The sequence below is a fragment of the Amycolatopsis pigmentata genome (assembly GCF_042684065.1).
In the GTDB taxonomy this organism is placed as follows: domain Bacteria; phylum Actinomycetota; class Actinomycetes; order Mycobacteriales; family Pseudonocardiaceae; genus Amycolatopsis_E; species Amycolatopsis_E pigmentata.
Genome location: NZ_JBHUKR010000022.1, coordinates 136,185 through 182,457, shown reverse-complemented (window position 1 = coordinate 182,457; position 46,273 = coordinate 136,185). Strand labels below are relative to the sequence as shown.

Sequence of the window (46,273 nt, the reverse complement as noted above, 5' to 3'; positions counted from 1 at the left end):
AAACAAAGCTCTACTGGCTATAGTTCACTAGCACACTGTTGAGTTCTCAAACAACACATCCGTTGTCTCCGCCACCAGGCCACGCTCCAACCCCGGTTGAATCGATTGATTCGGCCGAAGGCTGATGCCGTGGGCAAGCGGTACCTCTGGAGGTTTTCCCTCCGTCGGCCCCGGTCTTCCCTGGCGACGAAGAGAAGATTACACACCCGTTGATCACTGCCCGACGGGGGGTCCCCCTAACGAGAAAACCGCAGTACAGCGAGGGTGTGGGCCCGTTGAGACCACTCAGGCCGGCAGGGCACTGGCGTAGACCAGAACGGCGGGTTGCGGGTCGCGTCCGCGGCGGGCAGCCTCGACAGGCATGGCGAAGCTGCTGATCGTCCATCACACGCCCTCGCCCAATGTGCAGGCGATGCTGGAGGCCGTGATCTCGGGCGCGACCACGGAGGAGATCGAGGGCGTCGACGTCGTCCGCCGGCCGGCGCTGGCGGCGACCGTGCCCGACGCGCTGGACGCCGACGGCTATCTGCTCGGCACCACCGCGAACCTCGGCTACATGTCCGGCGCGCTGAAGCACTTCTTCGACCAGATCTACTACCCGTGCCTCGACGCCACCAAGGGCAGGCCCTTCGGTTACTACGTGCACGGCGGAAGTGATGTGGCGGGCACCGTCAGGGGAATCGAGTCCATCACCACGGGACTGGGCTGGTCGCGGGCGGCCGCGTCGGTCACGGTGACGGGCGAACCGTCGAAGTCCGATCTGGCGGCCTGCTGGGAGCTGGGCGCGACCGTGGCCGCCACGCTCATGGGCTGAAGCGGTTAGCGCGTGTTCTGAAGCCTGTGTCTCCACATGAGGTGAGTAGACGCGCGCGGGTGCCGAAGGCTTCGGATTTTCGGAGGCGGGCCGCCTGCCTGCCGAGATGAGGCTGGCGGCGAGAGTCACGGCCCGTCTACGCAAATCCGATCGCGCGCCTTTGAAACACGGGCAATGCCCAGGTCGGCGGTGTTGGTGTTGAGTCGCGTTGGGTTGTGTTGACTTCCCCTCTCAGGCGGCGCGAGCCCGGCGGCCGGGCGCACGCCGATAGACTTCCGTGCAGAACAGCCGTCATCCACGCGAAGGAAGCAGTCCACCGTGCCCGAGTACCTGCCCACCGCGCCCTACCGGGGCACCAGGGATTTCCTGCCCCCGGAGATGTCCGTCCGGACGCAGGTGTTCGGCCATCTCTACGAGGTACTCGAACGCTTCGGGTACCTGCGCTACGACGGCCCCGTCCTGGAATCGGCGGAGATCTACGAGCGCAAGTCCGGCGAGGAGATCGTCGACCAGCAGCTCTACACGCTCACCGACCGGGGTGGCCGCAGGCTGGCCCTGCGCCCGGAGATGACGCCGTCGGTGGCCAGGATGATCGCGGGCAACGCCGGCAAGCTCCAGTTCCCGGTGCGCTGGTACAGCCACCCCAACTGCCACCGCTACGAACGTCCGCAGCGGGGCCGGGTGCGGGAGCACTGGCAGATCAACGCCGACATCTTCGGTTCGGAGAGCGCGAACTGCGAGATCGAGATGTTCGAGCTGATCCACGAACTGCTCCACGCGCTCGGCGCGACCGAGGACATGTTCCTGGTCCGCGCCAACGACCGGAACCTTCTCGCGTCCGCGATCACCGACCTCGCGGGCGTGCCCGCCGAGCTCCTGAACCCGGTGTTCTCGTTGGTGGACCGCTGGGAGAAGTACGACCGCGACACGCTCGCCGCGCAGGCGGAGGAGATCGGCCTGTCCGACAAGCAGTTCGACAAGCTCGGTGACGTCCTCGGCGCCGGGACGGCGCTGCTCGACGAGCTGCCCGCGGCGGTCAAGGAGGCGTCGAACCTGGTTCGGGTGCTCTCCAGCGAAGCCTCCGGGCTGGTGCGGTTCGATCCGATGATCGTGCGGGGGCTGGCGTACTACACGTCGACCGTGTTCGAGGTCTTCGACATCTCCCCGGACAACAACCGCGCGCTCTTCGGCGGCGGCCGGTACGCCGACCTGGCGGGGATGTTCACGTCGCAGCAGATCACCGGCATCGGGTTCGGCATGGGCGACGTGACCTTGATGGACTTCCTGGACACGCACGGCCTGACGCCGAACCCGCGCAGCGAGGCCGACGTCATGGTGATCCCGGTCGGCGACGAGCTCCACGCCGCCGCCCGGCAGGTGGCGAGCGGCCTGCGGCGCGCGGGCCTGCGCACCGCGACTCCGCTGGAGCCCCGGAAGCTGGGCAAGGAGCTGGCGCGGGCGGACAAGGCAGGCGCCAAGGCGGTGGTCATCGTCGGGCGGGAAGACTGGGACAGTGGCCTTGTCACCGTCCGCAGCCTCTCCACCCGCGAGCAGCGCCAGGTCCCGGTCGACGAGACCCCCGCCACGGTCGCCGCGTTCCTGGAGTCGTGAGCTAGCGGCCTGAGGTCCGGGCGAGCCTTTCGGGATAACGCTCGCCCGCGACGGCCTCGGGCGGAGCGGCCGCCTCGATCCTCCGGATGTCCTCTTCGGACAGTTCGAGGCCGGCCGCGGCGGCGTTCTCTTCCAGGTACTTGCGCCGCTTGGTGCCGGGAATCGGGACGACGTCGGTGCCCTGGTGCTGGACCCACGCCAGCGCGAGCTGACCCGGGGTCACGCCCTTCTCCTCGGCCAGCTCCCGCAGCGCTCGCACGATTCCCAGGTTGCGATCGAGGTTGTCCTCGGTGAACCGGGGCATGCCACGGCGCATGTCGCCTTCGGCGAGCTGGCTCACGGACGTGATGGTGCCGGTGAGAAAACCACGGCCCAGCGGCGAAAACGGCACGATGCCGATGCCGAGTTCGCGACAGGTGGGCACGATTTCGTCTTCGATGCCTCGCGTCCACAAAGACCACTCAAACATCAATGTGAGGCGGTATAACGTCCGCCCGCAACCCCCTGGGGGGTATACGTGTTTGATAAAAGCGACAATTCGTCGCTCGCCTCTGGTTTTCGTTCATTTCTGAATCGCTTAGCCGGGCCGCGCGAGCCGTGGCTCCTCCGGCACCACTTCATCTTGACGGCGACCGCCACGGCGTTCGTCATCGTCTTCGCCGCGATCTTCCGGGGATGGCTGTGACCCGCCCGGCGCCCCGGCGCGCAATCCGGCCGACGTTCACGCCGTGGCGCATCGTCGTCCTCAGCATGATCGGCCCGGTGACGTTCGTGGCGATGGCGGTCGGCATCCGGTTGTCCCCGGACGCGTGGACGCTCGGTGTCGAGCTCGCCCCGCCGCCCGCGGCGACTGCTCCGGTGTGTGGCCCGTGACCGCCGCGCGCATGAGCGACGAGGACCTCACCGGGTACGCCAGGCGTCTGGCCGAGATGCGGGACGAGGCGAGCGATCCGCGTGTGGTGCTCGCCTACTCGCGCGCCCTCGACGCGTTGCGTGCCGCGAGTGGCGGCCAGTACGGGGAGCGGTCGAGCCGGGTCCGGCTGTGGGCGGCCGTGTGGCGTGCCAGTCGGTTCAGGTCTGAACCAAACGTAACAGCGTCTCCCAGGGCTGCGACTCCTTGCAGCCATCCTCCGCAATCGTTTACCGCCGAAAGGACGACATGAGGACCGCCCCGAAAACCGTGCTCGCCGCCGTCGCGCTCATCGCCGTGATCGCGTGGACCATGCTTCCCCGCCGTCGCGAGCCGGGCCCCGAACAGTGGATGGCCGGACGGCGGGCAGCACGCGACGCCTCCGCCACGGTCCCGAAACAGCGCGAGACGAAGTAGTCCCCGAGAAGTCCCCGCATACGAAACGGCCCCAGGCATCGCCTGGGGCCGTTGTCGTGCTCGTCCTACAGCGTGCTGTGCCTGCCGGGGATTGCCCGGATCTGTGGCCGGGGGCAGTCGCAGGACTGGTCGGTCATCGCGACCGCGGTGATGGTCGGACCACCCTGGGGGCCCGTGGTGATGGTCTGGTCGTCGCGGACCAGATTCGTCCACACCTCGCGCTCGTCGGCGAGCTCCAGATCCGGCTTGCCGATGGCTTCCCGGAGCTGCTCGGCCAACCAGTCCGCAACGGCTTCTTCGCCGTCGAGCGCCTTGCGGAAGGTGCTGGCGCCGGTCTGGGCTGCCGGTGTCCAGTTCCGTGCGAGGTGCCCGTGGTAGTGGGGTGTGACTGTTCTACGTGCCATCGTTCACTCCGGTTTCCCGCAGTGGCGGCAACGGCCACCGCTGTAGTCGTGCCAGCCGTCCGGCGAGTTGGGGCACTCCCTATGCTTGTCGAACTCGCCAGCATCCACGCCAGCGTAGAACGCCGTCATTTCGTCGGCCGTGAAGGTGAGGACCACCTTCCCCTTCGTCATGCGTGCGCCGCCGTCGGCGAGCAGCTCGACGTTCACGCCGCCGGGCTGGTGCGCGAAGTCCCGTTCACGGGCGGCCTTGAGGAACTCCGTCCATTCGTCACCGGTTAACGGGATCTCGCCGCCGCTACGATTCTTACTGTCGCGGACGAGCCGGCCAGGACCCGGCTCGTCCGCCACCTCGACGCAGTTCGCCCCGTTCTCGGAGAACGAGGATTTTCGCCAGTTCATCAGGTCTCCAGTTCCTTGATCAGGTCGGTGATGGCCTGCTGGGTGCGAGCCGGAGTCATCGCCACCGCCTCTCGCGGGTCGTCGCCAACCATCCGGTTGAAGGCATCACGATATGACTTGACGTCCTCCGCGTCGTAGAAGAAGAGCCCGCTGCGTCTCGTTTCGAGATAGACGAGCGGCGACTCCTCGTCGCTCTCAATGAGGGCGAAGAACCCTTCCAGCCCGGGATGCCAGTCCGCGGTGTAGTCCCACGCGCGGATGTCGATGTTCGGCCAGTCCGAGAGTTCACGCAGGTGCTTGAGCTGGCCGATCAACGTCTTGAGGCCGCCGATCTGCTGTCGCAGGGCGGCTGGTCCGAGGATCACCGAGAACTGGGCGCCGTCTGGGCGCGTGATGACGTCACGGCGCCCGTTGCGGGTGGTGACCCGTATTTCGATCTCGTCTTCGTCGAGGCCGGCGCGCTCGAAGATGGCGCGTGCGTAGGGCGTTGTCTGGAGCGGGCCGGGAATGAGTTCGGGTGCGACCTGGCGGATGCTCTTGGCCTTGCGTTCGGCGCGGATCAGCGCGGCCTGTTGCGCACGCTGTTCCGGGAGTGTGGTGGCGAGCCAGCGCGGCGCGTCGGCACCGCGGGCAGTCGCCAGGATCTCTTCGCGGCGGTCGCCGGAGATCCCCAGTTTGGCGAGCACGCGCTCGATGGTGGGCACGCTGGGTGTGCGCGTGCCGCGTTCGTATTTGGCCCAGGTTCCCTGGTCGATGTCGACAAGTTCGCAGAAGTCGCGCTGAACCAGCTTGCGTTCGGTGCGCAAGCTCTTGACCAGATCGGCCAGTGGCCCAGCGTTAGCGGCCTTCTTGATGACGCCCATGCCATCAACGATAACGCAGGTAGCCGGGGGGTCGACTACCGCCCATTCGGAGTATTGCGTATGTTTGATGGCGCGCGGTTACCTATAGATGTCATCAGCGCCATCACGGGCCTTGGTGACCAGCTCAGGCCAGCGCACCAAGGAGGAAAGCCGTGGACCCGAGATGGCTCGTACAGCCTCTCATCACTCCCGTTCGTGCGCGTGATGACGGGCTGCCAGCTCAGATCCGTGTCGGCGTCATCGAGGTCGATGGCCGTGAGCGGGTCGGGGTCGAGGTCACCGCGCCTGGTCCTGTCGGTGTGTCTCCGGAACTTGTCGAGGAGCTGAACGACCACATCGGGCGCATGGCTCGGATCGTCGTGCAGCGCTCCCAGCAGCAGCGGAGCGACCGGCGATGACCGGCCGCGCCCCCTTCCACGCCCGCCGTTACTCCGTCGACGGCCTCGTGCACCAGTACCCCGCCACGGAGTTCGAGCCGCCGCTCCAGCCGGTCGTCACCCCGCTGCACGCGGACACGCACCTCAACCCCGACGACCACGACCGCCGCGACGTCTCCGACATCGTGCTGGACCTCGCGGGCGTGGACCTCTGCCAGCCCTGCAACACCGTCGCCCGCATCCGGGCACAGACCATGGCCGTTCGCCGGTCCCGGGACGAGACGGGACCTCCCGAGCTGGACGGCCCACATGCCTCGGCGGGCGCGAAGTCCGGCACGCCCGCCGAGGCCCCCACAAGGAGGCGGTAGTGACCGAGAACCAGGAAGCCCTGCGGACCCTCAACGCTGTGCGCCACCAGGCCGAAGCCGCCGGGTTCTGCTTCACGCACGCCGGCCCGCTCATCACCGGCACCCGTACTCGCGCTGACCACGTCGATTTCCTCTGGCTCTCCCTGCTCAACACAGCCAGCGGATCCATCGGCGCCCGCTACAGCGCTGAAGACGCCGACCGTGCCACCGGCAGCAACCCGCCGCGAGCGCTGCTGAGCACCACCGGCGGCCTCAAGCAGGTCGTGTTCGACGTCCTCGACTGGCCCTAACCCCCAGACCGCCGGTCACGCCGACCCCCGACGGCTGACCGGCCGTTGCCCCGCGCTGACCCTCCCCCAGTTCCCGGCGCGGGGCACCACCTCAAGTCCCCGTCTGTCGCGTGAATCAGTCCGGCGCGACGGATGGCGGTCCTCCCGAAAGGGCGTGGAGGGCCAGCCCGGCCGGGCGCTCCGGTGCCCGGCCGGGTTTCCACCCAGAACGACAAGGACAGGAGCAGGAATGACCAGCACGATCATGGCCCGGCTCGACGAGAACGGCCTCTACCTCGGCGCCCACGTCCCCGTCGGCCAGGCCGAGCAGATGAACAAGTGGCTGGCCGACAACGGGCGCCCGACCTCGGACGATCCGATCAGCCTCGTCGGCTACATCCGCGCCTTCTACCCCGGCGGCATCGAAGCCTGGGGCCAGGCCAACGGCGTGGCCGTCAAGATCGACGACCCCCGGGCGTGATCGGGATGCTCGAGAAGATCGGCGCGAAGGTCACCCAGAAGATCGCTGAGTTCCGCGAGGACTGGGCGGCCGCGCAGGATGCCCTGGACCGCGCCGAGAAGCGGCGGAAACGCCGCGAGGCCCGGCAGTCCGCGCCCAGCGACGACGACACCGCCATCCACAACACCGCCACCATCGCCGCGAACGACGTGCCTCCCCACCACGGCGGGCACTGCCACCACTGAACAACCCCACCGCAACCACAGGAGCACGCGCATGGAACTCGCCAAAATGCCCATCACGATCACTCTCAGCGGCAGCCGGATCTGGAAAGCCAACATCCCGCAGAGCCAGGTCGCCCTGATGAGCGAGTGGCTGGAAGAGAACAACCACCGCAAGGTCTACAGCGACCGTGAGATCGCCAGCGAGATCGAGAAGCACTACCCCGGCGGCCTCCGGAGCTGGGGCCAGCACACCGGTTACAAGGTCGAGTTCAAGTGATCGAGCACCTGTGCAGCGTCCTCAGCGACGCCACCCTCCGCGAGATGCGGGAATGGATCGCCGACTGCCAGTACGCAGATCTGCTCCCCAAGGGCGTCCCGGACCGCACCGCCCGCGACGTCGTCAACACGGTCGCCCGCTACTACACCGGCGGCGTCGAGCGGTTCCTGGCGGCTGGACGGGTGGCGAGCTGACATGGCACAGCCGGAAATGACCCCCGACGCGGAACGCCGCAGCAAGCCGTTCACCCAGTACACGCAAGCGGACTGGAACGGCTACAACCACTGGGCCGCCGGACGCCTCCGCGACTACGCGAACCAGTCCGAGGCGGCCGGCAACACCGAACAGGCCGCCCGCGAACGCCACGCCGCCGACCAGCACGAAAGCTGGATCAAACCCACTAAGTAAGGAAGGCGGGCCCCGGCGGTGCGTGAACACCGACCCGAGGCCCTTGATCGACTGCGAAGGAGTCGACCCGATGCGAGAACTTAGCTACATCCCCGACCCGCCGCGCGCTCAACGCCCGGCGATCACCCGGACGGCCCAGGGACTGGCGCTCTACGGCGCGCTGCACGCCACGTTCACTGACGTGCACCCCGCGTGCGACCAGATCCTCCAGAACAGCGCGGACGCCATCGGCAAGGGCAAGCCGGGTCCGGAAGGTCGGCGCCACTGCGCGCGGCACGTCGCCAGCTACACCGCCGGCCAAACCCTCGCCGCGATCCTCGTGACCAGGGCGCTCGGCTACCGGCTTCCGTTCCGCGCACTCGCCGCCGGGATGGCCCTCAACGCCGCCACGCACTACGCGATCGACCGGCGTGAGCCATTCATCCGGCTCATGCGGCGCATCGGCAAGGGCGGCTACCTCGACCACGCCACCGTGCAGCGCCGCGAAGGCGTGGTGGACACCAGCGGGCCCGGCACCGCGCTCATGGAATGCGACCAGGCCACACACCGGGCCATCGGCGTGGCCGCGTCCCTGATCACCACCTGGATCGCCATGAGGAGCCAGCGATGATCCACCTCCAGTCCTTCGGCTACCTCCACGAAGGCGGCGTCCCCAAGGCCGTGGCCGACCACCGCCCCCACCTCGTCCTCGACGTCCGGGACCTCTGGCGCGACCCGCACCACGACCCCGCCATGCGCGAGTTCACCGGACTCAAAAACGAGATCCGCGTGCGCGTCCTCAACCAGCCCGGAGCCGTCAGATACCTCGACGCCCAAGCGGCCGCCATCGCCCACCTGGTCAGCACACGCCCCATCCGCATCGCCATCGGATGCGCCGGAGGCCGGCACCGATCCGTCGTCGCCGTCGAACAACTCGCGCTGATCCTGCGCATCGAAACCACCCTCACCGTCGAGGTCGAGCACCTCCACCTGCACCTGCCCGTCATCGAGCGGAACGGAGGCAACCGCTGATGCCTCGTCACACCTGGTACAAGAACACCGCCGACCCCGGGCGGGGCGGGAAAGTCATGCGCTCCACGCGACTCCCCGACAACCAGTGCTGCAACTGTGGCAACGGCACGCGCCTCCTGCTGACCAGGACAAACGGCGTCCTGCACTGTCGCCTCAACGAAAAGTGCATCGCCGCGGCGGCCCGAGTCGCGGCAGGAGGCCGATAGCCATGCCTCGCGGCGACCTCCAGGACCGCAGCCTGCCCCAGCTCCTCGTGATGCTCGTGGCGCTGCTCGCGATCGTCGCGCTCCGGCTCGTCCGCGACCCGCTCCAGGGGCTGGTGCGCGGCCTGGAGGTCGCCGCCCGCTGGGTCGACACCTTCGCCACCTGGCTGCTCATGCCCGTACCCACCCCACCCAGGAAGGAGGACGCCCGTGTCCGTCCCCGAACCCGTTGAGCCGGACACCCCGGCGGCGTCCCGCAACGAGCGCCGCCAGATCGTCACGCGGCCGCAGACAGCGCGCGTCGACCTCGCCGCCAGGTGGGTCCGCCGCCACCGCGCCGAACTCGCCGGTGTTACCGCGCCCACCGTTCTCGCCGCGACCGTGTCGCCGTGGTGGGCGATCGGCACTGGTGTGGCCGCGCTGCTGTGGGCCACCGCCGAATACCGCGCCCGGCAGCACCTCGACCGGAAGGAGATCGAGTCGTGAGCACACCTACGGCCGACCCCGACGAGATCACCGACCGTGTCCGCCAGGTCCTGGAAGACGCCCAGACCGAAGGCCGGCCCCGACCCGGACGGCCCACGATCGTGGAGCTAACCGGGTTCTCCGAGTACCAGGTGAAGAAGGCGCTGGCGGCGCTGGCGGACACCGAATCTCCAGCCGAGGCCAGCGTCTCCAGCGCGTCTCCAGTCGACCCAGAGGACGGGCCGGACACCGAGGAGTTGCCCGCAGTCGAGGTCGACGAACCGGCGCCGCTGGGGACCGCTGGTGATCCGCTGGAGATGTCCGATCTCCAGGACAACTCGGCTGGAGATCCAGCGCCGCCAGCGGATCTCCAGCCGATCACCAGACGCTCTCGGTTGTCGTCGTGGCCACTGTTCGTGATCGGGTTGGGTGCTGCGGTCGCTGTGTGGTCTGGGTGGGTCGGACTCGGCCGGTTGTGCGGGTTCGGCATGATCCAGCCGCTGCCCGGCATTGTCGACAAGTTCCAGCTCAACACGGCGATCGTGCTTCCACTGTCGGTCGAGGCGTACGGCGCGTACGCCCTCCGCTGCTGGTTGTCCGCTGGCCAATACTCAGACCGGACTGTCCGTTTCGCGAAGATCTCCAGCGTCGCCAGCCTGGTGATCGGCGCTGGAGCCCAGATCGCCTACCACCTCATGGCCGCCGCCCACATGGACCGCGCGCCGTGGCAGATCACGATGCTCGTCGCGTGCGTACCAGTCGCGGTGCTCGGCCTGGCGAGCGCGCTGGCGAAGCTGGTGACCGCCGATCACCAGCGGGCCTCCAGCGCTGGAGGCGAGCAGTGACCGACGACCAGAAGAAGACGCGTTCGTCGAACGTCGTCCCGTTCAAAGGGCGGGGCGCTGGAGACGACTGGAGCGCCGCTGGAGATGCGCTGGAGGGCGACGTGCTCACCCCCGAGCAGTACGACGAGATCCAGCGGGAGAAGGAACTCGCCCGTTACGCGGAGTACCGGCGCAGCGCGGAAACCGCCGTGCAGCACATCAGCTACGTCAAGGACGGCGCGAAGACGGTCGCCCTGCGGATCTGGGAAGCCAAGAGCCAGTCCCGCTACCAGCGCGTCATGGACGAACTAGAACGGGCAAAAGACTGGGACCGGCTCGACCTGTGGGAATGCAAAGTTGAACAGGCCAAGAAGGCCCGCCACGACCGGCGCATGGACCGGATCAAGCACCGCGGCGACATGCTCAAAGCCGCAGCCACCCGCATCACGCTGGTGATCGTCGCCCTGATCCTGCTCGGCGGAATCCTCGCCATCGCCGGACAAGACCCAGCCCTCATCCTCGCGCCACTCATGGCCATCATCCACACGATCACATGGACGTATTGGCTGGTCACGAGCTTCTTCCTGGTCATCACTGCCGCGGTGATCGCCGGGGTGCTGATGTGGCTGTGGAGCCTCGGGCGGCGGCGGGACAAGGCCTCTGCCGCGGGGTGGACGGACGCCGCGAAGATCAACGAAGCGACGAAGGAAGGCACGGTCGTCACGCCGGACGGGATCGCCGCCGCGCTGCGCTACCTGGGCATTCCTCGGCTTGCCCAGGCAATCACCAAGGAAGGATGGGTGCCGAGTTTCGACCTCATCCCCATCCGGGAAGGCCAAGGAGTGTTCAAGGGCTACCGGACGATCTTCGACCTTCCCGCAGGGGTCACGCCCTTGATGGTGGCGAACCAAGCCGACGTCCTGGCGAAGAACCTGCACCGCAACCCTGTCGAGGTCTGGCCCTCTGACGACGGGAAACGCAAGGGCGGCCGGGCGGGGTTCGTCAACCTGTATGTCGCCGATTCCGGCGTGATGGACAAGCCCACCCCGCCGTATCCGCTGCTGCACGAGGGCACCGCGGACGTGTTCGCCGGCGTTCCGGTCGGCATCACCCAGCGCGGCGACACGGTGGTGTTTGTCCTGTTCGGGGGCAACTTCGTGTTCGGTGGCCAGCCCGGACAAGGCAAGTCCAACGCCGCCCGGGTCGTGATGCTCGGCGCCGCCCTGGACCCGCTCGCCGAGCTTCGGGTGCACGTGTTCGCCAATAACGGCGATTTCGACGCTTACGAACCGCGGCTGGCGCTTTATGTCAAGGGCGCCACGCCGGAGCACGTCGAGATGGCCACCGAGCACCTGCGCGAGCTCTACGAGGAAGTTGGGCGTCGCGAGCAGCGGCTCGCCGAGATCGGCGCGAAGAAGGCAACTCGGGCGATCGCCGAGAAACACCCGGACCTGCGGCCGATCGTGACTCTGTTCTCTGAGTGTCACGAGCTGTTCTCGAAGTCCGACGACGCCGCCGAACTGGCCGTTGACGTGGTGAAACGCGGCCGGAAGACCGGGATCATCTGCGGGTTCGACACCCAGTCGTCCCGCGCTAACGCCATCCCGTCGCAGCTGGTGGAGAACGTCGGCATCAACGGGTGCTTCGCGGTCAAGACGTGGCGCTCGAACGACGGGTTCCTCGGCGACGGGTCGTTCGCGGCCGGCATCCGGGCCACTGAGCTGCGGTTCAACGTCGACCGGGGCACGATGGTCGCCACCGGTGTGTCCGAGGAGCTGTTCGAGATCGTGCGGACGTTCTTCGTCGAGGTCAACGACGACACCGGCTACGACGCGGCCGCCGAGGTCATCGACCGGGCGATGGGGACCGTCGCCGACGGCACCCCGATCCAGGGCGACCGGCCCGCGCCGGGAGTCGCTGAGGAACACCGGGACCTGCTCGAGGACGTCGCCGAAGTGCTCGGGGCTGGCGAACCGATCCCCGCGGCCCAGGTGGCCGACTCGCTGAAGGCGAAGTGGCCGCGCTGGGCGCCGTATCGGCCACTGACTGCCAAGAGTCTGGCTGCGCGGCTGGAGCGCGAGTACGGCGTGAAGGTGCCGAAGACCGGCAACCGAAACCCCATCGACCCCGTGACGGTCGGTAAGCGACTCGCGGAGTTAGCCACCGGAGACCTCGATGACGAGTAGCGAATCCGGGGGCTCAGCGGCCCGCGTGACACCGGGCCTAACTTGCGTAACTCCTTAACTTTCCGCAGGTCGAGGCTCTAGTTAAGGCCTCCGGTGGGGCGAGTTAGAAACCTAACTCGCTCCGGAAGATCTAACTCGAAAAGTAACTCACAAATAGTGATCATGAGAGGAGAAGATCATGGGAAACCGCATCCACGGCTATGCCGATGGCGACCGTGTCCGGGACCGGCGCGACGGCTCGATCGGCACGGTCCGGCACCTCGATCTGACCGACGAGGAGCGAGCCTCGGGCGAGTGCGCCGAGGCCGAGATCGTGTGGGATGGGCTCGCCGTGCAGGACGAGCTGGAACTCGCCCTGCCGCACATTGAGCGGGTGAAGTGATGTCCGAGTCCGGATGGGTCAAGCCCAAGCTCCCGAAGGGCGTGGTCAATTGCTTCGCCGAGGAGCCGAACCACAAGCACCGCGCTGAGGGCGGCTCGCAGATCACCCCGACCACCGTCCGCTGGGAGTGCCGCTGCGGCGCCACCAGGGACGAGCGTGACGTACCGCCCCCGCACGGCTGATGGCCAAGCCCCAGCCGTTCGTCCACTTCACCAAGTCCCGGTCCTGGTGGACGGGGCGGATCACCGCCCTGTGCGGCGCCACCGAGGAACCGGGCCAGTACGAGACAGACACGTGGCGGCTCACGAAACTGCCCGGCCCGCGCTGCCCCGCCTGCCAAGCCATCGAAGCGCAGAACCGTTGAACAACACCACGAACGGAGAAGAACCATGTCCGGAGTCGAAGACATCCGCGCCGGCATCATGACCGCGAAGGAGCGCGCGAACAGCGGTCTCGCCGCGCTGCAGCAGGCCAGACAGGCGATCGAGGAGGCCCTGCAGATCCTCGCGCAGGTGACGTCGGGGTCGAGTCAGCCGGAGGTGACGCAGGCGCACGGCATGTTGCAGGAAGCCGCGCAGGGCATCGACAGCCAGCAGAACGTGATCCAGGGCGCGATCCAGTCCGCCGAGTCCTACGCGCAACGGCTGTAACTGCCTGACACGACGAAGCGGCCCCCGCACCCGGGATCGGGGCGGGGGCCGTGTGCTGCGCAACGAAAAGAAGCCCCCGCGTTCAACCCAGGCGGGGAACGCGGGGGCAGGCCGCCGAGGACCAGGCGGCGGCCGGTCAGGGGGTGGGCGGAACCACCGGAGGCGGTGGCACGTCGGTGACGCGGGGCGTGTGCCGGGCCAGCCAGCCCGCGACCCAGGTCAGGCCACCGGTCACGACCGTGTCGATCCCGGCCTGAACCCACTCCGGCACGCCGCCCTTGAACACGTAGGCGCCCAGCAGCGACAAGCCCAGACCGGTGATCGCCGCCGTGGTGGACGCGGCCTTCACCTTGGTCTCGACCCGGTCGGCCAGCTCGACCTCCAAGGTCTTGACTTCCTTCTTCCAATCGAACGACATGGGGATTCCTCTCACTTCGGGATCTGGGGGAAGGCGTAGCCGAGGCGGGCTCCGGCGGTCTGGTTGCGGTAGCGGATCGCGAGCCCTTCGGCGCCGTCCGGGAACTCGAAGAACACGCGCGTGTTCTCCTTGAGCACGCCCACGGTCGGCGCGGACTGGCTCGCGAACGGCACCACCTGGCCGCCCTTGAGGCAGATCACCTCGTAGTCGCTGTCGCCGAAGGTGGCCAGCAGCGACAGCCAGCCCTGCTTGACGACGCTGCTGCTCGAACCGGTCTCGAACGGCAGCGCGACGTTGTCGAAGTCGGCGCGGTAGTCGAGCGGCGCGGGAATGACGGACATGGCATCTGCCTCCTGAAGGTTGGGAACGGACGGCGCCGGGTCGAACAGCGCGTTGAGGTCGGCGAGCGACCCGCCGAACGCGGACGCGTCGTAGGTGTGGCCGTTGATGACGGCCTGGTCGGTGAACTGCAGCAACGCCACCGGGTCGCCGCCGACCTGGTTCCACCACGACGGCGGTGCCGCGTTGTAGAGGTTCGAGGCGTAGCCGGAACCGCTGACATAGCGGGAAGACCACTCCGGGGGCATGCTGGCCAGCGACGGCGTGCCGAGCTGCTGCCAGTACCAGGGCGGTAGGTAGGTGAGCGCCACCCGGTAGCCGATGCCAGTCAGGGCAATGACCAGCGCCCTGGCGTCGTCGACTGTCGGGTAGTTGCCCAGCGAGGGTTCGGCCTCGATGTCGACCCCCAACGCGACCGAAGTGGGTACGACGCGGCGGATGAGCGCCACCTGGTCGGCGATCGGCACATCATGGTGCAGGAAGTGGTAGGCGATCAGCGGCATACCGACCGCCCGGCAGTCAGCCAGGTAGCGCGCGAACGTGGGGTCCACGTAGCCGCTTCCCTCGGTGGCTTTCGCGATCATGCCCGCGTAGCCCTCGCGTTGCGCCTGGGCTGGGGGCAGGTAGGCGACGTAACTGTTGACGTCCACCACGAACAGGGTCATCAGGCACCTCCTCGTCGTCGGGTGACCTTGGGCAGCACCGCCGGGCTGGTCGTTTGGCTGGGTGAGCTGGGGTTGTTGACGGTGCACGTGTATTGCGGCGAGCTGGGGTCGAAGTTCGCCGCGCGCTGGCAGGTTTCGGTGCTGCCGTCTGGGTAGCTCGTGGTCCAGCCCGACGGCGGCTGACCTGCCTGCCCTTGAGGTCCGGGCGGGCCCTGTGGACCGGCTGGTCCTTGCGGGCCGGTCGCGCCTTGGGGTCCTTGCGGGCCCGTAGCCCCGGTCGCCCCGTCGGTGCCGTTCTGGCCGTTGACACCAGGTGCACCACTCGGCCCGGCCGGGCCCGTGGCGCCGGTCAGACCTTGCGGTCCGGGCGGGCCAGCGGGCCCCTGTGCGCCCGACGCTCCGGTCGCGCCCGTATCCCCCTTGAGACCCTGCGGCCCCTGAGGGCCCGGTGACGCCGGTTCGACCACCGGCGTACCGCCCATGGACCGCACCTGCTGGGCGAGCTGCTGGGCCTGTGTCGCGGTCTCGTTGCCGTCGGCACGGAGCTGCGCGATCTGCTGGTGCTGCCCCCACCACAACGCAGCCAGGACCACGATGCCGAGGAGCACCAGGCCACCACCGAGGTAGATGAGCAGGTGCGAACGGCGATCCCGCGCGTCATGAGCCGCGGGACGTACCACGTCCTGCTCCATCCGCCCGTCAGGTGCCGTCATTCGCCGTCACCTCGCTCGTTGCGCCATTCCTCGATGAGGTCACCGAGTTCGTCACTGCCGGCCAGCTTGTCGATCGCTGCGCGGGCGGCGCGCTTGCGTTCTTTCGGGGAGCCTTTGGTGATGGCGAGTACGGAGGTGAGGACACCGCCGATGGCGGTGATGATGGCCGCGATTCCGAAGCACAGCTGCGCGATGTCACTCACGTTCACCTCGGATCTGCTGATGGAGGGCATCGTGTGCGCGGTGCAGCGCCTTGAGCTTGCGGCGCGTGTGCAGGTGCGCGATCAGGCCTGGGACGGCCCAGATCAGGGAGGCGAGGAGGTTGGGCCACACGGCGTCCCAGCCGGGCCACAGCCAGGCGGGGATCACGTCGAGCTCGTGAGGAAGATCGCGCCGAGGAACGAGCCGCCGACGCCGGTGTCGAGGTTGAAGTTGAAGTTGGTCTGGACACCCAAGTACAGGGTCGAACCGGCCGCGAGGTTGGTGATGGTCGTCGCGACAATCGTGGTGCCGATACTGTTTCCGGTGGGGATCATCGACTGACCGGTGATCGAATTCGAAAAAGCGGTTCCGTTGGCGAGAATATAGGCATCGACAGCGTTCGCAGTGTTGTAGGCGGTAGTCGGGTACCTGGTCTGCGAAAAAACATAGTAAATGCCCGCATGCTGGATGGTGACCTGATTCGGAACGCTAGCGGTCCACATGTTGTCCGTGTTGATCACGGCGGCCTGGAAGTTCGCGGTCGTGAAAGTGCCGGCGGTGGTGCCTTGCGCCGTGGTTTGTTTCGCGATCACACAGGGCCGCTGCGACGTGAACGATGCCTGATTGTAGTTGTACAGGTTCGTCAAATTCGACGCGAGCGCATTCAAATCCGTCGCGTGCACAATCTGCCCATCGGTGAACGTGGGTATCGCGGGCGTGGGTGTAGCCACCACACCTCCTTAGTTCTCAAGATGCAGCGGAAAAGGGTCAGTACACGCACGCGGTCGTCGAACCGAGCACGCCGTAGGTGGAGTCACCGAGAATCCACACCGTCGGGACAAAAACCGGTGACAGCTGATAGTCCACGACCCAGGTGCTGTTCTCGGCGTCGATGTTGTGCGAGACCTGTTCGATGTAGTAGTCCCCGGAAATCGTCACGCTCGCGCTGGTACGACGCTTCACCGTGACCCGGCTGCCGACGTCCAGCTTCAGCGCGGCCGCGACCATGTTCGGGTTGCCACCGGGGTCGATACTCATCCGCGCGATACGCGGCCCGGTACCGGTCCCTGCCGCGCCGGCCGGTTTGGCGTAGCGCCGGACGAAGAAGTTCGCCGCCTGTTGCACGTCCCAGTCGTTCTGGGCATACAGGGTTTTGGAGATGATCCTCTGCCCGTAGGCGGTGCGGCTGGTGTTGTTGACGGCGGTGAGCGTGTTGCTGCTGTAATCGCAGGTCAGCTGTGCATCGCTGTAGACGAAGCTGGGATCGTAGTCGTATTCGAGCTCGACGTATGGCAGTTCGCCCCCGGCCGCGTTCTCCCCGAAGACGTACTGTGCGGTCTTCTGGTTGAGGTAGCGGGTGTCGCGCGAGTCGAAATGCACCCGGCCGCCTCCGTCGACCCAGACCAGGCCGCCCTCGGTGTCGGCGATGTCTTCCAGGGCGGCGAGCACGCTCTTGGCCTGTGACGGTTGCCCCGGCGAGCTGGGCGGGTCGTAGTAAAAGTCGGGGCTGAGCGCGGTCTTCCCGACGTCGGTGGTGATGTTGCTCGACCAGTAGGCGTTGAGCAGTCTCGATGCGCGGTTTCCTGGGAGTTCGCCGAGGTAGCCGATGCCGCGCTGGTAGTGCGCCTGGCGTTGCGTTGAGCTCAGCGCGGTCGAGTAGAGCGCCATGTTTGCGACGGCGACCTCGGTCACCGGATCCCCGTAGTAGGTGGTCGCCTCGACAAAGAGGTTCGAGAGGTTGACCGTCTGCGAGGGCGTGGTGTTGAAGGTGCGGACGCTGCTGGACAGGCCGTCGCGGATGAACTGGAAGTTGTTGCTGCCCTCGAACGCGATCGCGACGTAGTGCCAGACACCGTCAGGAAACCACAGGCCACCGATTGTCGAGGTGTTGAGCGTGAATCCGGTGGACCCGTTGGGGTCGAAGTAGGCGGCGGCCAGGGCGCCCCCGGAGGTGTACCAGCCCACCCAGTAGGTCGGCCCCGTGACCTGGCCGACGGTGTTGGACGCGACAGCAGCACCCAGGTAGGGCGTGCCGGAGCTGAACTTGATCCACGCTTCGAAGGTGAAGGACTGCGGGGACATCGTGAACCCGCCCTGCCGGGTCCCCACATACGTGATCATGGTGTTGTCCGTCAGCGTGACCGGGTTCGTGTTCTGCTGCACGACAGACGCGGCTTTGGAGCCGTCCAAGAAGGAGTCGCCCCCGAAATTGACCGCACCGGACTGGCTGCCGAGCTGGGTGTATCCCAGGAACGGCTGTCCGCCCTTGGGCCGCTGCACCGCCTGGGGCCCGGCGTCGTCGCTGAGCGGCATGTAGATGGCCGGCCCGTCCGCGAGGATCGTCGACGCGTAGCTCTGGCTGATCACCGCGCGGGACAGCGGGCTGAGCGCGTCGACGGCCTCCAACGGCCGGAGTCCCCGGAAGCCCGCGTTGTCCCATTTCTGCGGGTAGCGCTCGACGTAACCGGTGTAAAGCGGGAAGTAGGTCGGGCCGGAGCTGGTGAACGCCGACGCGGTTGAGCCGACCTCGAGCTGGCAGGCGTCGAGGTAGACGGTCGCGGGGAGAGCACCGGTGCACGTCACGGTCACCGCCGACACCGCACCCGTCGGGACACCGGTCATGGTCAGCCGCTGCCACGCGCCGGTGGTCGAGCTCGTCGCCGTGGCGATCGTCGTCCCGACCGCGCCGGGAAAGTTGACGAACGAGGCCGTCACGGTGTGCCCGGACGGCACGAACACGTACAGGCTCAGGACGTAGGTCTGGCCTGGGACGGTCCACATGCCCCAGCCGATGGTGTCCGTGCTGGCGTTGAACACGGCGGACAGCGAGTGGGTGCCGTCGAAGTGCTGCGCGGTCGACCAGGAGTAGGTCGGTGAGGTGTTGAGGTAGCCGACCCATCCGATACCCGACTCGAACGACGGGTCGAACGCCGCGGTCGACGCGGGTGGGGTGTTCGAGCTGTTGAGCTGGTTCCCGGCCACGGATTTTGTGGCCGCGTTCCACCACATACCCGCCTGGACACACCGGTAGGGCAGCAACGAGTTCGAGCCGGAGTTCCACGGTGAGCCGGTGTTGACCGGGTTCAGGTACTCCGACCCGTCGACCACGTCGAGCGACAGGGTGCCGGCCTCGACCTTGTTCAGCTCGTACTGGCGGCCCCTGCTGGTGCGGATCGTGCGCACGATCGTCTTCGTCGACGGGGCCGCGCCGTTCAAGCTGACCGAGGACAGGCCAGGTGTGTTCGGCGGCCCGGCGGTGAAGTCCGCGATCACCGAGATCAGGGGGAAGTTCGACGGCATCTACGCCACCCCCACTGACAGCCCATTCGAACTGTTCCGCAGGTTGTAGCGGAGGGTTCCTTGCCTCATGAACCGTTCGACGTCGCGCGGGTTCATCGTGATGTTGACCTGGATCTGCTGGCCGGTGGTCGCACCCGTGCCGGCGGTCAGCGGCGACACCGAGCCCTGCCCGGTCACATCCACGGTGCCGGACATGTTCAGCCCGGACGCGGCACCCAGCACGTTCCGCACGAGCGCTGTTGTCGCGCCGACCGCGACGTGTGTGTTCGCGAGGATGCCGTTGGCAAGGCCCTGGACGAGGAACTGGCCCATCTCGTGCGTGATCGTCGACGGAGAGGCGATCCCGAAGAACGACTTGATGCCATCCATGACCGACCCGGCCCAGGACTTCACCATGCCCCACAGCCATGACCCGGCCGCCGAGATGCCGTCCCACAGGCCGCGGATGATGTCCCACCCGGCGTTGACCAGCCAACGCGCGGCACCGGAGAACACGCCGGTGATGATGGTCCACGCCCCGCCGAGCACACCCTTGATGAAGTCCCAGACGCCGCCGAAGACTTCTTTGATGCCGTTCCAGGCGCGGGACCAGTCTCCGGAGAAGATCCCGACAACGAAGTCGATGATCCCCTTGACCTCGCTGATAATGCCCTTCACGACGCCAGAGATGATCTGCCACACGCCCTTGAAGACGGCCACGACAATGTCCCACGCGAACTTGAACGTGTCCTTGATGAAGTCCCAGATGTCCGACCAGTAGGCCTTCAGCGGTTCCCACGCGGCTTTGAACCCGGCGACGAACGCCTCGAACGCGGCCTTGAGCACTGGCCAGATCGCGTTCCAGATCGCACGGAGCCGCCCGGCCACTTCGTCGACGATCTTGGCGATGTCGGGCCACAGTTTCCGTGCCCAGTCCACGAGGGACTGCCACGCCCGGATGGCGGGCTGGACGACGTTGGAGTTGATCCAGGCCGCGACCGGGCGGAGGAAGTTCAGCAGCGCGTTCCAGGCGCGGATGATCGGGTCGATCACCTCGGCCTTCACCCACGCACCGAACGGGGCGAGGAACTCCTTGACCTGCTTGAAATGCAGGATCAGCTCGATGATCCCGAAGATGATCGCGGCGATCGCCAGCACAACCCACGTCACCGGGTTCGCCAGCAGTGCAGCCGTCCACGCCCACGTCGCGGCGACGAGAGACCACAGCCCCATGGCCAGGATCGGGATGGCGACCGATCCGATCGCGATCAAGACATCCTTGTGGCTGCCCAGCCAGCTCACCGAGCCCATGAACCAGGACGCGAGCTTCGACAGGATCGGCAGCAGCACCTGCCCGATCTGGATGGCCCACACCTGGAACTGGGCGCCGACCTCTTTCATCTTCTGGGCGAACGTGGCCTGCGTGTTCTCCCAGTCGCGTTGCTGCTGCGCGGCCCGCTCCCCGACGGTGCCCATCTCGCCGTACTTGCCCTTGAGCTTGTCCAGTTCGGACACGAACTCCTCGATCGTCGCGGCCGACCGGGCGCCGCCGAAGGCCTTGGACAAGATCTGGCCCTGCTCGGACGCGGTCTTGCCGGACTCCTCCAGGTGCTTCTTCACGTCCTCGATCGCGACGAGGAACCCGTCGGGTTTGCGCAGGTCGTTCGCCAGCTGGCCCTGCGCGATGCCAATCGACTTGAGCGCCTCCTCGGCGGGCTTCGACTGGTTCTGCAGCAACTGCACCGCGGTCTTGAGGTGGTTCGCGGCGACCTCGGCGGGCATCGCGTTGTCGGTCATGACGGTGATCGCGGCGCCGAAGTCCCGCATGCCGAGCCCGGCGACTTTGAAGACGGGCAAGACACCGGTGCCGATGGCATTGGCGAGGTCCTGCATGCGCATGTCGCCGGTGCCGACGATGGTGTTGAGGTAGGCGACCCCGTCGGCGGCGTTCTTCACGTCGCCCATCGCGATCGACATGACACCGGACATCGCGTAGGTGACCGAGTCGAAGTCGGCCATGCCGAGCGCGGCTTCCTGGGCGGACGCCTTGAGCACGTCCATCGCTTCCTGGCCGCGCAGCCCGGTGGATTCGACGTGGTAGAGGCCTTCGGCGAGCTTCTCCGGCCCGATACCGACGGTGGGCGCGAGGTCGAGCACGGCCTTGGACATGTTGTCGACTTCTTGCTGCCCGGCGTGCGCCTGGGTCGCGATCAGCTCCATGGTGCTTTGGAAACTGGAGGCCATCTTCACGGATTCGACCCCGACCGCGACCGCCCCGGCAGCGAGGCCGAGGAGGGCGGTCTTGCCGAGCGCGCCCATCTTCGACGAGGAGCCTTCGACCTCGGCCATCTGGCCCTTGGCCTCGCCCATCTTGGCGGTGAACTCGCTGATATTGGCGGTCAGGACCGCAATCACTGGTGGGAGCAGCGAGTCAGCGGCCACGACGCCCCCTCACCACTTCGACCAGGCTTCGCGGAACAGGGCTTTCAGTTCTTCGGCCGACTTCTCGACTGCGGGCTTCATGTACGGGCGCGGAGGGAGGCGACTCCCCCGCCCGGCCACGCCGCCGAGTTCCTGGATGCGCCCGTACACCGCGGTCGGGCCGACCTTGGCGGTAAAGGTCTGGCCCTCGCCGGTCGGGCCTTCCACGCGCACCGAGCGGCGCAGCGTGCCCGTGATCAGCGACGGCGGCTCACCGGGCCGGGACGGCGTCGGCGTGCCCTTCTCGTGCGACGACGTGGTGAGTTCGTCCTTGGCTTTCGCCTCGATGGTGTGCGCGCCCTTGGCCACGGCTGCCCGGGTCGCGGCGACCTGTCGCGCGACTGACGCGTTGATCGCGTCCATGAACTCGGACACGCCGACCATGCGGATTTCGGGCACGACATCACCCCCGGGCGGCTTTCTCGGCTTCGTCCTTGCGGATCTCGTCGGCGATCGAGGCGACGTCAGGGATTCGCGTGTAGAGGTGCGCCGGGAGTTCGTCCACCTGGGCGGGGGTGAGGCCGTAGCGGTCGAGCCACCACCAGGCGTCGGCGGCCTCGTCCCACAGGGCTTGTTCGCCGGGCCGGGCCGGTTTGACGGGGAGCCCGCGCAGCTTCGCCCTTATGCGCTCGCGGGCACGGTAGGGCTGTCAAGGTCCTCGTACTCGCCCGGATCCATCGACCGCGGCATGAGGGCCTCTTGGGCGGGCTGCACGATCCCCATGAGCGCCCCGTAGTCGGGGCCGGTCAGTTCGTCGATCAGTGACGGGTCGAGCTTCGGCAGCAGCCAAGGCCGTCCGTCCTCGGTCGGGTAGGGGATGTCCCAGTCGGTGACGAGCAGCGCGATCAGGTGGTCGAGTGCCCCGATCCCGGCCTCGGCGAGGGTGTCTTCCTGGTCGTCAGCGGCGTCCTGGACGGCTTTCGCGGCCTTGCCCATCTTCGCCATCAGCGCCTTGGTGTCGCGGGCCTTGAGCGTGTCCAGGTCCCGGATGGTGACCTTCGCCCCGGAGGGCAGCTTGTAGCGCATGTTCTCGTCCTTGTCTGCTGGTTACACGTAGCTCTGGGGGGCGACCGCGTTGGTGAGCGTGACCTTCCCCGGGCTGTACCCGCCCGAGACTCCCGCGTTGGTGGTGTTGGCCTCGGCCATAAACGTGGCGTCGTAGGCGACGGCGGCCTTGCCGAAGTTGGGTTTCGCGGTCTCGTAGGCGGCCTGCTGCACGTCGACCTGCACCTGCACGAGGTTCGCGCCGGCCGCTCCGTTGCCGATGACGAACTGGAACTGGGGCTGCGTGTTGGCGAGCATCGTGGTGTACGGGGTTTCGTCGGCCGCGATGAAGTTCAACTTGCCCGTGGCCGACACTGCGCCGCGCTGGATGATGTACGGGGTCTGCACGTTCTGGGTCGTGAACGCCACTTCGAGGGCGCGTTTGAGCACGATCTCGCCGTCGGTGACGGTTTTGACCAGTGTCCCGCCGGATGCCGGGCCGCCGATGCCGAGTTGCCCGCGCCACGACGCGAGCGGCGTCACGGTGGACGGCGCTGAGGTCGGGGTGGTCGCGGCGGGTGCGGAGGGCCAGGCTGAGCCCTTCGCGTCGAACATCAGTAGCTGGGTTTCCGCGTTCCACTTCAGGGTCACCTCGGACAGGCACGCACCCGCGTAGGTGCGGGCGCCGACAGTGGCGACGGGCCCTTGGAAGTGGGTGAAGGTGTGCGAGGTGGGTTGCCCGGCACCGGAGTTGAGGGTGGAGAACGCGGACACGAACGGCGCGGTGACCGGCTGCACGGTGGTCGTTCCGGTGTGGCCGTACACCACCGGGGACGCGATCACCACTGTGGTGCCGGTGGTGCCGGTGATGCAGGTGACAAGTTCGAGCGTGCCGCCGGTGCCGATCGCCAGCACAGTGCCGGTGGTGATGCCGGTGCCGGACGCGACCGTGAACGTTGTTGTCGTGCCCGCGACCAGTGTCGTGGACGTGGTGGTCGACGACCCGGCGTTCGTGCCGCCGGTGTAGGCCACGTCGCCCAGCAGGTTGCCGAGCAGCCACCCCAGGGTGTCACCGAACACCGGCCCGGACATGGAGAAGTCGGTCTTGATGACGCCCTGCTGGCGGCCGTAGGACTCGACCATGCTGCCCCTGAGGGCCTTGTCGTCCAGCCAGATCGGTTTGTCCTCGGGATCGAACTTCTCGACCGGGATCGTCGCGGTCGGCGCGACCGCCTGGCCCTGCTGGGTTTCCTTGGCGACGCCGACGAACTGCTTGTACGAGCTGAATGTGGTGGCGGTGGGCACCGGTCACTCCTCGAGGTGCGGGGCGTCCGGGGGCGCCTGATCGGTGGTCTCGTCCTGCTCGGCCAGGTGCCGTTCCTGCTCGTCGCTCTCGGCCTGCTCGGCCGCGGTGGCCTCGTCGTCGTCGACCTGCTCCCACTGGCCGTCGTCCGGTGCGCCGTCCGGCCAGTCGACGACGTCGCCCGGCTGGACTTCGAGCGCCCGGTCGACGTAGATGCGCGGCTGGGTGTCGGTGAAGCGGTAGCGGCTCACTGCCCGGCCCCGTCGCTGTAGTGGTCGACGATCTCCTTGCGGGTCGCGTCGGCCGGGGACTTGCCGGTCGCCTCCTCGAACCCGCCGTGCGCGGCGGCGTAGGCCTTCCAGTCCTCGGTGAACTCATAGGCAGCCATGGCAGGCCCTTTCAGGTCGAGAATTCGTAGACGGAGACGGAGAAGTCGATCGCTGACCAGGACACGAACGGGTCGCCCTCGCCCTGGCGCTCCAAGATCCCCGGGTTGACCTTGAGTTCGGGCACCGCGGCGGCGACGATCCCGCTGGTCGACGGCTGCCCGAGGGACGGGTCGGCGCGCAGGCGGGCCGCGATGTTGTCCAGCGTCTGTTCCTGCACGGTCAGCGCCGCGAGCGGGTCGCCGCTGATGTCCTCGAAGTAGATCTCCAGCGACACCGGGTAACTGACGAGCCTCCGGCCGCCGGCGCCGTCGAACACGAACACGTGCTCGCGCTCCCAGTCGGCCGACTCGTTGACGATCACCACGAGGAAGCAGCGGTGCGTCTGGCCTGCTGGGATGATCGAGTCCCACGCGACCCCGGCCTGGTCGAACGGGATGCCCGGGAACACGTAGTCGACGCCGCTGATCTGCGGGGTGTTGATGTAGCCGTACACCGCCGAGCGGACCAGGGAGCGACTCACGGAGACCGCCGCTCATACCGGAGTGCGATCTCCTCGGCCTGGATCAACTCGATGCCGATGTCCTGCTTTTCGGCCTGCACGTCGCGGCCCTTGGACGCGATCGTGAACCCGCCGCCCTTGCGTTCCTTGATGTAGTGGCTGGTCGCGAGAATGCAGGCTTCCTTGCCGTCGTCGGGGACCTCGCCGAACCAGGAGCCCGCGGCCCACGCGGCAGCCAGCGGCGACACCAGCGGCACGGTGGTCGAGCCGGGCGTGTAGGTCGAGGCGACCTGGACATTGACCTGGGCGTCTCCGGCGACGATGCGGGCGAGCATGCCAGGCTGGATGCCGGACGCCGTCTCGACGGTGATGCTGCTCGCCCCCTGCGCGGCAGCACTCGCCAGCCGAGTCGTGGCCCACCCGGCGGTGTAGGTCCACGACACGAGGGCCTGACCGGATCGGGGTTGTGCGATGAACGCGAGGCTGCCGGTCCACTGGACGCCGCTGCCCAGCATGGAGAACAGGATCCGGTTCTCTTCGATGAAGTACTGGCTCGCAGGGATCGGCGTGGAGATCGCGGTCATCGACTGGAACGTGGCCCCGTACGAGAGCGCGTCGACGGACTTGACCCGGTCCTGGTGAGCCTTGAGGACCAGGTAGCCCTGATCGTCGATGCGTACCCGCTCATTCTGGGCGCCCTGCGTGGCGTACAGCGGTTGCCGGGCCACGTTGTCGATCCACCGGGACGCGCGGGCGATGATGCCGGCCAGTTCGTTGTCCTGGTCGGTTTGTGTCCCGCCGGGGACGAGGTTGTTGGTGTTGAGGGCGGTCGGTGCGGCCCGGTACTCCTCGCACGTGATGTAGGAGCCGGTCAGGAACGGCGTGGCCATGCTCGGCTCCCCTCTGCGGTCAGCCGCGGATCGTGTTCGAGCCGATCGCCGTGATCAGCGCGCTGGCGAGGGTGGCCTCGGTGCCAGGTGCCGCGTAGCAGGTGACAGTTGCCGCGGTGACCGTGCAGGTGAAGTCGGGCATGGCGGCTTTCTGCGCGGTCGTGAGCGTGGTGCCGTAGTAGGTGTTCAGTGCGGCCACGACCGCGCGCAGGCCGGCGGGCGAGAGCTTCTGGTTACTGCGGGCCTGGACGGTGAGCAGGCCCTGGTTGGTTTCGGTTTCGACCTGGAAGCCGCTCACTCCGCCGTGGGTGACGCTGGGCATGTCGGGGTCTCCTTCGGGCAGTCGCCGCCGCAGCGGCCACATCGGGCGAAAAACGAGGCGAATCCGCACGCGGTGCAGCGGCGCCCGGATGATCGGGTGGACCACAGGCCGAGCCCGGCCGCGGTCGCACCGAACTCCCTCAGAGCCTGTTCGTCGTGCCGGTCGGCGGGGGTGACGATCCCGCCGCGGTAGCGGCGCGTGGTGCCGTCCGGGCGGCGGATGTCGGCCTCGCGGACGGCGTCGTTCGGCATGAGCAGGCGGTTCGTCATCCCTGCCGCATCCCTTCCGGCACGGGGACGCCCGGAGCGGCCTGGACATGCAGCCGTTCGCCGAGACCCCGGCCGCACACGCAGTTCCCCGCACCGGAATGCACATCGCGGGCGTAGACGTGCGGCTTGCCGTACTGGGCTTTGAACGGGCCAACGGAACCTTCCCAACCAGGAACGGTCACGTACGTGGGCAGCGGGTTCGTCATGAGACCTCCTCGGGCCAGTGCCAGTGGCCGGGCTCAGTGCCTTCCGGGAGCCGAACGAACGGCACGGCACCCGTCGGCCCGAAGCCGTTGAGGTCCACCGAGCCGTCGCTGTTGACGCGGGTGACGATCGCGGCCTGGCAGCCGGCTGCGGACTGGCGATGCACGATCGCGGCCACGAACGGCGTGCGGTCTCCCATGTCGTCCTCCATGGGTTTGGGCACGACACAGCCCCGCCCGAGGACGAGGAGCGGGCGGGGCTGTGCGTGCGATCAGGAGCCGGTCAGCCGGCCTGGATGTTGTACAGCGCGCCCTGCCAGGGCACGGCCCTGCAGAGAAAAGTCCCGTACCAATACGTCGAGAAGTCGTACGAGAACTGCATCTGGGGCCAGCTGATCCCCATGTAGTCCTGGACGTTCCGGTACTCCCAGCACGAGGTGATGTTCGAGTTGGGGAACGGCAGGGTGTGGGTGAGGATCGGCATGACGCCTTGCGGCATGTACGGGTGGACGTCGAGGTCGACCATGTTGCCGACGCCCTCGTTCTGGATGCCGGTGACGATCTGGCCGAGCTGGTGCCCGGCCTGCCCGTCCGCGTCGATCGTGATCCGGAACCCGGTCGCTGAGCTGCCCTTGAGCAGGTCGCTCAGCTGCTTGCGGTCCTGGACGTTGGCCAGCACCTGCGCCGGGCGGGCGAGGTTGGTGTTGAACATGGACACGAACGCCGTCTGGAGTTCGGTGCCCGGGTTGGTGGTGCTGAACTTCCCGTTGACGTTGCCCACGTACCCGGCCGAGGACGAGAGGCAGATCGGCAGGATGCCGTCGTAGCCGATCGCCTGCGTCGAGGTGTCCGCCGTCGGCGCGGTCGCACCGGTCGAGGGCACCGGTCCGGCCAGCGTGATCGCCGGGGTCGTCGAGTTACCGGCCCAGCCGACCGAGGACACGAAGAACGCGTTCGTCGCGCCCGCCGAGGAACCGAAAAACACCTGGTAGCCGGTCGCGCCCTGGACCGGGGTCCAGTACACGGTGATCGAGCCGGTGGAACCAGTGGTGGTGATCGCGCCCGAGTCGGTGGCGACGCTCGTGCCGAACCCGGACACCGCGGCGACCCACACGTGGTAGGTGGTGCTGGCCGCGAGCGTGCCGCCAGTGGTGGACGGGGTCGCGGTGACCGTGGCCGGAGCCGCAACGGCGCCGGAGTAGCCGTTGCCGGAGGTGCCGCGGCCGTACAGCGTCATGCGCTCCTCGGCGAGGAACGACGCGTACATCGTCGAGGTCTGGGACAGTTCCCGCACGTCCTGGAAGCCCTGGCCGGCGAAGAACGCACTCCAGGTGACCTCGTCCGAGAGGCCGAACTGGAAGTAGGCCGCGCTCTTGTTCTGCCCGGTGTAGGAGATCTTCGGGCCACGGTTGTAGTACAGGGCGTTCGAGCTGCCGGACACCGCGAAGTTGTTCTGCGTGGTGTCGGCGATACCGGGGTGCAGCAGCGGCAGACCGGTGCCCGTCTGGGCGTTGGTGAAACCGGTGATTTGCTTGTACTGCAGGGCCGTGCCGACACCTTGCGTCCTCGGGAAGGTGTTGCGGAGCGGGGTGTCCACCGGGACGAGTTCCTCGGCGGGCCCGTGCAGGTCGACCAGGGTCAGACCGGTCGAGGTGCCGGTTCCGGAGCCGATCGGCGAGGTGAGCGAGATGTCCTTCTGGATGTTGAGCGCTTCCTCGATTGAGGAGACGTTCGATGCGCCGATCGCCTTGTTGATCTCGTCGTTGGCCAGCAGCGCCTTGACGCGTTCGGTGGCCGCGTCGGCGGATTCGACCTTGCTGATCTGGATCAGCTGGCCGGTGTCGCTGGCCTCGGAGTTGGTGATGCGCAGGTTTCCGGCGACGGGGCGGCCCATGTTGTCGAACTGGCCCCACGCCTCTTTGGCGATGGCCTCGCGGTAGCGGTCGACCCGCTTGGAGAGGGTGACCGGGTCTTCCCCGGCGCCACCGAACAGCTGGTCGGTGGCCTGGTCGGACAGTTTCGTCATGCTGGTGTTGCTCCCTTCAGGCTGCCGCGCCGTCGAGCTTCGCCAGCTCGGCCTCGGCCTCGTCGAGTCGCTGCCGGTAGCCCTTCTGCAGGTCGCCCCCGGTGATCGGGATCGACTTCTGGCAGTGGGCGATCTCGGCCCGCAACTGGTCGGCCTTGGCGGCGACGGCGGTGTGGGTGGTGGTGCGCAGACGCGCGGGACCATCCGTCCTGGGGGTTTCCAGCACCTTCGCCAGCTGGCCCTTGACGACGTCAAGCTCGTCCTTGTAGGGCTGCACGGCCTTCGCGATGGTTTCCTCGAGCAGGTTGGACAGGTCGGTCTTGGTGAGCGCCTCCTCGGCGGGGGCGTCGGTCTTTTCGATCACGTCGACCGTGGTTTCGGTCTTCGTAGCGTCTTCGGTCGTGGTGGTCTCGACAGCTTCGGGGGTGGCTGGCTTCTCGCCGGTCTCCGTTGCGGCCGGGGCGGTGTCGGCTTTCGCGGCGTCGGTCATGGCGAGTTCGGCCTCCTGATCGGTTTCACTGCACACGAAGCACTGCAGGGCGCACGCGGCGTTGACGAGGGTCTGGATGTCCCAGATCTCCTCCAGGCGCCCGGCTGCGAGGCCCTCGGCTTCGGAGATGATGAGCCGCGCGATCGCGGCGATGGCGGACTTGCCGTTGTCGACGTCGGACGCCTCGGCGGCGGGGTCGAACGCGCCCCCGTCGGCCTTGGCCAGCGCGCCGGGAACGAGGGCGCGGACGTCGGCGATGACCTGGTCGGCCTTCGATACGCCCCAGTCCTCGGGAAGCTGGTCGGTCGCGTCGAGCGCGCGGGCCCGCTTGATGATGTGCTTCTTCGCGGCAGCCGGGTCGCTGGCGCGCCCGTATGCCTTGATGGCGTTCTTGAGGTCACCGACGGTCTCGATCGGATAGGAACCATCTGGCAAAGCATGTCCCTTGCCTGCCAGCTCTTTCCGCTTGTCGTCGGAGAAGTCCCGCTTCTCGACGGTGTCCTCGACCGGGGTGGTTCCCTCGGCCTTCGCGGCGGCCGAGGCTTCCTTCAGCGCCTGCGGTCCTTCCGCGACAGGGGTCTTGCCGAGCGACTTCAGCAGCGCCGCGAACTGGGCCGGGGTGAACGTCGGCTCAGGCTCGTCGGCCTTGTCGACCTCGACCAACTCCGGCTCGTCGACCAGTTCGAGGTCTCCCGTGCCCTCGGCCTTGGCCATGGTGAACAGGCAGTTGGGGTTCGCGGGCCGGTCGACGAGTGAAACCTCGTAGATCTCGCCGTCCACGATCCGGCCGCCGGGCGCCTTGTCATCCTTGACGACGCGAGCATTACGGGCCCCGAAGGAGAAGCCGCGCAGGACGCGCTTTTCGACCTTCTTGATCGTGTCGGAGTCGACGACCTCGCCCTCAATCCAGTGGATATCGCCGTCGCGCTTCTCGTAGGTCAAGGCGACACCGGCGGCACGCTTGCCATCGTGTTGTTCGCGGAGATTCCCCCCCTGGGTGAACCAGTTCGGCATGGCCTTGGACAGCCATGCAGGGTCGGCGATCTGCTTATCCCGGTCGAGACTGGAATCCGTGGCCGGGCCGTACACCATGAGCGTGCCGTCCGCGGTCTTCTCGAACTTCTGGATCGGCACGTAGCCGTACGCCATCGCCATCGGGATGTCGCCTCCAAGGTGATCAAAGAGCAGGGGCAAGGGCACACCGACATTGCGGGTGCTGAGGCGGCTGATAGACGCCGGTCGGGAACGCCTGATTGATCGGCACGGCGCCGGCGTCTTCGTTGTCCTGGCATTCCTGGCACACGCGTGGGTCCTCGGCCGAGAGCCAGTACGCGGCTTCGATGCCGTTGGCCAGATAGGACTCCAGCGTCGCGTACGACACGGCGCGCGTGGTTTCGGTGACGGCGACCATGTACGCCCACTCGGGGTCATCCAGTACACCGGCGAGTGCCTTGGCGAGGGTGTCGACCGAGTCACCGCGGGCCAGCGCCTCGGACAGCGCTTTCGCGAGTTCGTCGAGCCGGTGGTCGGCGATGGACTTGATGGTGATGTCCTGCTGGTCGAGCAGGCGGCGCAGGTTCATCTCGTTGCCCACCATCGCGCGGGCCGCCGCGGTGTCGCCCGGTTTCCACGAGCCCCAGTCCGGAGCCATGTCGCGGATCAGCGCGTCCGCGGCTTGCTGCCCGACCACGTAGCCGTCGGAGTACAGCCCGGCCATGACGGTCGCGAGGCTGGTGCCGATCGGCAGGGTGAGCGTCTGGAGCCATTGGAGAGCGTCTGCGGTAGCCGCCGGGTCGACGGCCTTGCGGAGCTTGAGCCACTGCTCGGCGAGCCGTCGGGCGTCAACGGCGCCAGTCAAAGCCCGGGATATCTCCGGCGCCCAATGCCGGGCTACGGCGAGGTCCTTGGTCCAGCCCGGCCAGGTGCGGCCGGACGGGAGTTTTGGGCCCGCATCACCTGCCTTGAACACCACACGCGCCAAGTCCACGCCAGCGGCTTCGGCGTCCGCCTTGCTGACGGTGGTGAACTCGAACGGGCGGGAGCGGTTCTTGCGCGCCCAGTTCCGGTACGCGGCCAGTTCGGCCTTGGCGGCGTCGCTGGGCTCCTGCTTGGCGGGCTGCTGTTTCTGCTCGCGTGCCCGCACGACGGGCGGTTCCTCGCCGGGGGGATACGCGTCGTTGCCTTCCGGTGGTGCGGTCAGCGGCGGCGCCTGCACCGGTGTGACTTCTTCGCCTGGTTCGACCAGCGTGGACGCGCCTTCGAGGAACACGACACCGCGCTGCCCGACGACCATGGGCATGTCGGCCTCAGGGAAGTTGTAGCGCGCCAAACCGGACTTGTCGCGGGTCTCGTTCAGGGTGATCCGCCCGGCCCGGAACTGCCGGTCGGTGGTCTGGTCGGCGAGGTCCTGGTCCTCGTCATCGAGCCCGAGGAACTGGAACGTCAAGTCCCTGGGCATGCCGAGGTAGGCGTAGGAGATCTGGTTCATGATCCCGACGAGCCACTGCGCGGTGGGGCGGAGCGCCTTGCGGTAGGTGATCGCCTCTTGGCTTTCGCCGTGCCCGGCGCCACCGAGCCCGTTCCGGGGCGTGAACCCGACCTCTTGGGGCTGCACGTCCATGTGTGCGCAGATCAACTTGACCAGAAACTCGTCGTAGTCGGGCTTGTAGCGTTCGGCGGCGTCGGCGACCTGGACCGGGTCGAACCCGTCAGGGAACAGCCGTAGCCGGTGCCGGTTGCCGGTCGAGCCGCCGTAGAAGTCGTTCAAGCTGTCTTCCCAAGCGCGGATCTGCTCCGGCGTCAACGCCGTGATGTTGCTCTTGAGGAACGTCCTGGGGGCGGTGCCGTCGGTGTATTCGGCGACCATCCACTGCTGGCGGCGTAGCCACAGGTTCGCGGACACCAGGGCCTGCTCAACCGGGCTGTACCCGTACGGGGACTCGACCCGCGTGTACCTGGGTTTGTAGATCAGGCTGCCCGCGGTGCCTTCCCAGTCCGCCTGCCCGGCCCCGGCGTCGGTGTACTCACCCCTCGGGAACCCCCAGAGCCACTGCTGGTAGGCGGCGGCCGGCGGATGGGGCCGGTTGCCGCGTTCGTCGAGCAAGACCTTGACGGTGCTGCCGTCGATCAACTCCAGGGAGACGAGGTCGCCGCCGTAGGTGAAGCGGGGGAAGATCGACACGGCGTCGGTGACCATGGACTCTTGCATGAGCATCTCGACCCACTCGGGCCACGTGTAGCCGTTGGTGGTGTCGGGCTCGGACCAGAATTCGATCAGGCGGGAGATCTCGGCGGAGTATTGCTTGAGCAGGGCGTTTTTGTCCTGCTTGGAGGTGATGCCGTTCGCCTCGATCGTGCGCCTGGTGAGGGTGATGTCCCAGTCCAGGGAGGACTGTTCGGTGCGGCGTACCCGGATGCACTGTGAGATCAGGTCGACTTCGCGGGCGGCGTTGCGCAGCGTGGACCAGTCCACCAGGCGCCCGGCGTCCTGGATGATGTTCCAGGAGACGGGGTATTCCCACCGGCGCGGGTCGGCCTGCCCGGTCGCTGGGTTCGGCTGGTTGAGCGGCGCCGGGTAGAGGGGCGCGCCGGGCCCCATGAGCGCCCAGTACTGGTCGTCGCGTGGCAACGGTGTGGCGCCGTTGATGCTGCTCGTGGTGCGGGCTTTCAGGGCGCCGAGCATGCTGGTGGCGTCGGTGACTTGTGATCCGGCGGGGATGGTGGCGCCGCCCGGCAGCGTGGTGGGGGCGCTGGTGGCTTTGATGAGCCCGGCGGGGGTGCGCGTTCCGGCGACGCGGGGGCGGCGGATGCCGAGCCGACGGGCCACTGGTCACCTCCGTCGAGTGTGGTGGCGGCCTTTGAGGGCGGCGGCGATCTTGGAGCGGGTTTCGGCGGTTTCCTTGTGGCCTTTGTGTTTCCCGCCGTGGTGGGCGTGGTGGCCTTTGTGGCCTTTGTGCGGGTGGTGCTTGCCGCGGAGTCGTTCGGCGATCTTGGCGCGGGTCGCGGCGGTTTCGGCGTGCCCGCGGTGGGCTCGTGGCATGGTCACCTCCGGGCTGAGAGGGCTTCGAGGAACGCGGCGGCACTGGATGCATTGATGAGCAGCCGGTCGAGGGCTTGCGACATGCCGTCTACCTGGTCGTCGTGTGTGCCGTTGGGGAAGGCGGCGCACTCCTCGACGAATCCGGCGATCCACGGCGCGAGTCTCGGGTCTGGCAGGTACACGTTGCCGGACTCGACGTAGGGCGAGACGGCGGAGGCGCGGGCCTGCTTCGACTCCTTTGGCGTGACGGCGATCAGGCCGCCGACGATGCTGGAGAGTTGCGAGATCACCGCGGAGCCGTTCGCCTTGTCCTCGACGAGCTTGGCGTGCGATTGCGGCCATTTCGCCGTCATGGCCAGCAGTTGGCGGCAGGTGGTGGGGAAGTCCATGCGGTCCCGCACCTGGTCGAGTAGGTACACGTCCGGCCCACGGCGTGCCCACACCTGGCCGATCACGTAGTCGGTGCCCTTGGTGTCCTTGAATGTCATGTCCCAGGACTGGATGACCTGGTCGAACTCGTCGGATACCTTCATCGACCCGTCGGCTTGGGTCCGCCACTGGGGTGCGTGGTAGTAGCGCCACCAAGACCGTTTGAGCAGCGCACCCTCGGCCGGGGCCGGGCGGCCCTGATACAAGGCGCCCCAGACTCGTTCGCCGACGTCCTTGCGGATCGCTTTCCAGTCCTCTGCGTCGCGTCCGCGGGCCGATTGCAGGTATTGGCCGGGTGTCCGGCCGAGCGGGTCGTGTCCTTCGGCTTCGGCGGGGACGTTGACGACTTCCCAGTCTCCGGTCTTGATCAGTCGCCCGGCGAGGTCGTCTTCGTGCCAGCGGGTCAGGATCAGGACAACCGGGGCGCCGGGCGCGAGCCGGGTGCGGGCGACGTTGGTCCACCAGTCCCAACAGGCTTCCCGGTAGACCTCGGAATCAGCCTCAGCGCGGCCCTTGATCGGGTCATCCACCAAAAGCAAGTCCACCGGGCGCCCGGTCAGAGCGCCGCCGATACCGACCGAGTAGACGCCACCTTTGTGGCCTTCGAGCTGCCACTCATGCGCAGCTGAGGTGTCCGCCCGCACCTTCAGGCCGAGTTCGGGGTGTTCGGCGATGTCGTTGCGGATCGCTCGGCCCCACCGGCGGGCTACGCCGAGTTCGTAGGACGCGATGGCGATACGGGTGTCCGGCCGCTGGCTGAGCACCCAGGCCGGGAAGCGGCGCGAGACGCGCTCGCTGTTGTGTGTCGGCAGGAGTGAAGATCCGGCGAGGTAGGTGTGGTCTGGCGAATCGACCTCAATGCACCGTGTCGGCACGGACTCGCATGGCTCAGCCCACACGTACCGGACCCGCGCGACCGACGAATCCTTGCAGTTGGCTGCCTTTCGGGGCAGCCACGCCGCGTCTGCCAGGTAAAACTTGACCCGGTACTTCGGCCCGCAGTCACGACCATTGATCGTTGCGCGACCCTCGCTGAGGGTGGCTTTCGCACCCAGCGAGTACACCAACCGTTGAACGTCAAACGCCAGCCTACGACGAGTGCTGGTGAACTCGACCTGTCCCTTGGGGCTGACGTAGCCATCGGTGTCGACGAGGCCTTGGAGCAGCGCGAGTCGTTGCGCGGTGCTGCCCCGCATGTACGCATCTGGGACATGCTTGTTGCCGATCAGGCCCAGTTCGTTGAGTGCCTTACGGACTGGGCTGCACTTGCTGCCGTTTCCCTCGGGGGCCAGTGTCCAGGCGTAGCGCTCCTTCGTCTTGCGGCACGGGACACCAGCCGCTCGGATGCGATCGACGATCTCGATGTCTGCCGACGTGATCATGGCCATCTTGCTGTGTCCGTCGCCGAGCCACGCGCCGAGCACATACGGGTCGAGCGGCAGATCGACCTCCGGCAGGTCGAGCCCCGGTGCGCCGATGATCTGTGCGTTCTTGGAGCGCTTTCCGGCAAGCAGCTCGGTCGTGCACAGCCGCTCGCCGCGACGCCGGTCCAGCCGCGCGACCCATTCGTGCTCAGCGTCTGCGACGATCGATTCGCCATCGCCGGTACGGACCACGTAGCAGGGTCGGTCGCGCCAGGTCGGCGAGGTCCAGGTGACCTTGCAGGGCTTGCCGTGGCGGTCGAATACCTGGTCTCCGACGCGCAGGTCGCCCATCGTGGTCCAACCGGCAGGGGTCGCGATGGGAGTATCAAGAGCGAGGGCTTTTCCCTCTTGTGGGGGCATACTCCATATTAGCCGCGTGATGTCGCCACTCGCGACGGCGGCGAGTTTCTCGTCGAGCAGGTCGAGCGCGGGTGTCTGGACGGTGCCGGCGTCGAGCTGGGTGGCGAGTTCGCCGAGGCTTTGCGGGTTGGCTGCCTGCTCGGCGGATTCTTCGAGCATCTGGGCGGCGAGGGTGAGCGCATCCATGCTCACCTGCCTGTTGGGCTACTCAGCGCGGCAGGAGACCTCGTCGTGCTGCTGCCAGGTGGTCTCCGTGATGGTCGAGGCGCCGGAACGGGTCTCGAATGACCGGATGGCCGCTTTCCACGATCGGTGCGTTCGGGTCTGGTCCTTGCTGAAGCCGTATCCGGGCCGCATAGAGGTCCATTGCCCGTTGATCTTGCGGACGGTGGGGCGAGTCATGAGCCGGACTCAGTAGGCGACGAGGTCCACGACGAACACGATGCCCGCCAGCACTGCCCCGGCGATCGCCAGGAACAGGCCGATCCTTGGGGTGGGGGCGAAGTGCGCCACGCAGGCAAGGAGCGCAGCGCACGCGAGGAGTACCGCGAGCGCGAGGAAAATCGCGAGGAGTTTCGGATCCATGGTCATACCGCCTTCAGATGCTTGGCTGCTGCCAATTTCGCGGGGCCGCGGTCGCCAGCTGGGACCCCGGCGGCTTCCAGCGCGGCTTCGACGGCCTTGATGACCATCTCCGCTTGCCGCTCGGCGAGCCGCACCTGACGCTCAGCAAGGCCAGCGGCGACGGCCTTGGCGGCGAATCCGGCGCACCGGTCGCGTTCCTGCGCTTCGAGCTGGACCAGGCCGCGGATGTATTCGCCGACCTTGACTTCGTTGCCGTCGCGGTCGAGGACGAGCGAGTCCCCGATCATGGCTTTGGCGAGGTCGCCGCCGTGGTCGTCGGCGAGTTTCTCGATCTCGACGCTGTACCGCTGCGCGCGGGCGGCGGACTGCGACACGAGCCGGAGCAGGACTTCGCCGGGGTCGACGGTGGTGTCGCCCAGGCCCCACGCCATGACCTCGGCGCGGACGGCGGCTTTGGCGCGGACCTGCTTGGCGCGGCCGCCGTGCATGTGGCAGACCTTGCCGCCCTTGATCGCGTCGCCCTTGCAGGGCCGGGTGACGGGCTTACCGTCAGCATCCCGCTTGATCCGGCCGTTCTCCTTGATCGCGACCTTGCCGGTGCACTTCGCCACGGGTCACCTCCGGTGGTCGCGGTGACTGGCCGGGTCGTGGCTCCGGGTCGGGCCGGTTCGCGGTGAATCGAGCCCATCGCGCATCGGCGGCGGCCAGGTAGATCGTCTCGGCGAGCGCCTCGAATTGCCGGGCGTCCATGAAGTGGTAAACCATCTCGGCGTCATCGCCTGGACCGGAGTGGAAACCGATCTTGACCTGGTTCGTGCCATTGATGACCTCGGCGGCAATGAAGATCTTGTCCCGAAATTCGTCGAGTTCAGGCGGCAGCTCACGGTAATTGTAGTTACCCATACCGAACGCTACTTCAGGAACGCCGCGATCCCGTCGAGTCCACCGGGGATGGCGCCGAGGGAGAGCACTTCGGGGGGCAGGTCGACGGGCGCGACCTTGACGTGCTGGACGTCGTCCAGCCCCTGGTCCGGCACCGATCCGGTCTCGTCCCGGTTGGGGTGCGCCACGTCCACGACGATGTGGGACTCGCCGCCGATGGTGACCGGCTGGCCGGGCTGCAACGGCGCGTCAAGCGTGGTGGTGACCAGTTCGTCGCCGGTCTCGTGGTGCACGGCCCGCACCTTGGCTTTCGGGGTGCCCATGATGACGCTGAGGTTCGCGACTAGTTCGGGCCCCTCGTCGCGGCCGGTGGCGACAGTCAACCGCGACCACGTGCCGTCCTCCGAGTTCTCGACCGCCTTGAGGACGTGCCGGTAGGCGCGGTCCAGGCCTGTGATCTCGACCTCGTGCCCGATCCACTCCTGGAACGAATCGGGCTGGATGCCGCCGTGCGGGGCGCGCAGGGTGACCGTGACCTCGATCATCGGGCGAATCCCCTCGGCTCACGCATCATGGCCTTGTTCATGTCGTCCTTGAACCGCTGGTACGCCTCTTCACTCAGGGCAGACTCGTTCAGCTCGATCCGTCCTGGCACAGCGGTGATGACCGTATGGATCTCCTTGAGCAGGTCGCGGATCTCCAGCAGTAGTTCCCGGTCCGTCGCGGTGACCTCGATCATGAGGGACTCACCACCTCAAGCTTCATGTCGTCGGTGAGCACCATCGCTGAGCAGCCCTCGGGAATGCGGTCCTTGACCCATTCCTCCATGCGATGCAGAGCGTCCATCGGGTAGCGGTCGGGGACGCGCACCACGAGGATCTCGCCGGGCTTGAGTTCGAGACGCGCGATGCTCTCGATAACTGGTTCGGACATCGTCGCCTCCAACTTCCGGGGGCAGCCGCACTCACCGCGGCACGGGCAGCGGCGATCGGCGGCCCGACGGTTCGCGCGGTTGGCCGCTTCCCAGTGCGCGAGGCAGCACTTCAGCCGCTTGCCACCCATCACCGGTCCTTCGCGACGGCGGCCCGCACGAAGCAGTCCTTGGCTTCGACGAGCTTCCGGAGACCGGCCGTCAGTTCGGGGCCGTCGGGCAGTTCGGCGACCATGTACTGAGCGAGATTGGCGACCCGGCCCGAGATCTCCTGGAGATGCGGCGGAAGGTGGTCGTAGGCGAACAGCGCCTTGAAGTGCTGCGTGGCCGGGTGACGGCCTTCCCAAACGTCCACGATCACAAGCCCTTTCCGGCCATCCACGCCTTCGCGGCGGCCTGGACCTTGCGGTTTTCGCCGATGTGGTGCTCGGCCACCCATGGCTTGAGGATCGCCGCGAACGCCTCATCGGCCGCCGTCGGGGCCGGGCCAGGGGTCGGTGTCGGGGCCGGACCGGGCGCGGGCGGTGGGACCGGGTTCGGCTGGCGGGTGACCGCCGCGAACTGCTGGCCCAGGTCGTACAGCGTCCCGCCGAGCGGGTCGGTGCCGGTGTGCGCGTTGACGAACTCCTCGTCCAGCGCGGTCCAGGCCTCTTCGGCGTAGGCCGCGAAGAACTCCGGCGTCATCTTCTGCACGCGGCCCCAGGTCAGGACGTACCAGAACTGGGTGTCGTAGCCGACGAGGGCGACCGCGTGGCCGCCGTCGATCTGCGAGCCCCGCACAACATCCCACGGCTGCTCGGCCTGGAACTGGTCCATGGCGCTCGCGGGGAAGTTGATGCCCAACCCGACGGCGCCGAACTGGTCGAGCGCCCACTTGACGAGGGTGGTGTTGTGGATGTCGAGGTCAGCGAACAGCAGGATCTTGTGCACCTGGCCGCCGAGGGTGAATCCGGTCTTGCGCCAGTATTCGCGGACGGCCTGCATTTCGGCGCCCTGGTCGGTGGACGGGTCGGCAGGGTCGTAGCCGGTGATCGCCGAGTAGGCGGCGAGGACTTCGGCCGTGGTGGATGCGACCTCGGTGTTCCCCGCGGCGACCTGGATGGCTTTGACCTCGTGGTCGACGTCGGCACACGTGCAGTCGCCGACCGAGTTGTTCCCGTCCATGCCGATCGTCGCGGCGGGGATCGCCGAGTAGCGGTCCAGGGTGGCGGGGGGCGTGTAGGCGGCTGGGAGGTGCCCGCTGGTGAGGGATACGCGGCGTCGGCCACTGTTCGGTTTCCGGCCGAGCTTCAACGCGGGAGAGGTCACGGTCGTCCTTCCGGAGGCATGGAAGACGCCCCCGGACCTGGGGGTTATCCGGGGGCGTCTGGCCGCACCGTGAAGGGCGGCGGGGTTGTGCTGGTGCGCGTCAACCCTTGGGGACACTGCACCAACATGAAGGACGATACGTTGGTGCAGGTCGCGACGGCAACTACGGGTGTAGTTCGCGGCGTGTCACGGCCGCCACTCCGGGCGGAAATCGGCGTGCCCGGCGAAGGGCAGCGCGAGCAGGCGCACCGTGCTGCATCCGTCCGTGCCATGCCAGTCGCAATGCGACTCACCAGCATGAGTGCACGGCCCGCCCTCCTCGACACAGAAGCCGTCGGCCACCGTGTGCGGTGTGCTGTGGTCGTCGAGGACCTGCAGCTTGGCGTCCACGTCGGCCAGCATGGTGTCCGGGTCGTTGAAGGCGAGGAACAGAGCAAGATCCTCGCCGACACACACGTATTCGCCCTTGATGTTGACGCTGACGCCGTCGACATCGAGGACCCAGCGATACTCCGGATCGTTGCCCTTCTGCCACTCGTCGAGGGCGCGTTTCGCGCGGACGGCCATCGTCTTCCGGTTCAGCAGCCGTTCCCGCAGGAACACGACCAGGTCATCCATCACGGCCGCCGGTCCCGCACGTTCGCGATCCACACGCGCACGCTGCCGACCGGATGCCGCACGAGTCGCGCCCACGCGGCGAAGATCTCCCGCCAGAAGTACATCACGCCTCCTCTCCCCAGTCGTCCCAGTCCTCCGGTTCAGCCGGTTCGGGCTCCTCCAGCTTCGCGATCGCCCGCTCGATCTCGGAAGCGAAGGTAGCCCGCTCGTCGCCCGCCTTGATCCGGTTACGCAGCCGCGGCCCGAAGTACTCGTCGTCGAGCAGCATCCGCAGCGTTGACGCAGCCAGTTCGCGGACGTCGGGCTCCTCGGCCGTCTCCGGAGGCAGGAACTTGGTCACTCCGGCCGACGTGGCGTACACCTTGCCGTCGGCGTCGACGAGCGACAAGAGCGCGCTGTCCTCGGTCCTGGTCAGTTTCGCCCGGAGATCAAGACCCGCACGCGCGACGAGGGAGGTTTCGAGCTCCTGAATCCAGGTGTCGGAGTCGATCAACGTCGCTGCCTTGTACGTGACCATGTCGCCAGCGAACGGCTTCGTCGTCACCTGAATAGCCATCACGCCACCACCTTCCCTGCTCGTCGTTCAGCGTAGGACTTGAGCGCGTCGACACGGCACACCAGCACGCGCTTCTTCGACGTCGGCGACGGGCGTTTCCGCCACCCGTCCTCAAGACACCAGCCACGCAGCGTCGCCGCCGGAACGTCCAGTTCGGCCGAGAGGAACGCGTAATCGGTCCACTCGTCGCCGAGCCGCCACCACTGCGACCGTGGCCAGCTCGAACCGCACGCCCGGCAGGTGAGGGTGTCGTCGTCCGCGCGCACCCGCAGGGTCGCACCGCATTCCCGATAGATCGGTTCCCCAGTGACGGCCGCGTCGTCGAACGCGACGAACATGGGGCACGGCCCGACCTGGATCCACCGCTCGGTGAGTCGGCCGGCGTGGGTGAGCGAATGCAGCACGTCCCGCATGTCGCGGGCGAAGTCGTCCAGCCAGGCCGAGCGCAGCACGTAGTCCCAGTGGAACCGGATCGTGCGCAGCTCCCTGCTCATCGTGGCGCGGCCTTCGGGCACGGTGCCGAGCATCTGCCGCGGCGGGGTGTCGAGGCTGGTCTCTTCGCGGATCATGCGGGCCCAGGATTCGACGACGGCGAGCGCCCCGTAGCCGTGTTCGGATGTCCAGCGTGTGCGGATGTCGGAGTGGATGAGCAGCGCGTCGACGGCCGGGCTGCGTGGTCCGGGGGCTTTGCGTCCGCCGCCGTTGTCGCCGTGCCCGCCGGGGATCAGCTCGTCCGCGGTCTGGAGGGTGGCGTAGCGGTCGGCGAGGTCGCCGAGGACCTGCATGAGTTTCTCGGCGCAGCGGTCGCAGCACATGCGGCCCGGCGCGGCCTCACGCAGGGTGCCGTCGCGTTTGGTGCAGCCGAACACGCAGACACGGACTTGGTTCATGGTCGCTCCCGGGCTGGTCAGGTACCGTTCTGTGTGGATCACTCGTGGGGAGTCGATCGCGGGGACAGGCCCTCGGGTGCGTGCCGGGGGCCTGTTTCATGCCTGGGGGTTCATCCGTCGTAGTCCTCGCATCTCGTCGCGTCGGTCGGCCGTGGCCTGTCGACCGGGGACGCGGACCGCTCCATCCGGAGGTGTGCGGCGGTGGCGACCGCCAAGGCGGCCAGGCCGATGCCGACGGCATGGTTACCGACGATCAGGTTGGCGGTGCCGAGGATCCCGGCTCCCCACATGACGACGAGACCCACGACTCGCACAGCCCGGCTCATTTCTCCTCCAGGGCTTTCACGATGGCTTGGCGGACGAACGCGGCCAGCTCGTACGGCTTGTACTCGGCGATCATGGCGTCCATCCACTCGCAGCGGTCCAGTACAGACCGCAGCGCGGCGAACGCTTTCGGGGCGAACGCTTCGCGACTCCAGTCGCCGTCGCGGCTGTAGGCGTCGACCAGTGCGCGCGGGTCGCTCATCCGAACCACCTCCGGATCGCGCGGACCAGCCACCCGGGCCGCGCCGGTTCGGGTTCCTCGAAGCCCACAACCGGTCCGTAGGGCCGTGCCTCGACCGTGACCGGCTCGATCTCCGGGTCCTCCTTGACCAGGTAGTTGTGGTTGTAGGTGCCGCCGTAGCTGACGTGGTTGCCGTGCCTGGTGGCGCTGGCGGCTTCGGTGTGCTGGAGGCAGCGCCTCGTACCTCGGATCGCGTTGTAGGGGCAGAGTTCGCATGGGTCGGCGCGCGGGGTGTCGTCCATCAGTGCTCCTTCGGTCTGCTGAGTTCGGCGTGGACCTGGTCCCAGTCGCGGGGCCGCCAGAGCCTTCCGTGGTTGCCGAGCTGCTCGAGCCAGGCGAGTTGCTCTGTGGTTGGCCGGCCGGTGTCGGTCTTGAGTTCGGTGAGGAGGATGACGCCGTGTCGGGCGAGGAGGAGGTCGGGCACGCCTGGGTAGCCCTGGACTGGTGTGCGCCAGCCGTGGACGGTTCTGGCGGGCCGGAAGTGGGCGTATCGCCAGCCGTGGATGGCGGCGGTTTCGAGGACGCGCTGCTGGAATTGCGCTTCGGTGAGCCGGAGGGCGGTCACGTCTGGTCCTCGCTGTTCTCCCGCTCGCCGCGCTGCAGCTGCTCGATCCCGCGGGCCCGCTCGAGCGAGGGGCTGTCGACGGTGATGCCGAGGTAGACGATGGCGCCTGGCTCGGTGGGTGACCGGGGGTCGGTCCTGTCGATGCGCTGGGCGGGCTGGACGGATACCCCGGCTGTGGTGGCGATCCCGGCCCGGACGTCGGTGGCGAGCTGCTCGAGCAGCTCTGCAAGCTGGTGCCGCTGTTCGGGGGTCATGCGCCTGGGGGTGGCGTGCTGGTGTGGTGGCCGGTAGGTGCGGGTTCGACGGTCGTACGGCTTCATCGCGTCTCTCCCGGTGTCTCGCTGTTCTCCTGGGGTGACAGGGCGGGCCGGAGCGTCAGTGGTCCGAATCGCTGCTCCACGTGCTCCCGCGGTGTGGGTATGGCGAACGAGGCCGGCTTTCCGTCGAGAAGGACGAGCAGGTGGCCGGAGTTCGTGGGGTCTTCGGCCCAGTCGATGCCCGCGGTGTCGCGCCACACGCGCATGTCCTCGCCCGTGTCTCCGCAGCGGCGGCACGCGTCGCTGCCTCGCAGGCCGACGTGCACGCCGTCACACGGGTCCAGCGCTGCCGTGATCGTGTCCTGGAGGCGGGTGGCGAGGCTGCCGAGGTGGTCGGCTTCGGCGCCGCTGTAGTAGGCGGATGCGAACTGGTGTCCGGCGACGGTGATGTCTTCCCAGCCGCCTTCACGCCACGAGCGAGATGGGGCGGCGTCGTCGAGTCCCGCGATCCGGTTGAGTTCGGCGCGCATCGCGGCGGTCTCGGCCCGGAGTCGTTCGATCTCCTCGCCAGCGACCTCAACAGCGTGGTCGAGCATCCGCAAGGCAGCAGGGTGGGTGACCCACATGTCGCCGAGAATTTGTGCCCGGAGTTCCGCTCTGGGGTCCACAGAGTCAGCCATCACTGGCCTCCTTGTGCGCCCGCGCGTCGGGGCATGGCTGGTAGGTGGGGTGGCCGGACACATCCACGTCCCACCCCTCCCAGTCGTGCGCGGCAGTGGCGATGAACTCGAACAGCGAGTCCCGCATCTCGCGCGGCAGGCTCATCGGCACGCTGACTGACACCTGCCACATGCCGGTGGGTGGCCGCATCTCGCGGGCGGTACCCAGCTCGGACAGCAGCCGCTGTACCTGCTCAACGGCGTCGTCGGTGTCGGCTTCCTGCGGCAGGCCGAGGGCGTGCATGACCCGGGTCCAGGAGCGGCTGTGGTCGGTGGACGCGGCACGCAGTCCGGCCAACTCCCGCTCCGTGCAACCCAGGCAGCGGCAACCGGAGGGCTCGCCGGCGGTGTCGGTGGTCTGCTCCATCAGGCGTTTCCCTTCCTGCCGAGGCGTTCGTTGGTCGCGCAGATGTTCCGCAGCGTCGACACCGGGATCTCTCCCGGCGGGGTGGTCTCCACGTCGGTCTTGTCGGCCTGCCGGATCAGGTCGACCAGCGCTGGCTGTGCGGCCTTCACCAGTTGCTCCAGGGGCGCGGTCCAGTCGATGCCGGTCGCCGCCAACTGGTCGGCGATCCACCGCATCGTTTCGATGTCCTCGCAGTGCGGCACCGGGACCGGCAGGAACTTGCCGTGCGGGACGACAATGAGCTGCCAACCGCCGAATGCGGGGCGGCCCTGTTCGTCGACACCGCACGCTGCGATCACCAGGTGCGGGGACGAGGTGTATTCGCACGGGTACCGGTAGGGACCGTCGGCGTGGTTGATGGCGACCATGCCGAAGTTCAGGCCGGGGTCGGTGGTGGTCTGGTCCTGGGTCACTGGGACTCCTCGCTGTTCAGTGCGGCGCGGATGTTGAATTCGCCCCGCTTCAGATAGGTCACTTCGACCCATCCGCGTTGGGACCAATCGACGCCGACGATCTGAGCCCCGTCCCTCAGGGCGCTGTCCGGGATCGTGTCGGAGAACGAGCCCTGATAGTCGGGGTCTTCGTCGGTAGCGTCCGTCCGGTACGAGACGCGGAACAGGTGCCAGCTCACTGCTGCTCCTCGCTGGTCGGGGCCGTCTCGGATGCGGCGGCGGGCTCCTCGGTGGCGGTCAGGGCGGCGAGGATTTCGAGCACGGCGGCTGAGGCGGGGTCGCTGATCGCGTGCTCGTCGACGAACGCGTTGGCCAGGGTCTTCGCTTTCTCGATGCGGGCCCGGTCACGGCCGTCGGCCAGCAGTCCGCGATCGGCGGCGTCCCGGACGGCCTGGCGGTACCTCTCGCGTACCCGGTGGAGCAGCACGTGGCCCCAGCCGAGAGTGTCCTTGGGGTACTCGGCCTCAAAGAAGTGACGCGCGAGTCGTTCGATGGTGTCTCCGCTTGCGGCCGGGCGGTCGCCGAGCACCTCGACCGTCGCGCGGCCGTTGCCGACAGCCAGGAGCCCGATGTAGTGCCCGTCCTCGTCAACGACGGATTCGCGCACGTGACTGCCGTAGGTGACGCGGACACGGTCTCCGGGCTTGGGCTGCTCGCCTGCGGGCGACGTCTGGAGGGTTGCGGGGTCGAGCCGCCCCAGCAGCACGATCGCCGCGTCCACGGCGTCTTCCGGCCAGTCGTTCGCGACGGGGAAGTTCTCCACGATGTACTGGGCCAAGCGCTCGATCTCGCGCTGTTCAGACGTGGCCGGAGCGTTGCCGTGGACGTACCCCAGTGCGTTGGCCCAGGGGTTGTTGGCGTTGGAGTGCTCGCCGAGCACGTCGGCCGGGGCGATCGCTGCTGCGAGTTTGTCGGCCCATTCCTCGGCGCGGTCGCGCTCGTCGATCACGTCGAGAACGTCCTGCTCGGTCACGGCCTGGTCTTGGATCACGGGGTTCTCCTGGGTGGTCACCGGTTCTCCTGTTCGAAGTTGATCGCGCGCAGCTCGGTCAGCGCCTTCTGGTGGCGACGGAACTCCGCCTCCAGCTCGTCGCCGTGCGGGTCACACAGCGCGAGAGAACCCCAGCCGGGGCGCTGTTCCGGGATCCACCGGGCGCCGTACATGCCGCACCGGTTGCAGCGGAGGTTCCAGCCGATCCGGCCAGCCTTGGCGGCTTCCTCGGCTGTCGGGAGCGGATCACCACCGGAGCGGCGCTCGGCACGGAAGGTGAAGATCGTGGTCACGGCTGGGGCTCCTGGTCACTCGCGCGGGCAGCCAGCCGGCGGATGGCGGCCTCGTAGGCGGCCGGGTTGTCCTCCAGCCCGGCGGCGATCCCCACAGCGAGATTGCCGACACGGTCGAAGTCGACGGCACACAACTCCGGGTAGTCCTCCCAGACGATCCGGTCGAAGTCCTTCGCGTCCCGGACGGCCTTGGCGATGTAGTGGCGGGCCACGGTGGCGATCGCGGCCTCAACCGCAGCGTCCGTCTCGGACTGGTCAGCGGGCGGAACGGTGGTCATGTCGTTGCCTTTCCGGTGGTGTGGGTGGGAAATGTCGCGAACGGGTCGGCGAGGAAAGCCCGCTGCGCCACGCCGGCGAACATGCACTCGGCCAGGCGGCCATCGCGCCGGAACGCGGCCCGGAAGGCGAGCACTGCCTCGTGCACCTCGTCGACACGCTGGCCGTGCAGGATCGCGGCCTCTTCGGCGAGCTTGCGGGTGTCGGCATCGACTGCGACGCCGGACTCCGGGGCGTGGTCGCGGGTGACGCTCTGGGGGCGGACACCGCGGACGTGGAAGGGGTGGGCGCCGTCGTGGACGAGGTCCATGCGGCCGTCGTCGCGCACGTGCTCGACCTTGAGCAGCGTGACGGGGCACTGAGCGGCCTTGGAGCCGTGGTAGCGCACGAAGTCGCTGGCCTCGACGGAAGCGCCGGCCTGGTCGGTGGTGGTGCGCATTGGGCCCTCCCTCAACGTTCCGGATGTGTCATGACACATGCTATCCTTTGTGTCATGACACATGCAAGCGGATCCACCGAAAACCGTCATGACACCCTGGCCCCCGTGACCAGCAGAAGCGGCAGGGGAACAGCACGGCAGACCATTCGCGTGGACGAAGACCTGTGGAACGACTTCGGCGCAGCCGTGGAAGCGGCCGGAGCGAAGGATCGGTCCACGGTGCTGCGCGAGTTCATGCGCTTCTACGCCCGCCAGCCGGGCGCGAAGCTCCCCAAGCGCCCCCAGAGCGATCACG

General features: G+C 67.7%; 76 protein-coding genes and 1 pseudogene (1 of these 77 running past the window's edge). 24 read left to right on the top strand and 53 right to left on the bottom strand.

The genetic code is table 11. The annotated features are described in order from the left end of the window. Nucleotides 1-361: 361 nt before the first annotated feature. Both ACFSXZ_RS35795 and hisS read left to right on the top strand, forming a co-directional pair. The gene (locus ACFSXZ_RS35795) at nucleotides 362-814 is read left to right on the top strand and encodes a flavodoxin family protein (protein WP_378270440.1); all 453 of its coding nucleotides are present in this window, start codon (nucleotides 362-364) and stop codon (nucleotides 812-814) included. Nucleotides 815-1,132: 318 nt separating this feature from the next. After that, nucleotides 1,133-2,425 (top strand): histidine--tRNA ligase, encoded by a 1,293-nt coding sequence (gene hisS, locus ACFSXZ_RS35790; RefSeq protein ID WP_378270438.1) that lies wholly within the window; start codon nucleotides 1,133-1,135, stop codon nucleotides 2,423-2,425. A 1-nt stretch (nucleotide 2,426) separates the two neighbouring features. Here hisS and ACFSXZ_RS35785 read toward each other — a convergent pair. Beyond that, nucleotides 2,427-2,897, bottom strand: a pseudogene (locus ACFSXZ_RS35785) (aldo/keto reductase); the annotation flags it as partial. Between the two features lie 45 nt (nucleotides 2,898-2,942). Between ACFSXZ_RS35785 and ACFSXZ_RS35780 the strand changes: the two are divergent. The 3 genes from ACFSXZ_RS35780 (at nucleotide 2,943) to ACFSXZ_RS35770 (ending at nucleotide 3,752) form a co-directional block, all read left to right on the top strand. Further along, a complete protein-coding gene (locus ACFSXZ_RS35780) occupies nucleotides 2,943-3,110 on the top strand; it encodes a hypothetical protein (protein WP_378270436.1) in 168 nt (55 codons plus the stop codon). Beyond that, nucleotides 3,101-3,298 carry a hypothetical protein gene (locus tag ACFSXZ_RS35775; protein ID WP_378270435.1) on the top strand — a complete coding sequence of 66 codons (198 nt, stop codon included), beginning with the start codon at nucleotides 3,101-3,103 and terminating at the stop codon, nucleotides 3,296-3,298. Before ACFSXZ_RS35780 ends, ACFSXZ_RS35775 begins: the two co-directional genes overlap by 10 nt. Nucleotides 3,299-3,584: 286 nt before the next feature. Then, the gene (locus ACFSXZ_RS35770; RefSeq protein ID WP_378270434.1) at nucleotides 3,585-3,752 is read left to right on the top strand and encodes a hypothetical protein; all 168 of its coding nucleotides are present in this window, start codon (nucleotides 3,585-3,587) and stop codon (nucleotides 3,750-3,752) included. Nucleotides 3,753-3,817: 65 nt separating this feature from the next. Here the strand turns inward: ACFSXZ_RS35770 and ACFSXZ_RS35765 are convergent, their stop codons facing one another. From ACFSXZ_RS35765 to ACFSXZ_RS35755, 3 genes are read right to left on the bottom strand one after another with little or no spacing between them, the layout of a single operon-like run. After that, entirely contained in the window at nucleotides 3,818-4,156 is a 339-nt protein-coding gene (locus ACFSXZ_RS35765; protein WP_378270432.1) for a hypothetical protein, read from the bottom strand. Nucleotides 4,157-4,159: 3 nt separating this feature from the next. After that, nucleotides 4,160-4,555 carry a DUF397 domain-containing protein gene (locus ACFSXZ_RS35760; protein WP_378270430.1) on the bottom strand — a complete coding sequence of 132 codons (396 nt, stop codon included), beginning with the start codon at nucleotides 4,553-4,555 and terminating at the stop codon, nucleotides 4,160-4,162. Further along, nucleotides 4,555-5,418, bottom strand: a complete 864-nt coding sequence (locus tag ACFSXZ_RS35755; RefSeq protein WP_378270429.1) for a helix-turn-helix domain-containing protein — start codon at nucleotides 5,416-5,418, stop codon at nucleotides 4,555-4,557. The genes ACFSXZ_RS35760 and ACFSXZ_RS35755 overlap by 1 nt, the downstream gene beginning before the upstream one ends. 152 nt (nucleotides 5,419-5,570) lie before the next feature. Between ACFSXZ_RS35755 and ACFSXZ_RS35750 the strand changes: the two genes are divergently transcribed. The 18 genes from ACFSXZ_RS35750 (at nucleotide 5,571) to ACFSXZ_RS35665 (ending at nucleotide 13,522) form a co-directional block, all read left to right on the top strand. Next, nucleotides 5,571-5,816 (top strand): hypothetical protein, encoded by a 246-nt coding sequence (locus ACFSXZ_RS35750; RefSeq protein ID WP_378270427.1) that lies wholly within the window; start codon nucleotides 5,571-5,573, stop codon nucleotides 5,814-5,816. After that, on the top strand, nucleotides 5,813-6,163 hold the full coding sequence (locus ACFSXZ_RS35745) for a hypothetical protein (RefSeq protein WP_378270426.1): 351 nt from the start codon (nucleotides 5,813-5,815) through the stop codon (nucleotides 6,161-6,163). Before ACFSXZ_RS35750 ends, ACFSXZ_RS35745 begins: the two co-directional genes overlap by 4 nt. Next, entirely contained in the window at nucleotides 6,163-6,453 is a 291-nt protein-coding gene (locus ACFSXZ_RS35740) for a hypothetical protein (RefSeq protein ID WP_378270425.1), read from the top strand. Before ACFSXZ_RS35745 ends, ACFSXZ_RS35740 begins: the two co-directional genes overlap by 1 nt. Before the next feature lie 229 nt (nucleotides 6,454-6,682). Further along, the gene (locus ACFSXZ_RS35735; RefSeq protein ID WP_378270424.1) at nucleotides 6,683-6,913 is read left to right on the top strand and encodes a hypothetical protein; all 231 of its coding nucleotides are present in this window, start codon (nucleotides 6,683-6,685) and stop codon (nucleotides 6,911-6,913) included. Between the two features lie 5 nt (nucleotides 6,914-6,918). Then, a complete protein-coding gene (locus ACFSXZ_RS35730) occupies nucleotides 6,919-7,137 on the top strand; it encodes a hypothetical protein (protein ID WP_378270423.1) in 219 nt (72 codons plus the stop codon). A 31-nt stretch (nucleotides 7,138-7,168) separates the two neighbouring features. Next, nucleotides 7,169-7,393 (top strand): hypothetical protein, encoded by a 225-nt coding sequence (locus tag ACFSXZ_RS35725; protein WP_378270421.1) that lies wholly within the window; start codon nucleotides 7,169-7,171, stop codon nucleotides 7,391-7,393. Then, nucleotides 7,390-7,587 carry a hypothetical protein gene (locus ACFSXZ_RS35720; protein WP_378270419.1) on the top strand — a complete coding sequence of 66 codons (198 nt, stop codon included), beginning with the start codon at nucleotides 7,390-7,392 and terminating at the stop codon, nucleotides 7,585-7,587. The genes ACFSXZ_RS35725 and ACFSXZ_RS35720 overlap by 4 nt, the downstream gene beginning before the upstream one ends. A gap of 1 nt (nucleotide 7,588) precedes the next feature. Then, a complete protein-coding gene (locus ACFSXZ_RS35715; RefSeq protein ID WP_378270417.1) occupies nucleotides 7,589-7,801 on the top strand; it encodes a hypothetical protein in 213 nt (70 codons plus the stop codon). Nucleotides 7,802-7,871: 70 nt separating this feature from the next. After that, a complete protein-coding gene (locus ACFSXZ_RS35710; protein WP_378270415.1) occupies nucleotides 7,872-8,411 on the top strand; it encodes a hypothetical protein in 540 nt (179 codons plus the stop codon). After that, on the top strand, nucleotides 8,408-8,812 hold the full coding sequence (locus ACFSXZ_RS35705; RefSeq protein ID WP_378270414.1) for a RapZ C-terminal domain-containing protein: 405 nt from the start codon (nucleotides 8,408-8,410) through the stop codon (nucleotides 8,810-8,812). The genes ACFSXZ_RS35710 and ACFSXZ_RS35705 overlap by 4 nt, the downstream gene beginning before the upstream one ends. A gap of 208 nt (nucleotides 8,813-9,020) precedes the next feature. Beyond that, nucleotides 9,021-9,248 carry a hypothetical protein gene (locus tag ACFSXZ_RS35700; RefSeq protein ID WP_378270412.1) on the top strand — a complete coding sequence of 76 codons (228 nt, stop codon included), beginning with the start codon at nucleotides 9,021-9,023 and terminating at the stop codon, nucleotides 9,246-9,248. Beyond that, on the top strand, nucleotides 9,226-9,501 hold the full coding sequence (locus ACFSXZ_RS35695; RefSeq protein ID WP_378270411.1) for a hypothetical protein: 276 nt from the start codon (nucleotides 9,226-9,228) through the stop codon (nucleotides 9,499-9,501). Before ACFSXZ_RS35700 ends, ACFSXZ_RS35695 begins: the two co-directional genes overlap by 23 nt. Beyond that, entirely contained in the window at nucleotides 9,498-10,325 is an 828-nt protein-coding gene (locus tag ACFSXZ_RS35690) for a hypothetical protein (RefSeq protein ID WP_378270409.1), read from the top strand. The genes ACFSXZ_RS35695 and ACFSXZ_RS35690 overlap by 4 nt, the downstream gene beginning before the upstream one ends. Continuing rightward, nucleotides 10,322-12,490: a hypothetical protein gene (locus ACFSXZ_RS35685; protein WP_378270407.1), complete on the top strand. Its 2,169-nt coding sequence runs from the start codon at nucleotides 10,322-10,324 to the stop codon at nucleotides 12,488-12,490. The genes ACFSXZ_RS35690 and ACFSXZ_RS35685 overlap by 4 nt, the downstream gene beginning before the upstream one ends. A gap of 178 nt (nucleotides 12,491-12,668) precedes the next feature. Further along, nucleotides 12,669-12,872, top strand: coding sequence for a hypothetical protein (locus ACFSXZ_RS35680; protein WP_378270406.1), 204 nt, complete (start codon nucleotides 12,669-12,671; stop codon nucleotides 12,870-12,872). Continuing rightward, the gene (locus ACFSXZ_RS35675; protein ID WP_378270404.1) at nucleotides 12,872-13,054 is read left to right on the top strand and encodes a hypothetical protein; all 183 of its coding nucleotides are present in this window, start codon (nucleotides 12,872-12,874) and stop codon (nucleotides 13,052-13,054) included. The genes ACFSXZ_RS35680 and ACFSXZ_RS35675 overlap by 1 nt, the downstream gene beginning before the upstream one ends. Then, complete coding sequence (locus ACFSXZ_RS35670; RefSeq protein ID WP_378270403.1) at nucleotides 13,054-13,236, top strand: hypothetical protein; 183 nt, start codon at nucleotides 13,054-13,056, stop codon at nucleotides 13,234-13,236. The genes ACFSXZ_RS35675 and ACFSXZ_RS35670 overlap by 1 nt, the downstream gene beginning before the upstream one ends. Nucleotides 13,237-13,261: 25 nt before the next feature. Then, nucleotides 13,262-13,522: a hypothetical protein gene (locus ACFSXZ_RS35665; RefSeq protein WP_378270402.1), complete on the top strand. Its 261-nt coding sequence runs from the start codon at nucleotides 13,262-13,264 to the stop codon at nucleotides 13,520-13,522. A gap of 136 nt (nucleotides 13,523-13,658) precedes the next feature. On the opposite strand, the gene ACFSXZ_RS35660 is transcribed toward ACFSXZ_RS35665, so the two are convergent. From ACFSXZ_RS35660 to ACFSXZ_RS35420, 49 genes are all read right to left on the bottom strand, one after another. Further along, nucleotides 13,659-13,940 carry a hypothetical protein gene (locus ACFSXZ_RS35660; RefSeq protein WP_378270400.1) on the bottom strand — a complete coding sequence of 94 codons (282 nt, stop codon included), beginning with the start codon at nucleotides 13,938-13,940 and terminating at the stop codon, nucleotides 13,659-13,661. 11 nt (nucleotides 13,941-13,951) lie between these two features. Then, a complete protein-coding gene (locus ACFSXZ_RS35655; protein ID WP_378270399.1) occupies nucleotides 13,952-14,944 on the bottom strand; it encodes a GH25 family lysozyme in 993 nt (330 codons plus the stop codon). Then, complete coding sequence (locus ACFSXZ_RS35650; protein WP_378270397.1) at nucleotides 14,944-15,657, bottom strand: hypothetical protein; 714 nt, start codon at nucleotides 15,655-15,657, stop codon at nucleotides 14,944-14,946. Before ACFSXZ_RS35650 ends, ACFSXZ_RS35655 begins: the two co-directional genes overlap by 1 nt. After that, complete coding sequence (locus ACFSXZ_RS35645) at nucleotides 15,654-15,860, bottom strand: hypothetical protein (RefSeq protein WP_378270395.1); 207 nt, start codon at nucleotides 15,858-15,860, stop codon at nucleotides 15,654-15,656. The genes ACFSXZ_RS35650 and ACFSXZ_RS35645 overlap by 4 nt, the downstream gene beginning before the upstream one ends. Continuing rightward, nucleotides 15,853-16,026 (bottom strand): hypothetical protein, encoded by a 174-nt coding sequence (locus ACFSXZ_RS35640; protein ID WP_378270394.1) that lies wholly within the window; start codon nucleotides 16,024-16,026, stop codon nucleotides 15,853-15,855. Before ACFSXZ_RS35640 ends, ACFSXZ_RS35645 begins: the two co-directional genes overlap by 8 nt. After that, nucleotides 16,023-16,589 carry a hypothetical protein gene (locus ACFSXZ_RS35635; RefSeq protein ID WP_378270393.1) on the bottom strand — a complete coding sequence of 189 codons (567 nt, stop codon included), beginning with the start codon at nucleotides 16,587-16,589 and terminating at the stop codon, nucleotides 16,023-16,025. Before ACFSXZ_RS35635 ends, ACFSXZ_RS35640 begins: the two co-directional genes overlap by 4 nt. Nucleotides 16,590-16,626: 37 nt before the next feature. Then, nucleotides 16,627-19,158: a hypothetical protein gene (locus tag ACFSXZ_RS35630; RefSeq protein WP_378270392.1), complete on the bottom strand. Its 2,532-nt coding sequence runs from the start codon at nucleotides 19,156-19,158 to the stop codon at nucleotides 16,627-16,629. Further along, nucleotides 19,159-21,579, bottom strand: coding sequence for a phage tail tape measure protein (locus tag ACFSXZ_RS35625; protein WP_378270390.1), 2,421 nt, complete (start codon nucleotides 21,577-21,579; stop codon nucleotides 19,159-19,161). Between the two features lie 9 nt (nucleotides 21,580-21,588). Continuing rightward, the gene (locus ACFSXZ_RS35620) at nucleotides 21,589-22,017 is read right to left on the bottom strand and encodes a hypothetical protein (RefSeq protein ID WP_378270388.1); all 429 of its coding nucleotides are present in this window, start codon (nucleotides 22,015-22,017) and stop codon (nucleotides 21,589-21,591) included. 222 nt (nucleotides 22,018-22,239) lie between these two features. Next, nucleotides 22,240-22,644, bottom strand: coding sequence for a hypothetical protein (locus ACFSXZ_RS35615; RefSeq protein WP_378270387.1), 405 nt, complete (start codon nucleotides 22,642-22,644; stop codon nucleotides 22,240-22,242). A gap of 21 nt (nucleotides 22,645-22,665) precedes the next feature. Beyond that, nucleotides 22,666-23,907 (bottom strand): phage tail tube protein, encoded by a 1,242-nt coding sequence (locus ACFSXZ_RS35610; protein ID WP_378270386.1) that lies wholly within the window; start codon nucleotides 23,905-23,907, stop codon nucleotides 22,666-22,668. Nucleotides 23,908-23,910: 3 nt separating this feature from the next. Further along, a complete protein-coding gene (locus ACFSXZ_RS35605; RefSeq protein WP_378270385.1) occupies nucleotides 23,911-24,156 on the bottom strand; it encodes a hypothetical protein in 246 nt (81 codons plus the stop codon). After that, a complete protein-coding gene (locus ACFSXZ_RS35600; RefSeq protein WP_378270383.1) occupies nucleotides 24,153-24,293 on the bottom strand; it encodes a hypothetical protein in 141 nt (46 codons plus the stop codon). Before ACFSXZ_RS35600 ends, ACFSXZ_RS35605 begins: the two co-directional genes overlap by 4 nt. Nucleotides 24,294-24,304: 11 nt before the next feature. Continuing rightward, the gene (locus tag ACFSXZ_RS35595; RefSeq protein WP_378270382.1) at nucleotides 24,305-24,814 is read right to left on the bottom strand and encodes a hypothetical protein; all 510 of its coding nucleotides are present in this window, start codon (nucleotides 24,812-24,814) and stop codon (nucleotides 24,305-24,307) included. Then, nucleotides 24,811-25,683 carry a hypothetical protein gene (locus tag ACFSXZ_RS35590; RefSeq protein ID WP_378270380.1) on the bottom strand — a complete coding sequence of 291 codons (873 nt, stop codon included), beginning with the start codon at nucleotides 25,681-25,683 and terminating at the stop codon, nucleotides 24,811-24,813. The genes ACFSXZ_RS35595 and ACFSXZ_RS35590 overlap by 4 nt, the downstream gene beginning before the upstream one ends. A 19-nt stretch (nucleotides 25,684-25,702) precedes the next feature. Further along, nucleotides 25,703-26,005, bottom strand: coding sequence for a hypothetical protein (locus ACFSXZ_RS35585; protein WP_378270379.1), 303 nt, complete (start codon nucleotides 26,003-26,005; stop codon nucleotides 25,703-25,705). Continuing rightward, nucleotides 25,978-26,274, bottom strand: a complete 297-nt coding sequence (locus ACFSXZ_RS35580; RefSeq protein WP_378270378.1) for a hypothetical protein — start codon at nucleotides 26,272-26,274, stop codon at nucleotides 25,978-25,980. Before ACFSXZ_RS35580 ends, ACFSXZ_RS35585 begins: the two co-directional genes overlap by 28 nt. Next, nucleotides 26,271-26,480, bottom strand: coding sequence for a hypothetical protein (locus ACFSXZ_RS35575; RefSeq protein WP_378270376.1), 210 nt, complete (start codon nucleotides 26,478-26,480; stop codon nucleotides 26,271-26,273). Before ACFSXZ_RS35575 ends, ACFSXZ_RS35580 begins: the two co-directional genes overlap by 4 nt. Then, complete coding sequence (locus ACFSXZ_RS35570; protein ID WP_378270374.1) at nucleotides 26,477-26,677, bottom strand: hypothetical protein; 201 nt, start codon at nucleotides 26,675-26,677, stop codon at nucleotides 26,477-26,479. Before ACFSXZ_RS35570 ends, ACFSXZ_RS35575 begins: the two co-directional genes overlap by 4 nt. Before the next feature lie 83 nt (nucleotides 26,678-26,760). Then, entirely contained in the window at nucleotides 26,761-28,503 is a 1,743-nt protein-coding gene (locus tag ACFSXZ_RS35565; protein ID WP_378270373.1) for a hypothetical protein, read from the bottom strand. 16 nt (nucleotides 28,504-28,519) lie between these two features. After that, entirely contained in the window at nucleotides 28,520-30,148 is a 1,629-nt protein-coding gene (locus ACFSXZ_RS35560; protein ID WP_378270371.1) for a hypothetical protein, read from the bottom strand. 22 nt (nucleotides 30,149-30,170) lie between these two features. Beyond that, nucleotides 30,171-32,819 (bottom strand): phage portal protein, encoded by a 2,649-nt coding sequence (locus ACFSXZ_RS35555; protein ID WP_378270370.1) that lies wholly within the window; start codon nucleotides 32,817-32,819, stop codon nucleotides 30,171-30,173. A gap of 3 nt (nucleotides 32,820-32,822) precedes the next feature. Then, nucleotides 32,823-33,032 (bottom strand): NUMOD3 domain-containing DNA-binding protein, encoded by a 210-nt coding sequence (locus tag ACFSXZ_RS35550; protein WP_378270368.1) that lies wholly within the window; start codon nucleotides 33,030-33,032, stop codon nucleotides 32,823-32,825. Nucleotides 33,033-33,034: 2 nt separating this feature from the next. Then, entirely contained in the window at nucleotides 33,035-35,431 is a 2,397-nt protein-coding gene (terL, locus tag ACFSXZ_RS35545; protein ID WP_378270367.1) for a phage terminase large subunit, read from the bottom strand. An 18-nt stretch (nucleotides 35,432-35,449) separates the two neighbouring features. Continuing rightward, nucleotides 35,450-35,647: a hypothetical protein gene (locus ACFSXZ_RS35540; protein WP_378270365.1), complete on the bottom strand. Its 198-nt coding sequence runs from the start codon at nucleotides 35,645-35,647 to the stop codon at nucleotides 35,450-35,452. Nucleotides 35,648-35,656: 9 nt separating this feature from the next. Next, nucleotides 35,657-35,830, bottom strand: coding sequence for a hypothetical protein (locus tag ACFSXZ_RS35535; RefSeq protein WP_378270363.1), 174 nt, complete (start codon nucleotides 35,828-35,830; stop codon nucleotides 35,657-35,659). A gap of 2 nt (nucleotides 35,831-35,832) precedes the next feature. Further along, on the bottom strand, nucleotides 35,833-36,441 hold the full coding sequence (locus tag ACFSXZ_RS35530) for a hypothetical protein (RefSeq protein WP_378270361.1): 609 nt from the start codon (nucleotides 36,439-36,441) through the stop codon (nucleotides 35,833-35,835). Next, entirely contained in the window at nucleotides 36,380-36,733 is a 354-nt protein-coding gene (locus tag ACFSXZ_RS35525; RefSeq protein WP_378270359.1) for a hypothetical protein, read from the bottom strand. Before ACFSXZ_RS35525 ends, ACFSXZ_RS35530 begins: the two co-directional genes overlap by 62 nt. Before the next feature lie 8 nt (nucleotides 36,734-36,741). Further along, nucleotides 36,742-37,257, bottom strand: a complete 516-nt coding sequence (locus tag ACFSXZ_RS35520; protein ID WP_378270358.1) for a hypothetical protein — start codon at nucleotides 37,255-37,257, stop codon at nucleotides 36,742-36,744. Beyond that, a complete protein-coding gene (locus tag ACFSXZ_RS35515) occupies nucleotides 37,254-37,451 on the bottom strand; it encodes a hypothetical protein (protein ID WP_378270356.1) in 198 nt (65 codons plus the stop codon). The genes ACFSXZ_RS35520 and ACFSXZ_RS35515 overlap by 4 nt, the downstream gene beginning before the upstream one ends. After that, nucleotides 37,448-37,645 carry a hypothetical protein gene (locus ACFSXZ_RS35510; RefSeq protein ID WP_378270355.1) on the bottom strand — a complete coding sequence of 66 codons (198 nt, stop codon included), beginning with the start codon at nucleotides 37,643-37,645 and terminating at the stop codon, nucleotides 37,448-37,450. The genes ACFSXZ_RS35515 and ACFSXZ_RS35510 overlap by 4 nt, the downstream gene beginning before the upstream one ends. Nucleotides 37,646-37,773: 128 nt before the next feature. Further along, entirely contained in the window at nucleotides 37,774-37,998 is a 225-nt protein-coding gene (locus ACFSXZ_RS35505; protein ID WP_378270353.1) for a hypothetical protein, read from the bottom strand. Nucleotides 37,999-38,000: 2 nt separating this feature from the next. After that, nucleotides 38,001-38,951: a hypothetical protein gene (locus ACFSXZ_RS35500; protein ID WP_378270352.1), complete on the bottom strand. Its 951-nt coding sequence runs from the start codon at nucleotides 38,949-38,951 to the stop codon at nucleotides 38,001-38,003. Nucleotides 38,952-39,137: 186 nt separating this feature from the next. Next, the gene (locus tag ACFSXZ_RS35495; RefSeq protein ID WP_378270350.1) at nucleotides 39,138-39,602 is read right to left on the bottom strand and encodes a DUF6221 family protein; all 465 of its coding nucleotides are present in this window, start codon (nucleotides 39,600-39,602) and stop codon (nucleotides 39,138-39,140) included. Nucleotides 39,603-39,672: 70 nt separating this feature from the next. Then, entirely contained in the window at nucleotides 39,673-40,125 is a 453-nt protein-coding gene (locus ACFSXZ_RS35490) for a hypothetical protein (protein WP_378270349.1), read from the bottom strand. Next, nucleotides 40,125-41,015, bottom strand: coding sequence for a hypothetical protein (locus ACFSXZ_RS35485; protein ID WP_378270347.1), 891 nt, complete (start codon nucleotides 41,013-41,015; stop codon nucleotides 40,125-40,127). Before ACFSXZ_RS35485 ends, ACFSXZ_RS35490 begins: the two co-directional genes overlap by 1 nt. A 110-nt stretch (nucleotides 41,016-41,125) precedes the next feature. Then, nucleotides 41,126-41,341, bottom strand: a complete 216-nt coding sequence (locus tag ACFSXZ_RS35480) for a hypothetical protein (RefSeq protein ID WP_378270345.1) — start codon at nucleotides 41,339-41,341, stop codon at nucleotides 41,126-41,128. Then, nucleotides 41,338-41,541 carry a hypothetical protein gene (locus ACFSXZ_RS35475; protein ID WP_378270344.1) on the bottom strand — a complete coding sequence of 68 codons (204 nt, stop codon included), beginning with the start codon at nucleotides 41,539-41,541 and terminating at the stop codon, nucleotides 41,338-41,340. Before ACFSXZ_RS35475 ends, ACFSXZ_RS35480 begins: the two co-directional genes overlap by 4 nt. Beyond that, entirely contained in the window at nucleotides 41,538-41,822 is a 285-nt protein-coding gene (locus tag ACFSXZ_RS35470; protein ID WP_378270342.1) for a hypothetical protein, read from the bottom strand. The genes ACFSXZ_RS35475 and ACFSXZ_RS35470 overlap by 4 nt, the downstream gene beginning before the upstream one ends. After that, on the bottom strand, nucleotides 41,822-42,145 hold the full coding sequence (locus tag ACFSXZ_RS35465) for a hypothetical protein (RefSeq protein WP_378270340.1): 324 nt from the start codon (nucleotides 42,143-42,145) through the stop codon (nucleotides 41,822-41,824). Before ACFSXZ_RS35465 ends, ACFSXZ_RS35470 begins: the two co-directional genes overlap by 1 nt. Next, nucleotides 42,142-42,465, bottom strand: a complete 324-nt coding sequence (locus ACFSXZ_RS35460; RefSeq protein WP_378270338.1) for a hypothetical protein — start codon at nucleotides 42,463-42,465, stop codon at nucleotides 42,142-42,144. Before ACFSXZ_RS35460 ends, ACFSXZ_RS35465 begins: the two co-directional genes overlap by 4 nt. Beyond that, complete coding sequence (locus ACFSXZ_RS35455) at nucleotides 42,462-43,082, bottom strand: hypothetical protein (protein WP_378270337.1); 621 nt, start codon at nucleotides 43,080-43,082, stop codon at nucleotides 42,462-42,464. The genes ACFSXZ_RS35460 and ACFSXZ_RS35455 overlap by 4 nt, the downstream gene beginning before the upstream one ends. After that, the gene (locus ACFSXZ_RS35450) at nucleotides 43,075-43,488 is read right to left on the bottom strand and encodes a hypothetical protein (RefSeq protein WP_378270336.1); all 414 of its coding nucleotides are present in this window, start codon (nucleotides 43,486-43,488) and stop codon (nucleotides 43,075-43,077) included. Before ACFSXZ_RS35450 ends, ACFSXZ_RS35455 begins: the two co-directional genes overlap by 8 nt. Next, on the bottom strand, nucleotides 43,488-43,940 hold the full coding sequence (locus ACFSXZ_RS35445) for a hypothetical protein (protein WP_378270334.1): 453 nt from the start codon (nucleotides 43,938-43,940) through the stop codon (nucleotides 43,488-43,490). Before ACFSXZ_RS35445 ends, ACFSXZ_RS35450 begins: the two co-directional genes overlap by 1 nt. Then, nucleotides 43,937-44,158 (bottom strand): hypothetical protein, encoded by a 222-nt coding sequence (locus ACFSXZ_RS35440; protein ID WP_378270333.1) that lies wholly within the window; start codon nucleotides 44,156-44,158, stop codon nucleotides 43,937-43,939. The genes ACFSXZ_RS35445 and ACFSXZ_RS35440 overlap by 4 nt, the downstream gene beginning before the upstream one ends. Next, the gene (locus tag ACFSXZ_RS35435) at nucleotides 44,155-44,991 is read right to left on the bottom strand and encodes a hypothetical protein (protein WP_378270332.1); all 837 of its coding nucleotides are present in this window, start codon (nucleotides 44,989-44,991) and stop codon (nucleotides 44,155-44,157) included. The genes ACFSXZ_RS35440 and ACFSXZ_RS35435 overlap by 4 nt, the downstream gene beginning before the upstream one ends. Then, complete coding sequence (locus ACFSXZ_RS35430) at nucleotides 44,988-45,263, bottom strand: hypothetical protein (protein WP_378270331.1); 276 nt, start codon at nucleotides 45,261-45,263, stop codon at nucleotides 44,988-44,990. The genes ACFSXZ_RS35435 and ACFSXZ_RS35430 overlap by 4 nt, the downstream gene beginning before the upstream one ends. Beyond that, nucleotides 45,260-45,541, bottom strand: a complete 282-nt coding sequence (locus ACFSXZ_RS35425; protein WP_378270330.1) for a hypothetical protein — start codon at nucleotides 45,539-45,541, stop codon at nucleotides 45,260-45,262. The genes ACFSXZ_RS35430 and ACFSXZ_RS35425 overlap by 4 nt, the downstream gene beginning before the upstream one ends. Continuing rightward, complete coding sequence (locus tag ACFSXZ_RS35420) at nucleotides 45,538-45,978, bottom strand: hypothetical protein (RefSeq protein ID WP_378270329.1); 441 nt, start codon at nucleotides 45,976-45,978, stop codon at nucleotides 45,538-45,540. The genes ACFSXZ_RS35425 and ACFSXZ_RS35420 overlap by 4 nt, the downstream gene beginning before the upstream one ends. A 105-nt stretch (nucleotides 45,979-46,083) precedes the next feature. Between ACFSXZ_RS35420 and ACFSXZ_RS35415 the strand changes: the two genes are divergently transcribed. Then, on the top strand, nucleotides 46,084-46,273 hold the 5' portion of the coding sequence (locus tag ACFSXZ_RS35415) for a hypothetical protein (protein WP_378270328.1). It continues 20 nt past the right edge of the window; the window shows 190 of its 210 coding nt (coding positions 1-190); the start codon lies at nucleotides 46,084-46,086; its stop codon lies beyond the right edge, outside the window.

Bases quoted from the DNA above. Each gene is read 5' to 3' on its own strand.
- ACFSXZ_RS35795 (WP_378270440.1), top strand. From the start codon at position 362: ATGGCGAAGCTGCTGATCGTCCATCACACGCCCTCGCCCAATGTGCAG.
- ACFSXZ_RS35775 (WP_378270435.1), top strand. From the start codon at position 3,101: ATGGCTGTGACCCGCCCGGCGCCCCGGCGCGCAATCCGGCCGACGTTC.
- ACFSXZ_RS35770 (WP_378270434.1), top strand. From the start codon at position 3,585: ATGAGGACCGCCCCGAAAACCGTGCTCGCCGCCGTCGCGCTCATCGCC.
- ACFSXZ_RS35765 (WP_378270432.1), bottom strand. From the start codon at position 4,156: ATGGCACGTAGAACAGTCACACCCCACTACCACGGGCACCTCGCACGG.
- ACFSXZ_RS35760 (WP_378270430.1), bottom strand. From the start codon at position 4,555: ATGAACTGGCGAAAATCCTCGTTCTCCGAGAACGGGGCGAACTGCGTC.
- ACFSXZ_RS35755 (WP_378270429.1), bottom strand. From the start codon at position 5,418: ATGGGCGTCATCAAGAAGGCCGCTAACGCTGGGCCACTGGCCGATCTG.
- ACFSXZ_RS35745 (WP_378270426.1), top strand. From the start codon at position 5,813: ATGACCGGCCGCGCCCCCTTCCACGCCCGCCGTTACTCCGTCGACGGC.
- ACFSXZ_RS35735 (WP_378270424.1), top strand. From the start codon at position 6,683: ATGACCAGCACGATCATGGCCCGGCTCGACGAGAACGGCCTCTACCTC.
- ACFSXZ_RS35730 (WP_378270423.1), top strand. From the start codon at position 6,919: ATGCTCGAGAAGATCGGCGCGAAGGTCACCCAGAAGATCGCTGAGTTC.
- ACFSXZ_RS35725 (WP_378270421.1), top strand. From the start codon at position 7,169: ATGGAACTCGCCAAAATGCCCATCACGATCACTCTCAGCGGCAGCCGG.
- ACFSXZ_RS35715 (WP_378270417.1), top strand. From the start codon at position 7,589: ATGGCACAGCCGGAAATGACCCCCGACGCGGAACGCCGCAGCAAGCCG.
- ACFSXZ_RS35710 (WP_378270415.1), top strand. From the start codon at position 7,872: ATGCGAGAACTTAGCTACATCCCCGACCCGCCGCGCGCTCAACGCCCG.
- ACFSXZ_RS35705 (WP_378270414.1), top strand. From the start codon at position 8,408: ATGATCCACCTCCAGTCCTTCGGCTACCTCCACGAAGGCGGCGTCCCC.
- ACFSXZ_RS35700 (WP_378270412.1), top strand. From the start codon at position 9,021: ATGCCTCGCGGCGACCTCCAGGACCGCAGCCTGCCCCAGCTCCTCGTG.
- ACFSXZ_RS35680 (WP_378270406.1), top strand. From the start codon at position 12,669: ATGGGAAACCGCATCCACGGCTATGCCGATGGCGACCGTGTCCGGGAC.
- ACFSXZ_RS35675 (WP_378270404.1), top strand. From the start codon at position 12,872: ATGTCCGAGTCCGGATGGGTCAAGCCCAAGCTCCCGAAGGGCGTGGTC.
- ACFSXZ_RS35670 (WP_378270403.1), top strand. From the start codon at position 13,054: ATGGCCAAGCCCCAGCCGTTCGTCCACTTCACCAAGTCCCGGTCCTGG.
- ACFSXZ_RS35665 (WP_378270402.1), top strand. From the start codon at position 13,262: ATGTCCGGAGTCGAAGACATCCGCGCCGGCATCATGACCGCGAAGGAG.
- ACFSXZ_RS35660 (WP_378270400.1), bottom strand. From the start codon at position 13,940: ATGTCGTTCGATTGGAAGAAGGAAGTCAAGACCTTGGAGGTCGAGCTG.
- ACFSXZ_RS35655 (WP_378270399.1), bottom strand. From the start codon at position 14,944: ATGACCCTGTTCGTGGTGGACGTCAACAGTTACGTCGCCTACCTGCCC.
- ACFSXZ_RS35650 (WP_378270397.1), bottom strand. From the start codon at position 15,657: ATGACGGCACCTGACGGGCGGATGGAGCAGGACGTGGTACGTCCCGCG.
- ACFSXZ_RS35630 (WP_378270392.1), bottom strand. From the start codon at position 19,158: ATGCCGTCGAACTTCCCCCTGATCTCGGTGATCGCGGACTTCACCGCC.
- ACFSXZ_RS35615 (WP_378270387.1), bottom strand. From the start codon at position 22,644: ATGCGCTACAAGCTGCCCTCCGGGGCGAAGGTCACCATCCGGGACCTG.
- ACFSXZ_RS35600 (WP_378270383.1), bottom strand. From the start codon at position 24,293: ATGGCTGCCTATGAGTTCACCGAGGACTGGAAGGCCTACGCCGCCGCG.
- ACFSXZ_RS35590 (WP_378270380.1), bottom strand. From the start codon at position 25,683: ATGGCCACGCCGTTCCTGACCGGCTCCTACATCACGTGCGAGGAGTAC.
- ACFSXZ_RS35585 (WP_378270379.1), bottom strand. From the start codon at position 26,005: ATGCCCAGCGTCACCCACGGCGGAGTGAGCGGCTTCCAGGTCGAAACC.
- ACFSXZ_RS35580 (WP_378270378.1), bottom strand. From the start codon at position 26,274: ATGACGAACCGCCTGCTCATGCCGAACGACGCCGTCCGCGAGGCCGAC.
- ACFSXZ_RS35575 (WP_378270376.1), bottom strand. From the start codon at position 26,480: ATGACGAACCCGCTGCCCACGTACGTGACCGTTCCTGGTTGGGAAGGT.
- ACFSXZ_RS35570 (WP_378270374.1), bottom strand. From the start codon at position 26,677: ATGGGAGACCGCACGCCGTTCGTGGCCGCGATCGTGCATCGCCAGTCC.
- ACFSXZ_RS35565 (WP_378270373.1), bottom strand. From the start codon at position 28,503: ATGACGAAACTGTCCGACCAGGCCACCGACCAGCTGTTCGGTGGCGCC.
- ACFSXZ_RS35560 (WP_378270371.1), bottom strand. From the start codon at position 30,148: ATGGCGATGGCGTACGGCTACGTGCCGATCCAGAAGTTCGAGAAGACC.
- ACFSXZ_RS35550 (WP_378270368.1), bottom strand. From the start codon at position 33,032: ATGCCACGAGCCCACCGCGGGCACGCCGAAACCGCCGCGACCCGCGCC.
- terL (WP_378270367.1), bottom strand. From the start codon at position 35,431: ATGGATGCGCTCACCCTCGCCGCCCAGATGCTCGAAGAATCCGCCGAG.
- ACFSXZ_RS35540 (WP_378270365.1), bottom strand. From the start codon at position 35,647: ATGACTCGCCCCACCGTCCGCAAGATCAACGGGCAATGGACCTCTATG.
- ACFSXZ_RS35535 (WP_378270363.1), bottom strand. From the start codon at position 35,830: ATGGATCCGAAACTCCTCGCGATTTTCCTCGCGCTCGCGGTACTCCTC.
- ACFSXZ_RS35525 (WP_378270359.1), bottom strand. From the start codon at position 36,733: ATGGGTAACTACAATTACCGTGAGCTGCCGCCTGAACTCGACGAATTT.
- ACFSXZ_RS35520 (WP_378270358.1), bottom strand. From the start codon at position 37,257: ATGATCGAGGTCACGGTCACCCTGCGCGCCCCGCACGGCGGCATCCAG.
- ACFSXZ_RS35515 (WP_378270356.1), bottom strand. From the start codon at position 37,451: ATGATCGAGGTCACCGCGACGGACCGGGAACTACTGCTGGAGATCCGC.
- ACFSXZ_RS35510 (WP_378270355.1), bottom strand. From the start codon at position 37,645: ATGTCCGAACCAGTTATCGAGAGCATCGCGCGTCTCGAACTCAAGCCC.
- ACFSXZ_RS35490 (WP_378270349.1), bottom strand. From the start codon at position 40,125: ATGGCTATTCAGGTGACGACGAAGCCGTTCGCTGGCGACATGGTCACG.
- ACFSXZ_RS35485 (WP_378270347.1), bottom strand. From the start codon at position 41,015: ATGAACCAAGTCCGTGTCTGCGTGTTCGGCTGCACCAAACGCGACGGC.
- ACFSXZ_RS35480 (WP_378270345.1), bottom strand. From the start codon at position 41,341: ATGAGCCGGGCTGTGCGAGTCGTGGGTCTCGTCGTCATGTGGGGAGCC.
- ACFSXZ_RS35475 (WP_378270344.1), bottom strand. From the start codon at position 41,541: ATGAGCGACCCGCGCGCACTGGTCGACGCCTACAGCCGCGACGGCGAC.
- ACFSXZ_RS35470 (WP_378270342.1), bottom strand. From the start codon at position 41,822: ATGGACGACACCCCGCGCGCCGACCCATGCGAACTCTGCCCCTACAAC.
- ACFSXZ_RS35460 (WP_378270338.1), bottom strand. From the start codon at position 42,465: ATGAAGCCGTACGACCGTCGAACCCGCACCTACCGGCCACCACACCAG.
- ACFSXZ_RS35455 (WP_378270337.1), bottom strand. From the start codon at position 43,082: ATGGCTGACTCTGTGGACCCCAGAGCGGAACTCCGGGCACAAATTCTC.
- ACFSXZ_RS35450 (WP_378270336.1), bottom strand. From the start codon at position 43,488: ATGGAGCAGACCACCGACACCGCCGGCGAGCCCTCCGGTTGCCGCTGC.
- ACFSXZ_RS35425 (WP_378270330.1), bottom strand. From the start codon at position 45,541: ATGACCACCGTTCCGCCCGCTGACCAGTCCGAGACGGACGCTGCGGTT.
- ACFSXZ_RS35420 (WP_378270329.1), bottom strand. From the start codon at position 45,978: ATGCGCACCACCACCGACCAGGCCGGCGCTTCCGTCGAGGCCAGCGAC.